Origin of the sequence: Mycobacterium asiaticum (genome assembly GCF_001673635.1) — a bacterium.
Lineage (GTDB): Bacteria > Actinomycetota > Actinomycetes > Mycobacteriales > Mycobacteriaceae > Mycobacterium > Mycobacterium asiaticum_C.
Map to the genome: position 1 here is coordinate 56,910 of NZ_LZMH01000022.1, position 56,636 is coordinate 113,545.

Below are 56,636 nucleotides of genomic sequence, written 5' to 3' on the forward strand. Positions count from 1 at the left end.
TGACCGCCTCGTAGAGGGCGATCAAGACGACCGCGGCGCCCACACCGACGAAGAACGGAATCCAGGCGATTCCGCCGTTGGCGTTCGAGTAGCCGAAGTGGCTGGTGATCAGGGAGCCGAGCAAGCCACCCAAGGCACCCAGCAACACCGTCATCAGCATGCCGATGCTCTGCCGACCGGGCATGACCAGGCGGGCTACCACACCGATAATCGCGCCCACGACCAACGCCAGAACTATCGTTCCGATCATTTTCGCTCCTATCCTCGCGGCGCCCCCATCGGACACCATCTGGAGGGCGAGTTCCCCGATCCAAGCCCCTTGTAACCACCCATCTGTGGCGAGTTTGGCGACAACAACCGTTGCAAGAGAAGCGTTTAGGGGGTCGAACCCGAGGGTAGTCGGGGGGTGCGTTCGACTTAACACCTATCAGGAGCCGGAGCAGTGAAGACTTGCGTTTGCCCCGCGTGCGGTTACCCCACGCTGAGTCCCGCACTTTGTGCATTCTGCTCCCCCGGCGAGGCATTTCCTGGCAATCAGGGTTTCAACGCAATGCCGTTCACGGCGACGCCATTCACGACGACCTTTCCGCACGGCTCGGCGTGGACTCGGGTCCACCGCACGGACAGCAATTCTTCCGGGTCGACCTGGTCGGACCCCGTAGCCAGCTGAGCGGCCCAATTTCTTTGCGCTAACTGGGAATTGACTGAGGGCCGGTCGCGGCTCCGCACAGCGTCCCTACCGCGGTGGTAGGGATAGCTGCATGGCGTATGTGCTGACCGAACCACAGTTAATGGCCTCGGCTGCAGCGCAAGTCGCTGCCGTCGGAACGGCAGTCCACGACGCCGGCACTACCGCGGCACGCGCCACGACGGGCCTGGTCTCGGCGGCCGCCGACGAGGTCTCGACTGCGATCGCCGGCCTGTTCAATGCCTTCGCCGAGGAAGGCCATCAGGTCATTTCACAAATGGCAACGATGCATCAGCAGTTCGCGCAGTCGTTGACCGCGGCCGGTCAGGCGTACACAGCCGCGGAGGCCGCGAATGTGAGCGCGCTCACCACCCCGCTGCTGGGCGGTAGCGGGACAGGCGGGTTGGTCACGCTGGTCATGGACGGCAGCGGAACCCCGATACCCCCGGCCGACTTCGTCGCCAACGTGGTCGCGAAGTACCTCGAACCGCATTTCCCCGCGGGCCTGGTTCAGGCGCTTGCGCTGCCGGCCGGCGAATTCCCGGACAGTGGGATCAAAGACCTGACGTCGGATGTGGCAATTGCCCGGGGCGTCACAATCTTGAACAACGCGATTCAGCAGCAACTCGCCGCTGGAAATGCGCTAAACATCGTGGCCTATTCGCAGAGTGCCAACATCGCGTCGCTGGAAATGCAATTGCTGGATCCCACCGGGACGCCGAGTTCGCTACCGATCAACTTTGTGCTGCTGGGCAACTCGATGAATCCCAATGGCGGTTGGGACGCGCGCTTCCCCGGGCTCAGCCTGCCGAGTCTGGGCATCACCACGCTGGGACCGGCGCCCAGCAATTCGTTCAACACCCTGAGCTACACCCTCGAATACGACGGCTGGGCGGATTTCCCGCGATACCCGATCAACATCATCTCCGATTTGAACGCCCTGGCCGGCATGGTGACGGTGCACACGACCTACGACAGTGTCACGGCGGCGCAGCTGGCTTCGGCGATCGTCCTACCGACGCAGGGACCGACTACGACGACGTACTACATGATTCCGACGCAGAATCTGCCGTTGCTGGATCCGATCCGGGCCATCCCGTTCATCGGGAACCCTCTCGCGGACCTGGTCCAGCCGGTGCTGAAACCGATCGTCAACTGGGGCTACGGCGATCCGAACTTCGGTTATTCCACCGGCCCGGCCAACGTGCCCACCCCGTTCGGGTTCCTGCCGCCACTGAGCGCCACCGCGGCCCTGGGCCCCGCGATCCTGCAGGGGATACCGCAGGGGATCGCCGCTGCGGCAGGAGACCTCTCGACGATGGGTCCGCTGCAGCTGCCGTCGCTGGCGGACCTGCTGCCCGCGACCGGTGGTTTGACGCTGCCCACCGGGCCGCCGTCGGTATCGGACCTGCTGCTCGGGCTTCAGTCGGCCAACACAGCGGTCGTTGGGTCTGCGACGAACGCATTTTCGACGGCTTACGCGACGCTGCTGCCGACCGCGGACCTCGCCACCGCGGCGCTGGTGTCGCTGCCGTCGTATGACGCCAACTTGTTCCTGGACGGGTTGTTGCAGGCGGTCAACGGCCAGCCAGTGCAGGGGCTGATCAACGCCGTCGGCAATCCGATCGCCGCGAACGTCGGATTGCTAACGCTGACCGGCGGTTTGGAGCTCACCGTGCTGGTCGAGTCGGCCGACACGATTCTGACCGGGACGCCGTTCCCGAGTCCGTAGGAGTTTTGATGGTGGCCAGGGGCGGGATCGAACCGCCGACCTTCCGCTTTTCAGGCGGACGCTCGTACCGACTGAGCTACCTGGCCGGAAGCCGGCAGGCAGCGTGTGCCTCGCCGTGCTGGCGACCCTGACGGGACTCGAACCCGCGACCTCCGCCGTGACAGGGCGGCGCGCTAACCAACTGCGCCACAGGGCCTTGCTCTGCTCCACGGTAGCCCGCGTCGCAAGTACCCCCTACGGGATTCGAACCCGCGCTACCGCCTTGAAAGGGCGGCGTCCTAGGCCGCTAGACGAAGGGGGCCAGAACCGAATCTCTCCGGGGCACTCGCAACGTGATCACCGTTGGGAGCCAAGCCAGCTTAGGTCACCCCGGGCCTAATCCTCAAACGAGGCCCAGCCGGGCACACAGTATCCTGAGTCTCCGCCGCCCCTATAGCTCAGTTGGTAGAGCTACGGACTTTTAATCCGCAGGTCGTAGGTTCGAGTCCTACTGGGGGCACCGACCGGGTTGCGACCCCTGCCGGCAACCGAAGCCGGCAACCTGAGCCGACGACCCGCAGACGACGAATTAGGGCGGTCCGTTTGAATGCCGCCCGCATGGTTATGCTCGCGGCTATGCTTCCGGACGTGAATCCCGCTGAAGTCCAACCCAACGCCCCCGTAGCCCTCGTAACGCTGGAAATTCGTCATCCGGCCACCGACACGCTCACCGAATCGGCAAGTCGGGAACTGAAACAACAGCTGGTCACCGACCTGCCGATCGAACGCCAGGCCCAGGACGTCCAGTGGGGAATGGCCGCACCCGGTCAGCCCCCGCAGCCGGTCGCCGACCGTTTCGTGCGCTACTCGAACCGCGAGAACACCACGGCCGCGTCGCTGAAGAGCCAGGCGATCGTCGTCGAGACCAGTGCCTACAGCAATTTCGACACCTTCCTGGACGTCGCCATGCGCGTCGTGGACGCGCGCTCGCAGGTCTCCTCCATCGTCGGCGTCGAGCGGATCGGCCTGCGCTACGTGCTGGAGATCCGGGTGCCCGCCGGCGTCGACGGTCGCATCGAGTGGACCAACTGGATCGACGAGAGCCTGCTCGGCCCGCAGCGCCTGGCGCCCGGCGGACTGACGCTGACGGAGTGGCAGGGAGCCGCGGTGTACCGCGAAGCCCAGCCCGGCCGGTCCCTGATCGTCCGGTACGGCCCGGGGGTCGGTCAGGCGCTCGACGCCAGCTACCACCTGCGGCGCGTGACGCCGGCCCAGACCGGTCAGTTCTTCCTGATGGACATCGACAGCTTCTGGACCCCGCCGACCGGTGCGATCCCGGAGTACAACCGCGACGCGCTGCTGTCGACCTTCCGGGAGCTGTACGCCCCCGCGCAGACGGTGTTCCAGGACATGCTCACCACGCGGCTGAAGGACGAACTGCTCCGCAGCGCCCAGTAGGCGCTACGGCTTCAGTACCGCGCTGGTGTAGGTGACATCGGCGAACGCGGTCGCGAGCTCGTCGTCGGGATATGTGAAGCCATTGGCTGCATGCAGCTCGGCGACGGTCTGCGGCGCGGTCTGCCAGCCACTGCCGGACAGATAGTCCAGAATGTGGCTGCGCTCGGCGTGGTAGACGAGGTCGTTGAAATCGATCTCGAAGCCCAGTTCGCTCATCCGATCGTGGTGAGAGCGCCAGCGCTCGTCCTGGAAGATCCGGGTGTCGGGGACGAACTCGAAGGCCAACCGGCTGCCCGGTGCGCTCAACGCGGTGATGTTGTCGAACAACGCATCCTGGGCGTCGTCGGGAAGGTAGACGAGCAGCCCCTCGGCGCTCCACGCCGACGGCGCCGCGGTGTCGAATCCGGCGTCCTTGAGGGCCGAGGCCCAGTCGTCGCGCAGGTCGACGGCCACAGTGCGGCGCTCGGCGGTCGGTTCGGCGCCCAGTTCGCTCAGCGTCAGGGTCTTGAAGTCGATCACCTCGGGCATGTCGACCTCGTAGACCACGGTGCCCGCCGGCCAGGGCAGCCGGTAGGCGCGCGCGTCGAGACCGGACGCCAGGATCACCGCCTGAGCGATGCCGCTGCGGGTGGCGTCCAGAAAAAATTGGTCGTAGAACCTGGTCCGGCAGGCCATCCCCCTGGCCATCCGCTCCGGGTCGAACTCGGAATCCTCGTTGGCCGGGATCTCCCCGTTGACGAGCCGGGTGTAGACGTCGATACCTACCGCGCGCACCAGCGGCGCGGCGAACGGATCGTCGATCAGCGCGAACTGCGGATCGGAGGCCAACGCACGCTGGGCGGCGACCATGGTGGCCGTTGCACCGACGCTCGTCGCAAGGTCCCAGCGATCCCGATCGGTACGCACCATTGTCTCCTCTTGATTCAAAAAATATAGACAATCTAGTTAGTATCACGAGGGTGACCGACTTCGCCCAGCGGACCATCGACCTCGCCCGCCAGAACGTCGCCGAAGGCGGGCGGCCGTTCGCGACCGTCATCGTCAAGGACGGTGAAGTGCTGGCCGAGAGCGCCAACAAGCTGGCGCAGACCAACGATCCGACCGCCCACGCGGAGATCCTCGCGATCCGCGCCGCGTGCACCAAGTTGGGCACCGAGCACCTGATCGGCACGACCATCTACGTGCTCGCACACCCCTGTCCAATGTGCCTGGGCTCCCTCTACTACTGCTCGCCCGACGAGGTCGTCTTCCTGACGTCGCGGGACGCCTACGAGCCGCACTACGTCGACGACCGCAAGTACTTCGAGCTCGCGACGTTCTACGACGAGTTCGCCAAGGACTGGCAAGACCGGCGGTTGCCGATGCGCTACGAGCCCAGCGACGCGGCCGTGGAGGTGTACCGGTTCTGGCAGGAACGGAACGGCGGCCGGCGCACGGCCACCGTCGTTCCGAACGGGTAGCCCCGGCGGCGCCGAGTGTGCGTTTCGCGACGCGACACGCGGATGAAGCGTCAGGTATTGCACCCTCGGCGCCACCGATCGCCACCGATAGACAACTGATCTACTATCTACGTATGCACGCAGATAGTAGACCTGTCCCGCTACCCGCGGATCAGGTCAGCCTGGTGGTCGAGATCTTTCGCATGCTCGCCGACGCCACGCGGGTGCAGGTGCTGTGGTCGCTGGCGAGCCACGAGATGTCGGTCAACGAGCTCGCCGAACACGTGGGCAAGCCCGCGCCCTCGGTCTCCCAGCACCTGGGGAAGCTGCGGATGGCCCGGCTCGTGCGTACCCGCCGCGACGGCACCACGATTTTCTACAGCCTGGAAAACGAACACGTGCGCCAGCTGGTCATCGATGCCGTGTACAACGCCGAGCACGCCGGCCCCGGCATCCCGCGCCACCACCGAGCGGAGGCCGGGCCGCAGGCCGTCCAGGCCGAATCCCCGCCGTTCAGCGTGAATTCTGCGACGCGACACCCCGGTGAACCGTCGGGTGCTTCACGCTCGGCGCGCCATTAGCCCCGAGTAGGAGGAAATGAAAATGTCAGACCACACCCACGACGTGCCACACGCCCACGAGCACGAGCACGAGCACGAAGGCGTGACCCACAGCCACGCGCACACCAGTCACGAGCATGCGCACGTCGAGCATGAGCACGCCCACTCACACGACGACGGCACCGAGCACACCCATGGCCACGCGCATCAGGCCGGCTTAGAAGAGGTGCACAGCCACTCGCACTGACAGTCAGACGACCGGGCAGTAGTGCTTCGGGTCGCCGCGGTTTTCCAGCGGCGGCAGATTGCGTGCCGCCGTCTGCGGCAGCGGGGCGTCGGCCGGAATGCGCCCACTCGCGCGATCCAGACCGGCGCGAGCGCGCGGATGCTTGCGGTACCGAGGCGGCACCAAGGAGAAGACCGCCCACACCAGGTTGCCGAAGCGCCGGTGCAGCCACTCGTCGCGCCGGGTCCAGTCAAGGCCCAACCGTTCGCGCACGGCCGGGTGGTAGAACCCGGTTGTCAACCAGATGAAGAACGGCCGGGACAGCTTGGTCAGGCCGCCCCACAGCCAATCGGGCAGCCAGGGCGCGATCGGCAGCTTGTTGTACAGCGTCAGATCGAGCACGGCCCGGGTCGCGTAGTTGTCCTCTAATACGTTGCGGCACATGTGGTCCCAGTACTCCTGGAATTCCTCCCAGGACTTCGGCACCGGCCGCATGCTCATGCCGTACATCCGGTACCACTGAACGTGCTCGTCGAAGAGTTGACGTTTCTCGGCCTCGGTGAGCCCGCCGCCGAACCGTTCGGCCACCAAGATGGTGCCCATGAAGAACGTGGAGTGCGCCCAATAGAAGACATCGGGATTCAGCGCGTGGTAGCGGCGCCCCTGCTTGTCGACGCCCTTGATCTCGATGTGGTAGTCGCGCACCTCGGCGCCGGTCTGCGGGGCGCGGTCGCCGTCGAACACGACGCCGCCGATCGGATACAGCGAGCGCATCACCCGCGGCAGGGGCTCGGTGAAGAACGTCGAATGATCCTCGACGGCCGCTCCTAATTGGGGGTGCATGTTCTGCATGGATCCGGCGAACGGCCCCTGCAGAATGCCGCGCCAGTCACCGAAGTATTTCCACGTGAGCGAATCCGGGCCCAGCGGCGTCGGCGGCGCCTCGTAGCCCGCCGGCGACACCGGGCAGCCGCCGGCCAGACCGGTCGACGCGTCAGGCGCCGCGTCGTCACCGCTGGTAACCGGGCAGGCGGCAGACGTATCTTGAGTCACTGGTTATTCCTCGGTTGTCAGCAATTCTGACTACATACGTTGTCAGAACCGAGTCTAGGAGTGAAGTGCAGCCGGGTCAACGACGGGGGCGGTGGTCGGGGGTTCCCCTGGAGGACCGCCATGCCCTGCGCCGGGACAAACTCGTCGCCGCAGGCGTCCAGCTGCTCGGCAGCGAAGGCGGACCGGCGCTGACCGTGCGCGCGGCGTGCCGGCACGCCGGCCTCACCGAACGCTACTTCTACGAGAGCTTCACCGATCGCGAACATTTCGTCCGGGCCGTCTACGACGATGTATGCACCCGCGCGATGGCCACCCTCAACTCCGCCAAGACGCCGCGGGAAGCCGTCGAGCAATTCGTCGCCCTGATGGTGGACGACCCGGTGCGCGGGAGGGTGCTGCTGCTGGCACCGGCCGTCGAGCCGGGCCTGGTGGTGTCCGGCGCAGAGTGGATGCCCAACTTCATCGAACTGCTCCAGCACAAGCTGTCCCGCATCGTCGACCCGGTGGTGCAGAAGTTGGTCGCCACCAGCCTGATCGGCGCGCTGACCGGTCTGTTCACCGCTTACCTGAACGGGCAACTGGGCGCCAGCAGAAGGCAATTCATTGACTACTGTGTGGAGCTGCTGCTCACCACGGCGGCCAGCCACGAGCCCGCGCCGCACGACTGACCGCGATTAACGCCCTCGGGCATCGGGCACCCAATCACCGGTTTGCGCCGTGCCCGAATCGTGACGTGCCACACCGTGGCCAAACTTGAATGCTACTGACAGACACAGATATATTGACTGCAACCATTAGACACAGATAACTGGAGGGACCATGTCAGCCGAGCTGACCAACCTGCAGCTGCTCCATGAACTTGAACCGGTCGTAGAGAAGTGCGTGAACCGGCACGAATCCATGCACAAGAACTGGAACCCGCACGACTACATCCCGTGGTCGGACGGCAAGAACTTCTACGCGCTCGGCGGGCAGGACTGGGAGCCTGGGCAGTCGAAGCTCTCCGACATCGCCCAGGTGGCGATGGTCCAGAACCTCATGACCGAGGACAATCTGCCCTCGTACCACCGCGAGATCGCGATGAACTTCGGGCTGGACGGGCCCTGGGGCTACTGGGTGAACCGGTGGACCGCCGAGGAGAACCGGCACGGGATCGCGCTGCGCGACTACCTGGTGGTCACCCGCGCGGTGGACCCGTACGAACTGGAGAAGTTGCGCATCGAGGTGGTGAACCGGGGCTTCAGCCCGGGCCAGAACCACCAGGTTCGCGACGACCTGTTCGCCGAGAGCCTGTTCGACTCGGTCATTTACGTCACGTTCCAGGAACTGGCGACCCGGATCTCGCACCGCAACACCGGCAAGGCCTGCAACGAGCCGATCGCCGACCAGTTGCTGGCCAAGATCTCGGCCGACGAGAACCTGCACATGATCTTCTACCGCGACGTCACGGCGGCCGGCTTGGACGCTTCGCCGAATCAGGCGATGCGGTCGCTGCACAAGGTGCTGCGCAATTTCCAGATGCCGGGGTACCAGGTGCCCGAGTTCCGGCGCAAGGCCGTGGTCATCGCGGTCGGCGGCGTGTACGACCCGCGCATCCACCTCAACGATGTCGTACTGCCGGTGCTCAAGAAGTGGCGCATTTTCGAGCGTGAGGACTTCACCGGCGAGGCCGCCGCGCTGCGCGACGACCTGGGGCTGCTGGTCGAGGAACTGGAAGCGTCCTGCGAGAAGTTCGAGACGTCCAAGCAGCGTCAACTCGACCGGGAAATACGCACCGGCAAGAAGACCACCGCATTCGAGCTGCATGAGACGGCGGGCAAGCTGACGCTGAGCGGGCGGTAGCCGTTGCGTATCGGCCCCATTGAGCTGGCCAGCCCGGTGGTGCTGGCCCCGATGGCCGGAGTCACCAACGTCGCGTTCCGCACGCTGTGCCGCGAACTCGAGCAGTCCAAGGTCGGCACGGTCAGCGGGCTGTATGTGTGCGAGATGGTGACCGCGCGGGCGCTCGTCGAGCGCCACCCGGTCACCATGCACATGACCACGTTTGCCCCGGACGAGACCCCGCGGTCGTTGCAGCTCTACACCGTGGATCCGGACACCACCTACGCCGCGGCGAAGATGGTGGCGGACGACGGTTTGGCCGACCACATCGACATGAACTTCGGCTGCCCGGTGCCCAAGGTGACCAAGCGCGGCGGCGGTGCCGCGCTGCCCTACAAACGCCGGCTGTTCGGGCAGATCGTCGCGGCCGCGGTGCGGGCCGCTGAAGGCACGGACATCCCGGTGACGGTCAAATTCCGGATCGGGATCGACGACGAGCACCACACCCATCTCGACGCCGGCCGGATCGCCGAAGCCGAGGGCGCGGCCGCGGTCGCGCTGCACGCCCGCACCGCCGCGCAGCGGTACTCCGGCACCGCCGACTGGGATCAGATCGCCCGGCTCAAGCAGGAGGTACGCACCATCCCGGTGCTGGGCAACGGCGATATCTATGACGCCAGCGATGCGCTGGCCATGATGGCCAGCACCGGATGCGACGGTGTGGTCATCGGACGCGGGTGCCTGGGCCGGCCCTGGCTGTTCGCCGAATTGTCCGCCGCATTCACCGGCAGCCCGGCGCCCACTCCCCCCGCACTCGGCGAGGTCGCCGACATCATCCGCCGGCACGGCGCGCTGCTGGCCGCCCATTTCGGCGAAGACAAGGGCATGCGCGACATTCGCAAGCACATCGCCTGGTACCTGCACGGTTTCCCCGCCGGATCCGATCTACGGCGGGCATTGGCGCTGGTCAAGACGCTCGACGAACTCGACGAGCTACTGAGCCGGCTGGACGGCGGCGTTCCGTTCCCCGAAGCCGGCAACGGCCCACGCGGGCGGCAGGGCTCGCCGGCCCGGGTGGCGCTGCCCGACGGCTGGCTCACCGACCCCGACGACTGCCGGGTGCCCGAGGGCGCCGACGTGATGCATTCCGGCGGCTGATCCGCAAGTAGGAGTGGCCGAACCGAGACGCTGCTGAAATCGCGTCTCAGCCCAGAAAAAAGTACGATGTGAGCCTTAATGCAGAACGCGGCGCCAATCAGAGTGGCGCTGCGCTGACGTCTGTGCGTGAACAAGCGCGGGATTGTGGACGTCCGCAGCTAGAGCTTCGGAGGCCGGTAGGACATGAGTGACGGCGACCAAGACGCCACTCCTGGCCATCGGCGCGCCTCCAGCGCCGCTGGCGATGATCACCTGATTACTCCAAACCCGCAGCAGATGCGAGGCGCCGCGCCGTGGGAACGGTTCTCCACTCCGAATATCAACGAGGACTTGTGCCGTTGGTCGGCCGGACCGGTCAGCTCGCCCGAGGAGGCGCGGGACACCCGCGAGGAGAACGGTGACGAGCCGGCCGCGGGAAGCCACAACGACGGTGCCCTGAGTGTCGCCGATCTGATCGCCAAGCTCGGCGCCACCGTGTCCGAGCGTCCCAAGAACCATCATGTCGCCGAGGACTCCGACAACTCCGACGCGCTCGAGCCGGAACCGGAACCAGAGTCCGACCACACCGACGACAAGGTCGCCGACAACGTCGCCGACAACGTCGCCGACGAAGGCGTCGAGATCGACGAGAAGCTGGACACCCAGGTCCTGCCGATTCCGGCGTACTCCCTGCAGCTGCTCTCCGAGCTGCCCGACCTCGGCGCCGCGAACTACCCGCACGACCCCGCCGAGGACGAGGAGCAGGCATCCGCGCCGACCCGCCAGCGGCGCAAACGGCGTGGCAAGACACCCGAACCCAGCACCCGGGCGCCCGAGACCCGCCGGCCCAAGAAGGCGCCAAAATCCGAGGCGCCCGTCGAGCCCGTCCGGAAGCGTCGCCGGCGACCGCTGCTGATCGCGGGCCGCTCGCTGCTGACGATCGTGGCGCTGCTGTCGCTGGTGATGACCGGCGGTGCGTGGAAGTGGAGCACATCCAAGAACGACAAGTTGAACACCGTCAGCGCGCTCGACCCCGGCTCGTCCGACATCGTGGACCCCAATGGTCAATACGGCGACGAGAACTTCCTGATCGTCGGGATGGACTCGCGGCTGGGCGCCAACGCCAACGTCGGCGCCGGTGACACCGAAGACGCCGGCGGCGCCCGTTCGGACACCGTCATGCTGGTCAACATCCCGGCCGACCGCAAAAGGGTTGTCGCCGTGTCGTTCCCGCGTGACCTGGCGATCAACCCGATCCAGTGCGAGGCCTGGAACCCCGAGGACGGGAAGTACGGACCCATCTACGACCCGAAGACCGGCAAGACCGGTCCCCGGATGGTCTACACCGAGACCAAGCTCAACTCGGCGTTTTCCTTCGGTGGACCCAAGTGTCTGGTGAAGGTGGTCCAGAAGCTGTCCGGCCTGAGCGTCAACCGGTTCATCGCCGTCGATTTCGTCGGCTTCGGGCGCATGGTCGAGGCGCTGGGTGGCGTCGAAGTGTGCAGCACGACGCCGCTGAAGGACTACGAACTCGGCACCGTGCTGGCGCACGCCGGACGGCAGATCATCGACGGGCCGACCGCGCTCAACTACGTGCGGGCCCGGCAGGTGACCACCGAGAGCAACGGCGATTACGGCCGCATCAAGCGCCAGCAGCTCTTCCTGTCCTCGTTGTTGCGATCGATGATCTCCGAAGACACGCTGATGAACCTGAACAAGCTCAACAACGTCGTCAACATGTTCATCGGCAACAGCTACGTCGACAACGTCAAGACCAAGGACCTGGTCGAGTTGGGCCGGTCGTTGCAGCACATGGCTGCCGGGCACGTCACCTTCGTCACCGTGCCGACCGGCGTCACGGACCAGGATGGCAACGAACCGCCCCGCACCGCCGACATGAAGGCGCTGTTCACCGCGATCATCAATGACGACCCACTGCCGCTGGAAAACGACCAGAACGCGCAGAGCCTGGGCGCGTCACGGACGTCGACCACCACACCGACTACCCCGAAGAAGGCACCGGAGGCCGCGCCCACCAACGAGACCCGCCGCGAGCAGGTGACCACCACCTCGCCGCAGGAAGTCACCGTGCAGGTCTCCAACGGCACCGGCACCGAGGGCCTGGCCGCCACCGCCGCCAGTCAGCTCAAGCGCAACGGGTTCAACGTGATGAGCCCGGACGACTATCCGAGCTCGCTGAAGGCGACGACCGTGTTCTTCTCGCCCGGCAATGAGCAGGCCGCCGCGACGGTCGCCGCGGCCTTTGGCACCACGAAGGTGGAGCGGGTGACCGGCATCGGCTCGGTGGTTCAGGTGGTACTCGGTCCGGACTTCAGCTCCGTCGGCACCCCGCCGCCCAGCGGCTCCTCGGTCAGTATGCAGATCAGCCGCAATCCGAGCAGCACGCCTACCCGGCTACCTGAGGATTTAACGGTCACAAACGCGGCCGACACTACCTGCGAGTAGCCGCTTCACCGCATTTACACATAGAGAACGTAGGCTTTGATCATGAGGACCGCCTACCATGAGCAGCTCGCGGAATTGTCGGAGCGGCTCGGCGAGATGTGCGGGCTGGCCGGTTTGGCCATGGAGCGGGCCACCCAAGCCCTGTTGCAAGCCGATCTGGTGCTGGCCGAGCAGGTCATCACCGACCACGAGCGGATTTCGGCGCTCAGCGCGCAGGCCGAGGAAAGTGCCTTCGTGCTGCTCGCCCTGCAGGCTCCGGTCGCGGGTGACCTGCGGGCGATCGTCAGCGCGATCCAGATCGTGGCCGACATCGACCGGATGGGTGCGCTGGCTCTGCACGTCGCCAAAATCGCCCGCCGCCGCCATCCCCAGCACGCCCTGCCCGAAGAGGTCAACGGTTACTTCGCTGAAATGGGCCGCGTAGCAGTCGAATTGGGCAACAGCGCCCAAGAGGTGCTGCAGACCCGCGACCCGGAGAAGGCCGCCCGCATCCGCGAAGAAGACGATGCGATGGACGACCTGCACCGGCACCTGTTCAGCGTGCTGATGGACCGGGAATGGCGATACGGGGTAGCCGCCGCCGTGGACGTGACCTTGCTGGGGCGGTTCTACGAACGCTTCGCCGACCACGCGGTCGAGGTGGCGCGCCGGGTGATCTTCCAAGCCACCGGCACCCACTAGAGCGGTTCAGCCGAACCGGCCGGAGATGTAGTCCTCGGTGGCGCGCTGGTTGGGGTTGGAGAAGATCTTCTCGGTGTCGTCGATCTCGATCAGCCGCCCGGGTTTGCCCACCGCTTCCAGATTGAAGAACGCCGTCTGATCACTCACCCGGGCGGCCTGCTGCATGTTGTGGGTGACGATCACGATCGTGTACTCCTGCTTCAAGTCGCTGATCAGCTCTTCGATCGCCATGGTGGAGATCGGGTCCAGCGCGGAACACGGTTCGTCCATCAGCAGCACGTCCGGCTGCACCGCGATGGCCCGCGCGATACACAAACGTTGCTGCTGCCCACCGGACAGTCCGCCGCCCGGCTTGTCCAGCCTGTCCTTGACTTCGTCCCAGAGGTTTGCGCCGCGCAGTGAGTGCTCGGCGGTCTCGTCGAGTACCTGACGCTTGCGCACCCCTTGCAGCTTCAAGCCGGCCACCACGTTGTCGCGAATTGACATGGCGGGGAACGGATTCGGCCGCTGAAACACCATGCCGATGGCCCGGCGCACCCCGACCGGGTCGATGCGGGCGCCGTAGATGTTCTCGTCGTCGAGCAGCACGCTTCCTTCCACCCGGGCGCCTGGAATGACCTCGTGCATCCGGTTGAGCGTGCGCAACACGGTTGTCTTGCCGCATCCCGAGGGGCCGATGAACGCGGTCACGCTGCGCGGCAGGACCGACAGCGACACGTCGGCTACCGCATGGAACGCGCCGTAGTAGATGTTGACCTCTTTCAGGTCCAACCGTTTAGCCACGTGATACAGCTCCTGCCTTGTTACCGCCGTACATTGTCAAGTCTTCGTCGGGCAAAGATCTTCACGACCACTCGGGCGCCGATATTGATCATTGCAATCAGCATGATCAGAGTCAGCGCCGCGCCCCAGAGCCGATCCGTGGGGACCTCGTTGGCGCCGGCTCCGGCAGTGGTCTGGTCATACATCATGCCGGGCAGCGAACCCATGAACCCGCTGAACATGTCGAAGTTGATGGCGTGCGAATAGCCGACCAGGATCAACAGCGGCGACGTCTCCCCCAGCACCCGGGCCAGTGCCAGCAGGATTCCGGTGAGGATGCCGGACAAGCCGGTCGGCAGCACCACCCGGGCGATGGTCTTCCACTTCGGTATCCCTAGCGCGTAAGCCGCCTCCCGCAGGTCCACCGGTACGATGCGCAGCATCTCCTCAGTCGCCCGGGCAATCACCGGGAGCATCAACATCACCAGTGCCAAGGCCACCGCGAACTGGGACCGGGGCAGTCCCAGGGCCGCCACCCATACCGCATAGATGAACAACGCGGCGATGATCGAGGGCACCCCGGCCAGGATATCCACCGTGAAGCTGACCAGCCGGGCCAGCGGTGTGCGGCCGCCGTATTCGGCCAGGTAGATGCCGACCAGGACACCGATCGGGATCGAGATCACAGCGCACGCCAAGCCCAGCAACAGCGTGCCGACGATCGCGTGGTACGCGCCGCCGCCGGCATCCAAGGAAGTGATACCGGCCTGCGAATGGGTCCACCAGTCACCCGCGGTGAGGGCGTGGAATCCCTTGACCACCACCGAACACAACACCCACACCAGCGGGGTCAGCGCGATACCCATCGCCAGCGTGACCAGCACGGTGGCCAGGCCGTCGGCGATGCGGCGCCGCCAGCCCAGCCCCGAGATGGCCCGCCACTTGAGCGGGCGATCCAGCATCGAGGTCATGCCTGTGACCTTCCGGCCCGGGTGCCTGCCACCGCGCTGCGCGCCAGCGCGTTGACGACGAAGGTCAGCCCGAACAGCACCAGCCCGGCGGCCACGTAGGCGCCGGCCTTGTATTGATTGTCGAATTCGGTTGCGGTGGCTGCGATTTTCGTGGCGAAGGTGGACCCGCCGTCGAACAGCGACCAGCCGAACGCCTCCTGGGTGCCGCGCAGGATGATCAGCAGTGCCATCGTCTCGCCCAGCGCCCGGCCCAGGCCCAGGATGGCGCCGCTGAGGAATCCGGAGCGGCCGAAGGGCAGCACGGTCGTCTTGACCACTTCCCATCGGGTGGCGCCCAGTGCGAGCGCGGCCTCTATCTGTCCCTGCGGTGTCTGGACGAACACTTCGCGGGTCACCGCGGTGATGATCGGCAGAATCATCACGGCCAGCACGATCCCGGCGGTGAAGACGGTGCCGCCGCCGGCCAGCGACGCGTTGCCGGTGGCGAACAGAAAACAATTCCCCAGGTGCGCGTTCAACCAGCCGGCCACCGGCCGCAGCTCGGGCGCCAGCACATGCAGCCCCCATACGCCGTAGATGATCGACGGCACCGCCGCCAGCAGGTCGACCAGGTAGGAGAACAGCACCGCTGTCCTGCGGGTCGCGTACTGAGTGATGTAGATCGCCACACCCAGCGCCACCGGCATGGCCAGCACCAGCGCGAACAACGACACGAAGACCGTGACGTGCAGCAGGTCCAGGATGCCGAAATGCATCGCCGAGGTGTCGGTGGTGACCCAGTTGCCGCCGTAGGTGAAAAAGTTCTCCTTGTTGCGAGCCAGCGCGGGCAGGGCGCGCCACGCCAGAAAGCCGCCGATTGCGGCGATCAGCAGCACGATCAGCAGGCCGGAGCCCTCCGCCAGGCGGCGGAAGATCCGTTCGCCCAGTTGCGGCTTCCCGTATCCCCAGGGGCTGATCGGAACGGCGGGCGGTTCCGGGAACGGCGCGGCCACCACCTCCCCGGCACCCGCGTCGGAGGGGTTTGGCGTCGTCACTATGGTCCTGTCCGTTGAGCCGGCCCGGCCGAACCCCGTGCACGAACCGTTACTGCACCGCGCCGATCGCGGCGACCAGGCGCTCTTTGACCTTATCCGGCAGCGGCACATACCCGGCGGAAGAAAGACCCGTTTGCCCGCTGTTGACGGCGGTGGTGAGAAACGCCTTGACCGCCGTGGCGGTGTCCGGGTCGTAGCCCTTCGAGCACACGATCTCGTAGGTGGCCATCACCAGCGGGTAGGAGGTGGGCTCCGCGGCGGCGAACATCGGGCTCAACTCCAGCACCAGGTCGTTGCCCCGGGCGGCGAACGTGACGGCGTTGGTGGCGTTGCGGGCGGTTTCATCGGTGAGCGCCACCACGCCGTTGCCGGTGTCCAATTGCGCGAACGGCACGCCGGCGCGGTCGGCGAAACCCTTCTCCGCATAGCCGATACCGCCGGGCGTGGCCTGCACCCCCTGGATGACGCCAGCCGATCGCTCGGCGCCCTCACCGACGCCGCCCTGAAATTCGGTGCCGACACCGCGCGCCCAACTCTGGGGCGCGGCGGCCGTCAGGTACTTCTGGAAGTTGTCGGTCGTCCCCGACGAATCCTTCCGGTAGATCGGCGTGATCTTGCTGTCGGGTAGCTTCACACCGGGATTGAGTGCCTGCAGTATCGGGTCACTCCACATCCGGATCCCGCCGCTGAAGATCTTGGCCAGCGTGTCGGCGTCGAGGACCAACTTCGGCACGCCGGGCAGGTTGTAAACCAACGCGATCGGGCCGAATACCAGCGGCAGGTCCCAGGCCGGGTTCCCGTTGCAGCGCTTGGCGGCCGGATTGATCTGGGTGACGGTCAACGGCGAATCGGACCCGGCGAAATCGACGTGTCCGGCCACGAACTGTGTCCGGCCGGCGCCGGACCCGGTTGCGTGGTAGGCGACGGACTTCCCGGGACACAGCTGGCCCCACACCTGGTTGAACATCGCGACGGCGAGCTGCTGCGCCGTCGACCCCTCCGCGGTCAGCGTGTCCTTCCCGCCGCAGGCGGCACCCCCGGCGGGTGACCCCGAAATCGGTGTCGAGGCACCACGATTGTCATCGCTGCCGCAGGCCGTGACCGCTGCAGCGCAGGCGATCACGGCCAGGGCCGCTGCCCTCTTCACCGAGGCGAATTTCACCGATCCCGCTTTCTGGATACTGTCCTGCCACGGTATGCCCTCGCGCTGAGACCGACACGCAGGCGAGGCTCAGTTTTCGGCGGGCGCCGCCGCATAGGCGGTGTCGACGCTGTAAACGCCGAACCCGGTCTTCTCATAGGTGCGCACCGCCGCCGTGTTGTCGGACTCGACGTAGAGCAGTGCGGTGGGATCCGGGCGGTCGGCCAGCCGCTGGGCCAACGACTTGAGCCCGATAGCTGTCAGCCACTGACCCAACCCGCCGCCCTGAGCGGCGGGGTCGACGCCCAGCACGTAGACCTCGCCCAGCCCGGCGGGGTCGGGATGAACCTTGGTCCAGTGGAAACCCAACAGGGTCTCGGATTGCGGACCGGCGAAGGCCAGGAAGAGTCCGTCTGGGTCGAACCAGGGTTCGCTGCGCCGCTCGTCGATCTCGGCGTCGGTCCACCCGCCCTGTTCCGGGTGGTAGGAGAACGCGGCGTTGTTGACCCGCAGCAACTCGGCGTCGTCGGACGGGCCGCGGTAGGTGCGGACGTGCACGCCGCGCAGCCGGTCGGGAATGACCGGTTCGGCGATGTCGCGCAGCGGGCGGCGCATCTGCAGCAGCTCACGGACGGCGACCAGGTTCAATGCCGCCGCGGTCGCCTTGGCGGCATCCAGCGTGCCGTGGGCCCAGAATTGGTTGCGGCCATCGGTTTTGGCCAGCGCCGCACGCGCCAGTGCGGAGCCGACGCCCCGCCGCCGGGCGTGCGGGTGCACCACGAGTTCGGCCATCGCGGCGGCCGCGTCACGCGGCGGCGTCAGATTGAGGTAACCGGTGATGACGTTGCCGGCGGCATCATCGACGGCCAGCAGGTGGTCGGTGCGTGGGTGCGGCAGTTCCCGCAACACCTGCTCTCCCACCGGCGCGACCCCGTCGGATTCGATTGCGGCAGAGATTAATTCACGTATTCGCTGCTGCTCCTCGGCGGTCAGCGCCGAGCGCCATTGCGGCGTGGTCACTGACTGCGCAACGGGTCGCCCACTGGTTCTGCCAGACCGTCGGCCTCGGCGCCGGCCTGGTCGTCCTCGATCTCGGCGGCCGGCGCGCGGCCACGCGCCGGCCGCACCGCCTTGTAGCCGACGTTGCGGACCGTGCCGATCAGTGCTTCGTGCTCGGAGCCGAGTTTGGCGCGCAGGCGACGCACGTGCACGTCGACCGTCCGGGTGCCGCCGAAGAAGTCGTAGCCCCACACCTCGTGCAGCAGTTGGGCGCGGGTGAATACGCGGCCGGCGTGCTGGGCCAGATACTTCAGCAACTCGAATTCCTTGTAGGTGAGGTCCAGCGGCCGGCCGCGCAGCCGGGCCGTGTAGGTGCCCTCGTCGATCACCAGCTCACCCAGGCTCACCTTGCCCGCGCTTTCCTGGTCGGCCAGGCCGCCGCGACGGCCGACCACCAGCCGCAGCCGGGCGTCGATCTCCGCCGGCCCCGTACTGGGCAACAGAATCTCGTCCAGGCCCCAGTCGGCGCTGACGGCCACCAGGCCGCCCTCACTCACCACCGCGAGAACCGGAACCGACCGGCCGGCCGTGCTGAGCAGGCGGCACAGCCCGCGCGCAGCCGAGAGGTCGTTGCGCGCGTCGACGAGCACCGCGTCCGCGTTGCCCGCCTCCAGTAATGAGGAAGCCTCGGCCGGCGCTGTCCGCACGCTGTGGGGAAGCAGAGACAGCGACGGCAGGACGGGGTCCGGGTACAGCTCCGAGGTCAGCAGTAATAGGTCCAACTAGCCCCTCCAGCCCTCGTGGGTAGGCCTCCCAAACTCATCGCGACATATGACGTTAGCGGTCAGCTCACCTAACGATAACTTGCTACCTGGGCTTTCGCCTCGCGACGAGCCTGTGCGAGATCGAAGTCACCAATACAGCACGGTCCACCGGCGATGTCACAATGTCCGGGTGCGCAGGGTGTTGATCGGTGTCACCGCCGCGATGATCGGCGTCGGGATCCTCGCGCTCGCGGCGCTGGGCGTCGACTACGGCGTGAGCATCTACGCCGAGTACCGGCTCTCGGCGAGCGTGCGTAAAGCGGCCAACCTGCATTCGGACCCGTTCGTCGCCATCCTGGCTCTTCCGTTCATCCCGCAGGCCATGCGCCACCACTACACAGAGCTGGAGATCAAGGCCGGCGGCACCGACCAACCCGAGGTCGGCCGGGCGACGCTGGAAGCCACCATGCACTCGATCGACCTGACCGACGCATCCTGGCTGATCGGCCCGAACGCCAGGCTCGCCGTGCAAGAGCTGGAGAGCCGCATCATCATCGACTCCGTGCATCTGGGCCGCTACCTGGGCATTACCGACCTGATGGTGGAAGCGCCGCCACAGGAGTCGAACGACGCCACCGGCGGAACCACCGAATCCGGAATATCCGGCAACCACGGCCTGGTGTTCAGCGGCACGCCGAATAAGGCCGGCTTCGATCGGCGGGTCAGCATCTCGGTCGACCTGTCCATCGCCCCGGAGGACCCGGCCACCCTGATCATCACCCCCACCGGCGTACTTACCGGTCCCGACACCGCCAACCAGGCCGTTCCCGACGACAAGAGGGCAGCGGTGCTGGAAGCGTTCAGCGCCAGGGTGCCGCGCCAGCGACTGCCGTTCGGGGTCGCCCCGACCACGGTCGGGGCGCGCGGCTCCGACGTCATCATCGAGGGCATCACCCGTGACGTGGCCCTCACATTGAGTGATTTCCGGCAGTCCTGACCGCCCGGACAAGGTCCCGCGAGGGCGCTGTTGGCTTGATCACTATGTCATTGGGTAAGCTTGCCGACGTGTCAGCCCGCATCGAGCGCATGCTCACCAACTGCCGCACGGTTGAGCCGTGCCGCGGCGCGGGTTGTTGCTGTTGCTGTAGCTGTTGAGTAGCCGCGCCGATCTGCGCAGCACTCGAAGCAGCCCCGGAATCCCACTGTGGCATGTCTTCCGCGCAACAGGCGTACCTAGGAGTAATCCGTGCCTTGCCCTTCCACCACCCGCGTGCGTGGCTGGCCGCACCTTTGCACGTAGCACCCGCCGCTGACCACCTTCACAGAGAGAGATCGAAAGGAACCCACCATGGCACGCTCCGACGTCCTGGTCTCCGCCGACTGGGCTGAGAGCAATCTGGATGCCGCAGACGTCGTCTTCGTCGAAGTCGACGAGGACACCAGCGCTTACGACGGCGGCCACATTGCCGGCGCGATCAAGCTGGACTGGCGCACCGATTTGCAAGACCCGGTCAAGCGCGACTTCGTCGACGCCCAGCAGTTCTCCAAGCTGCTCTCCGACCGTGGCGTGTCCAACGACGACACCGTCATCCTCTACGGCGGCAACAACAACTGGTTCGCGGCGTACGCGTACTGGTACTTCAAGCTGTACGGCCACGAGAAGGTCAAGCTGCTCGACGGTGGCCGCAAGAAGTGGGAGCTCGACGGCCGCCCGCTGTCCAGCGACCCGGTCAGCCGGCCCCCCACCTCCTACTCGGCGTCGCAACCGGACAACAACATCCGCGCGTTCCGCGACGACGTGATCGCCGCCATCGGGGTCAAGAACCTGGTCGACGTGCGTTCGCCGGATGAGTTCTCCGGCAAGATCCTGGCGCCGGCGCACCTGCCGCAGGAGCAGAGCCAACGCCCGGGCCACGTCCCCACCGCCATCAACGTGCCGTGGAGCAAGGCGGCCAACGAGGACGGCACCTTCAAGTCCGACGACGAACTGGCCAAGCTCTACGCCGACGCCGGACTGGACGGCTCCAAGGAAACGATTGCCTACTGTCGAATCGGGGAGCGATCCTCGCACACCTGGTTCGTGCTGCAGGAATTGCTCGGCCACAAAAACGTCAAGAACTACGACGGCAGTTGGACGGAATACGGCTCCCTGGTGGGCGCCCCGATCGAGTTGGGAAGCTGACATGTGCTCTGCACCTAAGCAAGGACTGACGTTGCCGGCCAGCGTCGACCTGGAGAAGGAAACGGTGATCACCGGTCGCGTTGTCGACCGGGACGGCCAGGCCGTCGGCGGCGCGTTCGTCCGTCTGCTGGACTCCTCCGACGAGTTCACCGCCGAGGTCGTCGCGTCGGCGACCGGCGACTTCCGGTTCTTCGCCGCTCCGGGATCATGGACGCTGCGCGCGTTGTCCAAGATCGGCAATGGCGACGCCGTGGTGGCGCCGTCCGGTGCGGGCATCCACGAGGTGGACATCAAGATCGCCTGACGACCCGTTCGGGCCGGTCCCCGTTGGCGCGGTCGGAAGAATAGAATCACTTCCGTGGTGCTGTTCTTCGAGATCATGCTGGTCCTTGCGACCGTGGTCATTTCCTGGTTCGCGCTGTACGCGCTGTATCGGTTGATCACCGACGAGTCGTGACCTCTTCCGAGGAGCCGGACGCCGGCGGCATGTCGCAGGCGGCGGAGCGCTCGAAACTGACCGCGGCGCGCAACATTCCCGCGTTCGACGATCTGCCGGTGCCCGCCGACACCGCGAACCTGCGCGAGGGCGCGAACCTCAACGATGCGTTGCTGGCGCTGCTGCCACTGGTGGGGGTGTGGCGTGGTGAAGGCGAGGGCCGCGGCAGCGACGGCGACTACCGGTTCGGCCAGCAGATCATCGTGTCCCATGACGGCGGCGACTACCTGAATTGGGAAGCCCGGTCGTGGCGACTGGACGACGAGGGCGAGTACCACGAAATCGGGTTGCGGGAGACGGGCTTCTGGCGGTTCGTCCGCGACCCCGACGACCCGAGCGAATCGCAGGCCATCGAACTGCTCCTGGCGCATTCGGCCGGCTACGTCGAGTTGTTCTACGGGCGGCCCCGTAATCAGTCGTCCTGGGAACTGGTGACCGACGCGCTGGCCCGAAGCCGGTCCGGCGTCCTGGTCGGCGGCGCCAAACGGCTCTACGGGATCGTCGAGGGCGGTGACCTCGCCTACGTCGAGGAGCGAGTCGATGCCGATGGCGGCCTGGTCCCGCACCTGTCGGCCCGGCTGTCCCGCTTCGTCGGCTGAGGCCGGCCCGCCGCGTCGTATTCGCGTCCCTGTCTTGCCTTTCCGCGAACTTGCGCGTGTACTGTTCGCGTCCTAGCAGCGGGGTCTAGCAGCGAAAGGCGGGCCGGATGCGCCAGAAGAGGACGGTCCCGACCCCCGTGCGGTGGGCCGTGTCGGCTCTGGCGGTGTTGCTGATCGGCTATCTGGCCGTCGTCGCGTTGCATCCCGCCATCCTGGACTGGTTGCCGGACGGGCTGGGCTGGTTCGGGCGGCCGGGTTCGATGGCCACGACCACGATCGTCGTCGGCGTCTTGATCGTGTGCGCGATGACCTTTCGCTCCAACACCAGTCATCGGCTGGTGGGCGTGTCGTTCACAGTGATCGCGGTGCTGATCAGCATGAGCGCCATCCTGGGCCTGAGCGCGTACTGGAACTGCCACGACGAGAACCACCCGGCCGTTTTCACGCCGCTGATGCTGACGGCTCAACTGATCAAGGGCAGCAGCGGCGACTACTCACTGGGCGGCCGGGTGTGCCCCAGCCCGACCCCGGTCGGCCTCGAATTGGCCCGCATGGCAGCGGTTTCGGCGATCTTCACCGGATTGGGCGGCGTGGTCGTCGGCGTCTTCCGCTCGCAGGTGGACCGGCTGCGGGCCAATTTCGCCGACTCCGTCACCGCCATCGTCGGCGTGGACGACGACACCGAATCGATGGTCAGCGGCGTCGCGCGGACGCTGGACCGGCGCAGCACTCTGGTCGTCATCACCAGCGCGGGCGACGACCGGGTTCAGCGGCTCCGCCGGCTGGGGGCCCGGGTCGTGCTGGTGGACTTCAACACTCCCGCGACCCTGGTGTCACTGCGGCTCTGGCGGAACCTCAGCCGGTTGTACCTGATGGCGGCCGACCCGGCGGTCAACATGCTGCGGCTGGATCTTATCGGCCGCCGGCTGGCCGAAGTCGCCGACAAGCGCCGGTTGCCGTTGATCGTGCGCATCGACGACCCCTGGCTGGCCGAGGCGTGGCGCGCCCAGCAGTTCGGCGGATCCGACACCCGCTGGGCCGCGGACGTGGTGGGCAAATACGAGGTGACGGCCAGCCGGCTGCTCGACGGCATCATCGGGACGGGCCGAACCAAGCGGATATTCGTCTGTGGCACATCACAATTGACGTTGGCCCTGTGCGCGGACCTGACCCGGCGAGCACTGGAGCGCGACTTCTACACCCCGCCCGGCGCACCCGCGCTGCCGGCCCTGACCCTGGTGGAACGGGACGCCGATGAGTATCTGCGGGACCACCACTTCTACCGCGAGCAAGCGGGTTTCGCCTCCGATGGGCCCGCGATCGACGCGGTGTCGGAGGCCCCGACGATACCCACCCTGTTGCGGCTGATCGGCGAGAGCGACCCGACCACCAGCGCCGTGATCCTGGTCGACACCCACACCGCGACTACCGGCACCCGGCTGGCCGCCCGATTCCCCGAAATGCCGGTCTACACTTCGGATCTCAACACCAGCATCGACGATGACTCGATTCAGGTCGTCGGGCTGCTGCAGTCCTATTCGCTGGTGCTGGACACCCGGGAGGGCCAGGTTCAGGATGCCTGGGAGCGCGCCGCTCGCCTGATCCACGAACGGTATGTGGCAACCATCGACCCGAGCTGGCCGCGCGGGCCGGCCTCGGTGCCCTGGGTCGAGCTCGACGAGTTCTACCGCGGGTCCAACCGCCGACAGGTGCGCAATGCGCTGTGGATGGTCGAACAGATCGCGGGCCACACGTGGAACACCTGGGGCAGCCCGCCGGCCCAGTTGTCGGGCCGGGACATGGCGGATTCGGCGCCGCTGGAACAGCTTTCGCGGATGGGTTTCGACGAATACTCGGCGCTGGCCATGGCCAAGGCCGAGCACGAGGACTGGTGCCGCTACTACCGCCGCAACGGCTGGAAGTACGGCAAGCCACGTGACGACGCCCGCAAGATCCACGACAAGCTCGTCGACTGGTCGGACGTCGAGAACGACCCCGACCTCCTCAACGCCGCGGTGCGCAGCCTGGCGGCCACGCTGTGGAGCCTGCGTCAGCTCGGCTATCGCTCACGCCCGCTGTGGCGGACCTTCACCCGGGTCGGCACCGTGGCCGCGACCCGGCGCGATGCGCCGTGGTCGTGGAAGTCGGACTCGGGCCATACGATGCGCGCCGACGCCGGCGACTGGGAGGTGCAGTCGGACGGCAAAACCTGGTCGGTGCGCGACGATATCTTTCACGCCACATACGAGCCGGCCGGTGACGGGCTGTGGCGTCGCAAAGGCGTGGTGCAGGCCCGCCCAGCCCAGCCCGGCGAGACCATCAACACCTTGGAAGGACCGACGGTTGCTGCCGACGGCGACTGGGTGGTGCGCGGCGCCGAGGGCGAACAATGGCCTGTTCCGGGTCACGAATTCAAGCAGCGTTACGCCGAATTCCACCCGCCGGAACAGGCGCCCGTCCCGCACGGGGACTGATCCAAACCCGAGTTTGCCGACACGATTGCTGCCGGTAATGCCATGCGCTACCGTCGCATGACGGATTCGCCGGATATCTCCCTGTGCCCTCCATCGAGGAGACCGCTGTGGCCATCTTCATCAGCTACTCGAGCCAAGACAGAACCGCGCTCGAGGCTCTCACCACCGCGCTCAAACGCGCCCAGCAGAAGGTCTGGTTCGACCAGGAGCTCGGCGGCGGCGACGCGTGGTGGAACGCGATCCTCGAACAGATCCGCTCCAGCGAGGTGTTCATCGTCGCGCTGTCCAACAATTGGCTGCAGTCCAAGCCGAGCCAGGCCGAATTGCGCTACGCGCAGGCGCTCAACCGCCCGATCCTGCCCGTCAAGGTCGGGCCGGTGGACAGCGTGCGGGTGAATCCGGTCTCGACGCTGCAGATCATCGACTACCAGAACCCCACCGTGGATGCCGGCATCCAGTTGGTCACCGCGATCCACGCGCTGCGGGAGAAGGCGCCGCCGCTGCCCTCGCCGCTGCCCGAAGAGCCGCCGCTGCCGTTCGGCTACATCATGCGGCTGGGCAACACCCTGTCCGAAAAGGAGCTCACCCCCCAGCAGCAGCTCCAGCTGCTGGTCGAGCTGCGCACCGGTCTCGACGAAGACGGCGACGACCCCAGCGCCCGCAGCGACATCGCCCAACTGCTGCGGATGCTGCGGATGCGGCACGACGTCACCTACCGCACGCGCACCGAAATCGACAACGTACTGGCCGAGATCGAGGCCAAGGACGGTTCGAGAACAGCACAGACAGCGCCTGCCGCCCCGGTGCCGGCCCAGGCCGGGCCCCAGACCGCCGGGGTTCCCACCGCGCCGGCACAGCCGGCCGCCGTCGCGCCGGCGCGCCCGGCCACCGCGCCCGCCGCTTCCAACGCCGGCGGTGGCGCGCAATCGAGCAAGCGCCTGCTGATCATCGGCGGCGCCGCTCTGGCGGCGATCGTGGCGGTCGTGTTGATCGTGGTGTTCGCCTCCGGGGGTGGCGAGGGTCGCAAGCCGCGGGCAACTGCCGGTGGCACCACAGGCGGCGCGTCCGGAGCGGTGGCCGCGCCGTCGACAACCAACTCCGTCCTGCTCGGCGCCGCGGACGTCGGCACGGTGCTGGGCGATCCCAACATGGAGGCCGGAGCCCGCGGCGACCAGCTACGCAAGCCGCAGGGCGCGCTGTCGGACCCGGAGTGCGTGGCGGCCTTCGAACCGTTCGAGGAATCCGCCTACCGGGGTCACGAACTGACCGGCATCCATAACCAGGTGGTGCATTCGCCACAGGACGTCCACCGGGTGGTCGAGGGCGTGGCGAAGTTCCCGACAGCCGAGAAGGCCAACGCCTTTGTGGCGGCCTCCGCCGCGAAATGGCGGGCCTGTGCGAACAAGACCGTCCAGTTCACAAGCGCGAACAAGACCGTGGAATGGACCTTCGGTGAGGTCAACGGGGATGCGCCGAAGATCACCCAGACCCGCGCGGTGACCGACGGCAGCGGGCGGACCTGCCAGCACGCGCTCAGCGCGGCCGGCGACCTGGTCATCGAGGTGCAGGCGTGCGGCAACGACATCACCGACGGCGGTGCCCGGTTGGCCGACCAGATCGCCGCAAAGGCAGGAAACGCGTAGGACGTACGGCCGCAAAGCCAGTAGATATGGAGCGGCCCCCGAGCCGTATTCCGGTTGGACAGACCGGAAGCTCGGGGGCCGGGTGACTGCGGGAGATTCGCCAGCGCTTTGGTCGATGAATCTTCCGAGCCAATGCAGCTAGCTCGCAGCCACCTCACATGTCCATGAAGCTATCAATTTCGCGGACCACCTCCCTTCTTGTGTAAAGCCGACGCTACCGTGACTTGGGCGCGGCGACAACACAATTAAGCGTTCAGCGATCGCTGACGATGGCTGCGTCGACCAGCTCGGCGAACGTGTCGGCGATCCGCGGGCTGGGCAACCGCCGACCGTCCAGGGTGTGCACGCGGGCGGCCAGCGTCATGCTGGAGATGAGCCAAATGCCCTGCGCCTCGGCCAGATCCGTCACCCGCAACGCCCGGTAGTCACAGTCGTAGCCCTTGGCGCGGGCCACCTCGAAGAGTGCCTGCTGGGTGGTGCCCCGCAGGATCGGGTACCACGGCGGCGGGGTGAGCAGGCAGGGGTTGCCGTCGCCGTTGTCGGTGGCGATCACCACCGTCGAGCGCGGGCCTTCCAGCACGTAGCCGTCGGTGCTGACGAAGATGACGTCGCCGGCGCCCTGCCGGGCGGCGTGCCGCAGGACGGCCATGTTGATCGCGTAGGACAGCGTCTTGGCGCCGGCCAGCAGCCAGGGCATCGCGTCGATCCCGCGCGCCGGTAGCCCGCGGTCCAGCGTGATCGCGGCGACGCCGTCCCGGCGCACCGCGGCCACCCGCTCTGGTACCGGGTTGACCATCACATAAGCCGTCGGGGCCGAACCGCCCTCGCGGCCCCGGCTGTACACCAGCCGCATCGCGGCCTCGTCGGACGTGCCGCTGACCCATTGCCGGGTCGCGGAGTCGATGGCCCGCCGCCAGGCCGGCAGGTCCGGCGCGGGCAGGTCCATCAATTTTGCGGATTGGGTCAGCCGCTGCAGGTGCGACTCGATCAGACATGCCCTGCCGTCGCGGACAAGCAGCGTTTCGAAAATCCCGTCGCCGCGGACCGCCGCCAGGTCGTCGGGCGTCAGCAGCGGCGTTCCCGGATCGAGGATCTCGCCGTCCAGAGTGACGACCACACCAGCCATGTCGAGTGAGCCTAACGGCCCGCAGGATCGCCGGGTGTGCGGCTGGCTTCACGCTGGTTGCTGATTGTGCGGCTGGCTTCACGTTCGGCGAAAAGGTGTGTCCCCGACCGGGCAATTCCGAGCCGTAGAGTTGACGTGTGTCCCGTGCCGGCAACTTCGTCCCCGCGCCCGATCCCGGTCCCGACGCCGGCGCCGTCTGGCATTACGGCGATCCGCTGGGTGAACAGCGTGCGGCCCAGACCAGCGCCATCGTGGTGGACCGCTCGCACCGCGCCGTGCTGACCCTCACCGGGGCCGACCGTCGCTCGTGGCTGCACAACATCTCTACTCAGCACGTCAGTGAACTGGCCGATGGCGCGACGGTGCAGAACCTGAGCCTGGATGGTCAGGGCCGGATCGAGGATCACTGGCTACAGACCGAACTCGGGGACACCACCTATTTGGACACCGAGCCATGGCGGGGTGAGCCACTACTGGGCTACCTGCGCAAGATGGTGTTCTGGTCCGATGTGAGCCCGGATAACGCCGATTTCGGGGTGCTGTCGTTGTTGGGGCCGCGGCTGACCGACGCGGCGGTGCTCCACGCGCTGGGCGTGGACGCCCTGCCGGCCGACTTGGCGGCGGTCCCACTGCGCGGTGGCGGCTTCGTCCGGCGGCTGCCGAGCACGCCCGGCGGTCCGGTCGAGCTGGATCTGGTGGTCCCGCGCACCGATGGCGCCGAGTGGAAGCAGCGGCTGACCCGGGCCGACGTACGCCCCTCCGGTGTCTGGGCCTACGAAGCGCACCGGGTCGCCGCGCTGCGGCCGCGGCTCGGCGTCGACACCGACGAGCGCACCATCCCGCACGAAGTGCGCTGGATCGGCGGTCCCGGCGAAGGCGCCGTCCACCTGAACAAGGGCTGCTACCGCGGCCAGGAGACCGTCGCGCGAGTGCACAACTTGGGGAAGCCGCCGCGAATGCTGGCGTTGTTGCACCTTGACGGTTCGGCGGACCGTCCGTCCACCGGCGACTCGATACTCGCCGGCGGTCGTGCGGTGGGGCGGCTGGGAACCGTGGTCGAGCACGTCGACCTCGGGCCGGTGGCCCTGGCTCTGCTGAAAAGGGGGGTACCGGCCGACACCGCGCTGACGACCGGCGCCGACGGCGAGGTACCCGCGGCGATCGACGCCGATTCCCTGCCGCCGACCGATGAAGTGGGGGCCGGACGACTCGCCTTGGAACGGTTACGCGGCGGCGGTCGCTGACGGGCTGTGACATCCGCCATCCTGTCGAGCCGCGTGGCAGGGCGCGCCAACGTTAATGCGCAGGGCACGGTAAGCTGTCGACAGGACAAAACGACACTAAGAGATCGGAGCCGCCTACTCGTAGGCCGCTCCGTTATTTCGCGAGGGGGTTCCCCCATGGGCCGCGGCCGGGCTAAGGCAAAGCAGACCAAGGTTGCTCGAGAACTGAAATACAGCTCCCCCCAGACCGACTTCACGCGGCTTCAGCGCGAGCTGTCCGGGACGAGCACCGACGAGTCGGACCACGCGGATGGCGACTCGTGGGATGACGACGACACCTGGCGCCGCTAGGTCCTCGCTGGCGTCCGGCGCCCTACTGGTTCTGGATTTTTAGAATCGCGGGTGCTGCCCGACGAGCTTGACCCGCGGGCCGTCCTTGCCGGCCTTGCCGACGGTACCCAGCACCCAGCAGTTCAGATGCCGCGCGGTCAGGATCGCCCTGGCGCGGTCGCTGTCCTCCGGCGCGACGACGGCGACCATCCCGACGCCCATGTTGAACGTCTTTTCCATCTCGGCTCGCTCGATACGGCCCCGTTGCGCGATCATGGCGAACACCGGCGCAGGCGTCCACGTCCCCCGGTCCACCTCCGCGACCAGCCCGTTCGGGATGACGCGGGCCAGGTTGCCGGCCAATCCGCCGCCGGTGACGTGGCAGAACGTGCGGACCTGGGTTTCAGCGATGAGCGCCAGGCAGTCTTTGGCGTAGATCAGGGTCGGCTCCAACAGCTCTTCACCCAAAGTGCGGCCGAATTCCTCCACGTAACCGGCCAGGTTCATCCGGTCGATATCCAGCAGAACCGACCGGGCCAGCGAGTAGCCGTTGGAGTGCAGACCGGAGGACCCCATCCCGATGATGACGTCGCCGGGTTTGACGCGCTCGGGTCCCAGCACGTCGTCGGCCTCGACCACACCGACGCCGGTCGCCGAGATGTCGTAATGGTCGGGCTCCATCAGGCCGGGATGTTCGGCGGTCTCCCCGCCCAGTAGGGCGCACCCGGCGCGCACGCAACCCTCGGCGATACCGCTCACTATCGCGGCGACCCGCTCGGGCACGGTGCGGCCGACCGCGATGTAGTCCTGCAGGAACAGGGGTTCGGCGCCGCACACCACCAGGTCGTCTACGACCATCGCGACCAGGTCCAGGCCGACGGTGTCGTGCTTGTCCATGGCCTGCGCGACGGCCAGCTTGGTGCCGACGCCGTCGGTGGATGCCGCCAACACCGGTTCCCGGTAGTCGCCGCGTATCGCGAACAACCCGGCGAAACCGCCGAGCCCACCCCGCACCTCGGGTCTGGTGGCCTTGGTCGCTAGCGGCTTGAACAGGTCGACCGCGCGGTCACCGGCTTCAATGTCCACCCCGGCCGATGCGTAGGTGATGCCCTGATTGCCCGCGCCTCGTTTGGAGCTCTGTTCAGGATCCGTCATCGCGATAAAGGCTACCGGTCGCCGCACCCGTTGGTAACGCTATGCACCGGTGTCGCGCAGTAGGCCGCGATTTCGGCCAGTTTTGTGCGCGGCGAGGGTTTTTCGTCAGTGGCTGACGGCGGGAACTTCCGCCGCTTCCTGGTCGGCGAGATTGTCCAGGCCGGCACGCGCCGCGTTCGCCAGCATGTGCTCGATGACGTTCTTGCCCAGTGCGGTCTCGCCCGGCAGCTTGATCGGGTAGGTGCCGTCGAAGCAGGCGGTGCACAGCCGCGACGCCGGCTGCTCGGTGGCCGCGATCAGACCGCGCAACGAGATGTAGCCCAGGGTGTCGGCATTGATGGCATGCCGGACCGCCTCGAGCATCTCGCCCTCGTCCTCGACGGCGTTGGCGATCAGCTCCGCCGGAGACGGAAAGTCGATCCCGTAGAAGCAGGGCCACTTCACCGGCGGGGAGGCGATGCGCACGTGCACTTCCACCGCTCCGGCTTCGCGCAGCATCCGTACCAGCGCCCGTTGGGTGTTGCCGCGCACGATCGAGTCGTCGACGACGATGAGCCGCTTGCCGCGGATCACCTCTTTGAGTGGGTTCAGCTTGAGCCGGATGCCGAGCTGCCGAATGGTCTGCGACGGCTGGATGAAGGTGCGCCCGACGTAGGCGTTCTTCATCAGTCCCTGGCCGTAGGGAATGCCGGACTCCTGTGCGTAACCCACCGCGGCGGGGGTGCCGGATTCGGGCACCCCGATCACCAGATCCGCGTCGACCGCGCACTCCCGGGCCAGCTGGCGGCCGATGTCCAGCCGCGCGCCGTGTATCGACCGGCCGCCGATCGTGCTGTCGGGACGGGCCAGGTAGACGTATTCGAACACGCAGCCCTTCGGCGAGGGGTTGGCGAAGCGGGTGGACCGCACGCCGTCGGCATCGATGGCGAGCAACTCGCCCGGCTCGATGTCGCGGACGAAGGACGCCCCGACGATGTCCAGTGCGGCGGTCTCGGAAGCGACCACCCAGCCGCGGTCCAGCCGGCCGAGCGACAACGGCCGCACGCCGTGCGGGTCGCGGCAGGCGTAGAGGGTGGTTTCGTCCATGAATGTCAGGCAGAACGCGCCCCGAACGGTCGGCAGCAGCTCTAGCGCCGCTTGTTCGAGGCTGGAATCGGCCGCGCCGTGAGCCAGCAGCGCACCGAGAATGTCGGAATCCGTCGTCGCCGGGGCAGGGCAGCGTTTCGCGATCAGCCCCGCGTCGCGCGCCCGGGCGGCCAATTCGGCGGCGTTGACCAAATTGCCGTTATGACCCAGCGCCACCCCGGTGCCCGCGGCGGTGTTGCGAAACACCGGCTGGGCATTTTCCCAGGTGGTGTCCCCGCTGGTGGAGTATCGGCAGTGCCCGATCGCGACGTGGCCATCCATGGCTGCCAGCGTCTGCTCGTCGAACACCTGGCTGACCAGGCCGAGGTCCTTGAACACCAGAACCTGTGACCCGTCTGCGACGGCGATGCCGGCGGCCTCCTGGCCGCGGTGCTGCAGTGCGTACAGGCCGTAGTAGGTGAGCTTGGCGACGTCCTCACCCGGGGCCCAGACCCCGAATACACCACACTCTTCACGAGGCGAATTGAAGTCTTCTTCGGGCTGTTGAGCGGTCACGGTTTTGGCGGCTCCCTAGGGCGCGAATGGTGACGTAACGGAGTCTACGGGTAACTCGTCTGCACCGACGAATTCGACAGGCGTGTTATTCCCGTTCAGAACGGCGTGTCGCGGGAAACACGCAGGTCAAGTCACAGACTCACCACTGGTAACAAGTGGTCGATCTCACTTGCTCGCGATCCGGACAGAGTCACCGAACCGCTGGCCTGCGCCTCTTTCAGCCCCATCAGTCCCGTTGCCACCAGCAGCCACGTCCTGGGGTCGGTTTCAACCACGTTCGGTGGGGTGCCACGGGTGTGCCGCGGACCGGCGATGCACTGCACGGCGACGAACGGCGGGATGCGAACCTCGACGCTGGCACCCGGCGCTAACCCGGCCAGCGTGCGTGCGGTGAGCCGCACCGCCGCTGCCAGAGTGGGCCGGTCGGGCTGCGGACAGGTCTCGTCGCGCAGCCATTCGGAAACTGACAACACGGCTTGTCGTGTCTTCACCGGATCGGCGCTATCGCGAGGCGCCATACCTTATGGTCTCAGAATCATGGAGCGTCGTCGTACGGGCACGCGACCCCCATTCAAGACCGTCGGCCTGGTGACGCTGATGGTGCTGACGCTCGTGCTGGGCGCGTTGTATTGGCAGTTCCGCGGCAATTTCACGGCGAAAACGAAGTTGACGATGGTCGCCCCGCGATCTGGGCTGGTGATGGATCCCGGGGCCAAGGTCACCTACAACGGCGTTCAGATCGGGCGGGTGTCGACGATTTCGGAGATCGACCGCAACGGCCGGCCCGCGGCGCAACTGGTCCTGGACATCTACCCCAGATACATCGCGCAGATCCCGGCCAATGTGACCGCAGAGATCAAGGCCACCACCGTGTTCGGCAATAAGTATGTGGCCCTTAGTTCACCCGAAAACCCCGCAGCACAACACATCACTCCGGCTATAGAGATTGATGCCACGCAGGTGACGACCGAGTTCAATACGCTTTTCCAGACCCTGACCGCCATCGCGGAGAAGGTGGACCCGGTCAAACTCAACCTGACGCTGAGCGCTGCGGGACAAGCCCTGACCGGATTGGGAGACAGGTTCGGCGTCTCGCTGGAACGAGGATCGGCCATTCTGGACGACCTCAACCCCCAACTGCCGCAGGCCCGCTCCGACATTCGCCAGCTGGCCGCCCTGGGCGAGATCTACGCGGACTCCGCACCTGAACTGTTGGACGCCCTGAACCAGGCGGCGACCACCGCGCGCAGCGTCAATCAGCAGCGGAACGAACTCGATGCCGCGCTGTTGGCCGCGGCGGGATTGGGCGGTACCGGCTCCGAGGTCTTCGAACGGGGCGGACCGTACCTGGCGCGCGGTGCCGCCGATCTGCGTCCGACCGCCGCGTTGCTCGACGAATACAGTCCCGAGATCGCCTGCACCATACGCAATTACAACGAAGTCGCGCCCAGAATCCATGCGGCGCTTGGCTTCAACGGGTACGCACTGGGTGCCAACTCATCGGGCGCGATCGCCGGTGCGCCGGCCCCGTACATGTACCCGGAGAATCTGCCGCGCACCAACGCCCGGGGCGGCCCGGGCGGCAGACCGGGATGCTGGCAGAAGATCACCCGAGATCTGTGGCCCGCCCCGTTTCTGGTGATGGACACCGGCGTCAGCCTGGCCCCGTACAACCATTTCGAGCTGGGCTCGCCGCTCGCGCTGGACTATGTCTGGGGCCGACAGCTGGGCGACAACACCATCAATCCCTGAGCTTGCGCCGTTGCACCACCACCGCGGCCACGGCACCGGACTCGTTGATGGCCAGATGCGCCAGGATCGGCGCTGCCAGACTGCCGCAGCGGCCGGCGAGCCAGCCGAACAACCACCCCGCCACACCGGTGACCAGCACCACGGGCACCGCCGGCTGCCCCGTCGCGCGGGCGTCTGCAATGTGGGATAACCCGAACGCGGCGGACTGCAGTACGCGGCCGCCGGTCACCCCGAAGGCTTCGGTGGCAATAGCGCTCAGCGCCCCGCGAAACGCGACCTCCTCGGCCCACACCGTACCGATCGGTATGTGCACGCCCAGCCAACCGGATACCGATGGCGGCAGCTCGCGGCTGTCCATCGATCCCCGCACGATCGGAATGGGTGTGGTCGCAGCGATCGCTGCCGACACAATGGCGGCCGCGGCCGAGCCCCAGCGCAATCCCGCCCACAGTTCCGGCGGGCGAAGGCCGAGCGGCGTACGAATGAGCAACGCCAGTGCCCCGCCGAGACCGGCCTGCACCGGCGTCCGCCATGCGGCCGGCAACCGGGGACCGACCAGGCTCCAGCCCACCAGGCCGGCGGCCAGTGCCAGCGCGCGCAGTCTCAGGCGAAGAATCGCGGCAGCACCGCCTCGGATGTCTCCCGCAGCTCGGCCAGGGACACCGTGAACAGGCCCTGGACCTCGATCGCATCCGACGCTTGATCCACGACCCCGATGCGCGCCGAGGGCAGTCCCCGCGCCTCGCACATGGAACGGAATCGGCTCTCCTCGGTGCGTGGCACCGCGACCAGTACCCGGCCCGCGGATTCGGAGAACAACATGACGAACGGATCCGAACCCTCGGGAAGCACGATGCGGCAACCTGTTTCACCCGCCAACGCGGCCTCCACCACCGCCTGGGCCAGCCCGCCCTCGGACAGGTCGTGCGCGGCGGTGATCAGCCCGTCGCGCGACCCGGCCGCCAAAACTTCGGCCAGCAACTTCTCCCGCTGCAGGTCGACCGCCGGCGGCAACCCACCGAGGTGGTCGGCGGTCACCTGCGCCCAGATTGAGCCGTCGAATTCGTCGCGGGTATCGCCGAGCAACAACAGACTTTCCCCCGGTTCGGTGCCCAAGGCGGTGGGCAGCCGTCGCCCGACGTCATCGATGACACCAAGCACCCCGACCACCGGGGTCGGCAGGATCGCCGACGAGCCGGTCTGGTTGTAGAAGCTGACGTTGCCGCCGGTCACCGGAATGCCCAGGGCTACACAACCATCCGCCAAACCCCGGACGGCTTGGGAGAACTGCCACATGACTCCCGGGTCCTCCGGCGAGCCGAAATTCAGGCAGTTGGTGACGGCGACCGGGTTGGCGCCCGTGACGGCCACGTTGCGGTACGCCTCGGCCAGCGCTAATTGGGCGCCGGTATAGGGATCGAGCTGGGTGTAACGCCCCGACGCGTCGGTGGACAGCGCGATGCCGCGGCCGGTCGCCTCGTCGATGCGCAGCACACCGCCGTCGGCGTGCTCGGCCAGCACGGTGTTGCCCCGCACATAGCGGTCGTATTGCTCGGTGATGAATGCGCGGCTGCACAGATGCGGACTGCCAACCAGCGCAAGCAAAGTCGCGCGCAGTTCGTCGCCGCTCGCCGGCCGCGGCAGGATCTTCGACGAGTCGGCGTTCAGCGCGTCCTGGGCCTCCGGGCGGGCGACCGGGCGCTGGTAGACCGGGCCTTCGTGCGCCACCGTGCGCGGCGGCACGTCGACCACGGTCTCGCCGTGCCAGGTGATGCGTAGCCGGTCTCCGTCGGTGACCTCGCCGATCACCGTTGCCAGCACTTCCCACTTACGGCAGACCGCCAGGAACGCGTCCACGTTCTCCGGCGTCACCACCGCGCACATCCGCTCCTGTGACTCGCTGCACAACACTTCCGCGGGCGTCATCTGCCTGGCGCGCAGCGGGACGGCGTCGAGATTGATCGCCATGCCGCCGTCACCGGCTGAGGCCAATTCCGAGGTGGCACAAGCCAATCCGGCCCCGCCGAGGTCCTGGATACCCACCACCAGACCACCCGCGTAGAGCTCGAGACAGCACTCGATGAGCACCTTCTCCATGAACGGGTCGCCTACCTGCACCGACGGCAATTTCTTGCGGGAGTTCTCGGCGCCTTCATCACTGAAAGTGTCCGACGCCAGCACCGAAACCCCGCCGATCCCGTCGAGACCCGTCCGCGCGCCGAACAGGATGATCTTGTTCCCGGTGCCCGAGGCGAACGCCAGATGCAGGTCCTCCTGCCGTAATACGCCGACGCACAACGCATTCACCAGCGGGTTACCGGCGTAGGACGCGTCGAACACGGTTTCACCGCCGATGTTCGGCAAGCCCAGTGAGTTGCCGTATCCACCGATGCCGCGAACCACCCCGTCTACCACCCGGCGGGTGTCCGGAGCGTCGGCGGCGCCGAACCGGAGCTGGTCCATCACGGCGATCGGACGCGCGCCCATGGCCATGATGTCGCGAACGATGCCGCCGACGCCGGTGGCCGCGCCCTGATACGGCTCGACGTAGGACGGATGGTTGTGGGACTCCACCTTGAAGGTGACCGCCCACCCGTCGCCGATGTCGACCACGCCGGCGTTCTCACCGATGCCGGCCAGCATGCCGGTACGCATGCCCTCGGTGGTGGTCTCGCCGAAGTAGCGCAGGTGGACCTTGGAGGACTTGTAGGAGCAGTGCTCGCTCCACATCACCGAATACATCGCCAGCTCGGTGTCGGTGGGCCGGCGACCGAGGATCTCACGGATCCGCTGGTATTCGTCTTCTTTGAGACCCAGTTCGTGGAACGGTTGTGGCTGGTCGGGGGTGGTTGCGGCGTGCTCGACGGTGTCAGTGGCGTAGGTGTGCGGGCTCGTCACGCAGCCAGTCTAGGTTCCCGCCGGAAATTGGGCTGATTTCACCGGCCGAGGTCCCGATAATGGGCCGATGTCCCGTCACTGGCCGCTGTTCGACCTGCGGATCACCACTGCGCGGTTGCAGTTGCGGCTGCCGACCGAGGAGTTGATCGACCAGCTGATCGACACGATCCTGGACGGGATCCACCCACCCGACAAGATGCCGTTTTCGGTCCCATGGACACGCGTGCCGCGCGAATACGTGCCGTTCAACACCCTGGCGTACCTATGGCGGGAACTGGCCGGCTTCAACCGCGATCACTGGTCGTTGCCACTGGCGGTAGTCGTCGACGGGAAAGCCGTCGGCGTGCAGGGGTTGATGGCCAAGCAGTTTCCCGTCGCCCGCCAGGTGGACTCCGGGTCGTGGCTCGGGATGCGCCATCAGCGAAACGGCTACGGTACCGAGATGCGCGCGGCCGCATTGCATTTCGCGTTTACCGAACTAGGCGCGCAAGCGGCGACGTCACAGTCGTTCACGGATAATCCGGCGTCCATCGCCGTGTCGCGGCGCCTCGGCTACCAAGACGACGGCGTAGACCGGCTGGCACGCGAGGGGGCGGTTGCCGAGATGCGACGGTTCCGGCTCACCCGCGAGGACTGGGAGCGGCATCGCGCCATCGAGGTGCGCGTGGACGGTTTCGAGCGCTGCCGGCCGCTTTTCGGCCTGTAACAGGCTCAGGCGCCGTCGTATTGGCTCACCACGCAGAACGCGTTGCCTTCCGGGTCCGCCAGCACGACCCAGCGGAAGCTGTCGCCGATGCTGTGCCGTTCGACCTCGCTCGCCCCCGCTGCCTTCAGTCGCGATACTTCGCCGTCCACGTCGGGGGTCACGTAGTCCAGGTGCAGGCGGTTCTTCCCGGGCGTGGGATCGGGCACCTTCTGGAAACCCAGCCGGGGCCCCTCGGGCGGAGCCAGCGCGAAGAATTCACCGGGCATCAACTCGTGCGTGGTGCCCCCGAACTGCTCGGCCCACCAACCTGACAACGTCACCGGGTCGCTGCAGTCGAACGTGACCATCTCCAATTTCAGCGCCATACCGCCGAACCCTATGCCTCGGGACGCTCCGCGGAAAGGAAAGCTTGCAGGGCGGCCGCGTAGGCGGGAACGTCCGAAGCGCCCATCAACTCGCGCGCCGAGTGCATGGCCAGTTGCGGGGCGCCGATGTCGACGGTCGGGATGCCGGTGCGCGCCGAGGCCATCGGCCCGATGGTGGAGCCACAGGGCAGGTCGGCGCGGTGTTCGTAACGCTGCAGCGGCACCCCGGCCCGCTGGCAGGCCAGCGCGAAAGCGGCGGCGGTGCGCCCGTCGGTGGCGTACCTCAGGTTGGGGTGCACCTTGAGCACTGGACCGCCGTTGACAGCGATCAGGTGACCGGGCTCATGCCGCTCCGGGTAGTTGGGGTGCGTCGCATGGGCCATGTCCGCCGACGCCAGCATGGACGCGGGCAGCAGCCGCAGATGGTCTTCGCGGTCGCCGCCGGCGGCAAGCACGATGCGCTCCAGGACGGTCACCAGCAGGTTGGATTGGGCGCCGTGGTCCGAGGTCGAACCGACCTCCTCATGGTCGAAAAGCGCCAGCACCGGCTGGAACCAGGGCGGCTCGGGCTGCTGCTGCAATTCGAGCAGCGCCTCCAGCCCGGCATAACAGCTGGCCTGGTTGTCCAGCCGCGGCGCGCTGAGCAGATCGCCCGCGGCGCCGATCACCGCCGACGGGGTGAGGTCGTGCGTCATCAGGTCGGCGGCGAGCACGTCGGTCTTCGACACCCCGGCGCGTTCGGCGATGTACCCGACGAAGGACCCGACCACATCGCCGGCACCCCAGACCGCGTTGACGTGCCGCTGCGGATCCAGGGTCACCGATTTGCGGTCGTCGGCCAGGTGAATCGCCAGCTGCGGCACCCGCAGGATCGGCTCGTCGATCCGGACGAGGCGGTGCGTGACGTCCCGGCCGTCCCGGACCGACAACCGTCCGCTGATACCCAGATCGCGATCCAGCCAGGAGTTGAGCCACGCTCCGCCGTAGGGCTCCAGCGCCACCACCTTCCAGCCGGCGACCGCGCGGTCCGGATGTTGCTTGACCCGCAGGTTGGGGCTGTCGGTATGAGCGCCGACGATGCGGAACGGGCGCAAACTCTCGAGGCTGTTCCAGGCGACGAGCGACCCGGCACGAACGACGAAGTAGCTTCCGGGGGTTTCGGGCCAGCGATCCGCCTCGTTGAGTTCGGTGTACCCCGCATCGATCAATCGGATCGCCGCCGTCGCGCACACATGAAATGGCGAGGGCGACGCGTCGATGAATTCACCCAGGCCAAGGGCGGTGGCCACCATGTAGCCATGTTTAGCATTCCCCGTACCGGGAGCGTTAGGGTCTTCGCTGTGCCCGCTGTTCAGCCGCAGCCGATCCTGGAACCCCTGACGCCAGCAGCGATCTTCATGGTGGTCACGATCAACACCGGCGGTGAGGCGACGGTGCATGACGCGCTCGGCGACATTTCCGGGTTGGTACGGGCGATCGGGTTCCGCGAGCCGTGGAAGCGGCTGTCGGTGATCACCTCGATCGGTTCGGATGCCTGGGACCGGTTGTTCGCCGGACCGCGGCCCGCTGCGCTGCATCCGTTCGTTGAGTTGACCGGCCCGCGACACGCGGCACCGGCGACGCCCGGTGACCTGTTGTTTCACATCCGCGCCGAAACATTGGACGTCTGTTTCGAATTGGCCGGCCGCATCCTCAAAGCGATGACGCCCGCGGTGACCGTCGTCGACGAAGTGCATGGATTCCGGTTCTTCGACAACCGCGATCTGCTGGGGTTCGTCGACGGCACCGAGAACCCGGATGGCCCCCTGGCCGTCAGCGCCACCGCGATCGGCGACGAGGATCCCGACTTCGCCGGCTCGTGCTACGTGCACGTGCAGCGCTACGTCCACGACATGTCGTCGTGGGAATCGCTGTCGGTGACCGAACAGGAACTGGTGATCGGGCGCACCAAACTCGAGGACATCGAGCTCGACGATGACGCCAAGCCGGCCAACTCCCATATTGCGCTCAATGTCATCACCGACGACGACGGCACCGAACTCAAGATCGTGCGCCATAACATGCCGTTCGGCGAGGTCGGCAAGGGCGAGTACGGCACCTACTTCATCGGTTATTCACGCACACCCGACGTCACCGAACAGATGCTGCGCAACATGTTCCTCGGCGATCCGCCCGGCAACACCGACCGCATCCTGGATTTCTCCACCGCGGTCACCGGTGGGCTGTTCTTCGCACCCACCGTCGACTTCCTCAACGATCCGCCGCCGCTGCCCGCCCCTCTGGCTGGAACGGCCTGCAACCCTGCCGCGGGTCCACCGGCCACGCTTTCTTCCGATGACGGATCACTGCGGATCGGCAGCCTGAAAGGAAAAACTGAATGAACAACCTGTACCGCGACCTGGCACCGGTCACCGAAGCCGCTTGGGCAGAAATCGAACTGGAGGCGTCGCGGACCTTCAAACGGCATATCGCCGGACGCCGCGTGGTGGACGTGAGCGAACCCGGCGGACCCGTTACCGCGGCGGTGAGCACGGGGCGGTTGCTCGACCTGGAGTCACCGACTGACGGGGTGATCGCTCATCTGCGCGACAGCCGGCCACTGGTCCGGCTGCGGGTGCCGTTCACCTTGTCCCGCAACGAGATCGATGACGTGGAGCGCGGTTCCAATGACTCGGACTGGGAACCGGTCAAGGTGGCCGCCAAGAAGCTGGCGTTCGTGGAGGACCGCGGCATCTTCGAGGGTTATGCCCCGGCGTCGATCCAGGGCATCCGCAGCTGCAGCTCCAACCCGCCGCTTACCCTGCCGGAGGACCCGCGCGACATCCCCGACGTCATCACCCAGGCCCTGTCGCAGCTGCGGCTGGCCGGTGTGGACGGCCCGTACTCGGTGCTGCTGGCCGCGGATGTGTACACCAAGGTGAGCGAGACGACCGCGCACGGTTACCCGATCCTCGAACACCTGAACCGGCTGGTCGACGGCGACATCATCTGGGCACCGGCGATCGACGGTGCATTCGTATTGACCACGCGCGGCGGCGACTTCGACCTACAGCTCGGTACCGACGTGGCGATCGGGTACCTCAGTCATGACGCCGACAGCGTGCAGCTGTACCTGCAGGAGACGCTGACTTTCCTGTGCTACACCGCCGAGGCCTCCGTCGCGCTGAGCCCGGTGGAATAAATCCCGGTCGGCCCATGCTGGTCGGGAGATGACTGAGACACTGGCCGGTTCCACTGCCCTGGTTACCGGCGCCACATCCGGCATCGGCCGGGAAATCGCGTTGCAGCTGGCTACGCTGGGCGCTGACGTCGTCGTCCATGGACGTAGCGCCGAGCGCGGCGCCGAGACCGTGCGCGACATCGAGAATGCCGGGGGCAAGGCACGTTTCGTGGCTGCGGATCTCAACGATGCTGAAGATGTTCGACGGCTGGCCAACGAAGCTGGGCCGGTGGACATTTTGATCAACAATGCCGGCATCTACGAGTTCGGTGCGACCGCCGAAACTGACGATCCGACCTTCGATCGACATGTGAACATCAATCTGCGCGCACCGTACATCCTGGTACAGGAGCTGGTTCCGGCGATGGTGAGCCGCGGTGGCGGTGTCGTGGTCAATCTCAGCACGCTGGCTGCCTCCGTGGCGGCGCGCGGGACCGGCATCTACGGCGCCACCAAGGCCGGCCTGGAACAGCTCACCCGCGTGTGGGCAGACGAGTTCGGTGCGGCTGGAGTCCGGGTGAATGCGATCGCTCCCGGGCCAACGGACACCCCCGGTGCTGTCGACATGGCTCCCGGGCTCCTCGATGCGCTCGGGGCGACCACAGCGATCGGACGCCCGGCCCAGGCAAGCGAAATCGCCAGTGCGGTGGTCTTTCTGGCCTCACCCGCGGCCAGTTACGTCAACGGCACCGTGTTGCACGCCACTGGTGGGCAGCGGGCGATCTCGCCCGAGTAGCGCTAGAGATCCAGCACCAGGTCGTCCTCCGGTGCGGCCGAGCAGATGAGCACCTCGCCGGGTTCTGGCAATTCCAAGGGCTGCTGAACATAGTTCGTGGTTCCGGCAACCACGCCGGTGACGCAGACGTGGCACACGCCGCTGCGGCAGGAGAACCGGGTCGGCACATCGCAGCTTTCGGCAAGCTCGAGGATGCTGCGGTACTCCGATGACCAGTTCACCGTCAGGCCGCTGCGGGCGAAGGTGACCGACGGGCCGGTGCCGGGGACTCCGGATGGTTGATGCGGCGGCCTCCGCTGCGCCGGGACGATCCCAGGATTGATCGGCGGCAGCGCACCGAATAATTCGCTGTGGATGCGCGATGCGTCAATTCCGATGGCGGTCAGGCAATCACGGATGTCAGCCATGAATTCTGTTGGACCACAGATGTATACGGCGGAGTCGACGGGCAGCTCGAGCGCCTCGATCGACCGGCGGTCCAAGCGTCCGTCCGTTTCGGTGTATTGCACTCGCAGGTGTGCATGGGCCAGTGCGTCAACCAGAGCGCTGACTTCGTCTTCGAAAGCGAGACTCTGCCGGTTCCTGGTGCTGTGCAGCCACCAGACCTCACGTCTGGCGGCCGCGGCCGCAAGGGCGTGCAACATGGCGAGCAGCGGAGTCACCCCGATGCCGGCCGAGATCAGCACCACCGGACCACTGCCGCCGACCAGGGTGAAGTCACCCCGCGGCGCGGCAACGTCGACGACGGATCCGGCTTGGACATGATCGTGCAACCACCGGCTCACCAGCCCGTGGTCCTCGCGTTTGACACTGATGCGGTACTCCCCCGCGGCGGGATCACCGGAGAGGGAATAGCTGCGCAGGGACGCCGGGCTGCCCGCCCCGGAAATCCGGACTGTCACGTGCTGACCCGGGAGTGGAATCGGCAGCGGGGACCCGTCGTCAGAACCCAGGAGAATCGACAACACCGATTCGCTTTCCCGGCGCACAGCGCTGACCCGCAGCGGTCGAAATCCGTTCCACGCCGGCCGATCCGAACTTCCAGCGGGCGCCGCCAGCAGCTCGCGGAAAGACTCCTGCCAGCCGGGACTCAGCGCGGGCACATCCACGGCCTTGCGGAGCTGCCCGGCATCACGGTGCGGTAGGTACAGCAGCGCGTCCACGTCGGCGACGCTGAGTTGATGACGCCCACGGCGAGTGCGCACAATCTCGTCGCCCCGTTGTACCGAGCCTTCCGTGATCACCCGTAGGTAGAAGCCGGGCCGGTGCTTTGCGACCAGCAGCTTGGGCATCTCCGGTTCATTCAGCCGCATCCCGACGCGGAAGCAGGTGACCCGGGGCTGAGTGACTTCGAATTCGGCGTCGCCGATCCGGTAACGATCACCAATGCACACGTCGTCATCGGCCAGCCCGCTGACAGTGAAGTTCTCACCGAAATTGCCGAACTCGAGATCGTCGCGCTTGAGATAGCGCTTCCAGAACTCATAGGACTCAACCTGATACACCATGACGGCGCGTTGATCACCACCGTGGCCGACAAGGTCGCCCTGGCCGTCACCCTCGATGTTCAACCGACGCACCATGACCGGCCCGTCGACCGGCGACTTCCAGATTCCGGTGTGCACCACACTGTCACGCCACCGCACGTCTTTGGGCATGCCGACATTCACCGAAACAAGCTTGCTCACCGGCGCTCCTCGTGGAATCGGCATCACCGCACTGCCCATCTTGCCTGCCGAACGTATCCGTGCATAATGGGATGCACAACCCAAAATATCGGGAGGCCCCAATGGTTGTTCATCATCGCTATGCGACCGTCGGCGGCCATCAGCTGTTCTTCCGGCAAGCGGGTAACCCTGCCGATCCGACAGTTGTTCTCCTGCACGGTTTTCCGACCAGTTCATACATGTTCCGCGGCCTGATCCCCGCACTCGCGGACAGCTACCACGTGATCGCCCCCGACCATCTGGGCTTCGGCCTGTCCGACGCACCACCGGTGGAAGAGTTCGACTACACATTCGATGCGTTGACCCGACTGACGGCGGGGCTGCTGGAGAGCCTTGGTGTCAAGCAGTACGCGCTGTACGTCCAGGACTATGGCGCCCCTATCGGCTGGCGCCTGGCGCTGCACGATCCCGCGGCGATCACCGCGATCATCACCCAGAACGGCAATGGGTATGACGCCGGTTTCGTAGAGAGCTTCTGGAAAGTGGTGTGGGCCTATCAGACCGAGCCATCGGCCGAGACCGAAGCCGCGGTTCGGCAATTCCTGACCCTGGACGCCACCCGGTGGCAGTACCTGACCGGCGTGGCCGACCAGACGCTGGTGGACCCCGAATCGTGGTTGCACGATTATGCGCTGATCTCCCGGCCCGGCAACGACGAGGTGCAGCTGAAGTTGTTCCGCGACTACGCCACGAATGCGCCGCTGTACCCGCGGCTGCACGAGTACTTCCGCGCCAGCGGCGTTCCGCTACTTGCGGTGTGGGGCCGCGGCGACGAGATTTTCGGTCCGGCCGGCGCGGAGGCGTTTGCGAACGACCTACCCGATGCCGAGATTCACCTGCTGGACGGCGGCCATTTCCTGCTGGAATCGGCCTTGCCGGAAGTCACCGACCTCGTCCGCGCTTTCCTGGCGAAGGATCGCACACCTAATGGGCTGCATATCCCATAGTTGGGCGCTGCCGCGAGTTAGCCTGACGCCATGGGGCATCCGGAGGCGGACGACAAGAGGCTGACTCCCAAGGGTCGGGCCACCCGGGACCGCATCGTGGAGATCGCCGCCGATCTGATCGTCCACGAGGGGTTGTCCGCGTTCAATATGGACAGCGTGCGCAAGGCCGCGTCGGTCAGTGGCTCGCAACTCTCCCACTATTTCGCCGACAAGCGGGCGCTGTTGCGCGCCGTCATCGCACGTCAGATCGAGGTGGTGCTGGACTTCCACCGCCAGCCCAAGCTCGGCGGGCTGCAGTCATTTGCTGATTTTGAGCGCTGGATCGACCTGAACATGCGCTATCTGCGGCGTATCGGCGACACCGGCACCCCGACCTATCACGCCCTGGCCGCAAAGCTGGCCAAACCCGACGGTGCGACGCGAGAGGCCTTGGCGGTGGGCTACTGGCAATGGGTCGAACTGCTCGAACGGGCGATCCAGTCCATGAAAGACAACGGCGTCCTTACCCGTGCCGCCGACCCGCGGCACCTGGCCCTGGTGATAGTCAGCGCACACCAGGGCGGCGGCACCCTGGCTTACACCTACCGCGCGGAATGGCCGCACGCCGACGCCATCCGATTCGCCGTCAACTACCTGCGGATGTTCGCCACCGCCGCCGCCGAACGGGCACCCCGCCCGGTACGCCGCGCCCGTGGGCGCCGCACGGCCGGCCGCTCGGCCTGAGCGAGGTTGGTACCAAGGTGTCCGGCAATAAGACGTCGCGCCTCACTCAAAAGGGGCTCGCTACCCGCGCGCGCATCGTCGACGTCGCCGCGCGGTTGATCTTCAGGCGCGGCATCGCCGACACCAGCATCGACGAGGTGCGCACCGCCGCGGGCGTCAGCGGATCGCAGATCGCGCACTACTTCGGCGACAAGCGGGAACTCACCCGTCACGTAGTTGCCCTGCGCCGCAACAATGTACACGCGTTCCATACCCGACCCGAATTGGGCGGGCTGGACAGTTTCGAAGCGTTGCAGGGCTGGGCCGACGCGTGCGTGGCCGATATCGACACCGTCTATCGCGTCGGCGGATGCGTTTACGGTTCGCTCGCCGGCGAGCTGATCGACGCCGATCAAGAGATCCACGACGAACTGTCCGAGGGATACGACGAATGGATCGGCCTGTTCCGGCACGGCCTCACCGCGATGCGGGACCGGGGCCAACTCATCCCTGAAGCTGATCCACGGCACCTGGCGGTTGCACTGGTCGCCGCGCACCAGGGCGGCGCCATGCTCACCCATGCCACCGGCGATCCAGCGCCGCTGGCTGCGGCCTTGCAGGCTGCGGTCGACTACGTGCGGTCTTTTGCGGCGCCTCGGCGCCGGCGCAAATCCTGATTCATCCACCCTCCCCTCTGGACTTTTCTGGGTTGACTAGCCCATAATTATTGGGATGGCTGGCCCATTCTGGCCTTCCGTTGCGTCGAGGTAGGAAGGCATACGTGAAATGTCGGTAATCGAAAGCACACTCCCCACCGCGCCGGCTGTGGTGCGTGACCAACATGGCGGCGAGACGATGCGGGCGATCGTGTTGGAGAAGTTCGGCGGACTCGACAGCCTGGTGTACACCGACATCCCCAAGCCGCTACCAAGACGTGGCGAAGTGGTGATCAAGGTGAAGGGGTTCGGCATCAACCACGCCGAGATGCACATGCGGCGCGGTGAATGGGCCGAAGCCGCCGAGGTCAGCGGCATCGAATGCGTCGGCTTCGTGGACGCGTGCCCGGGCGGCGAATTTCCGGTCGGTGCGAAGGTAGCCGCGTTGATGGGCGGCCTCGGCCGGACGATCAACGGCAGCTACGCCCAGTACACTCGGGTGCGCGCGGCCAACGTCGCGCTCATCGAATCCGATTTGCCGTGGTCCGTGTTGGCGGCATTGCCCGAGACCTATGCGACGGCCTGGACGTGCCTGTTCCGCAACTTGCAGCTGGCGTCCGGCCAAACTGCGCTGATCCGCGGTGCCACATCGTCTTTCGGGCAGGCTGCGCTGAAGATGGCCGTCGCCGCGGGTGCGCACGTCATCGCCACCACTCGCACCAGCAAGCGGATCCCGATGCTCGAGGCGCTTGGTGCCACGCGGGTAGAACTGGAGCGGACCGACCTCGCCGCGCACATCGCCGAGGCCAAGCAGCTCGACGCCGTGCTCGACCTGATCGGCAACAGCACCATTCTGGACTCCCTGGACATGCTGCGTCGCGGCGGCGCGGCCTGCCTGGCCGGCTGGCTCGGCGGTCTCGACCCGATCGGTGACTTCAATCCGTTGCTGCGCATGGCATCTGGAGTCAACCTGAACTTCTTTGGTAGTTTCGTGTTCGGGACCCCGGGATTCCCGTTGTCCGACGTGCCGTTGCAGGACATCGCTCGCCAGGTGGCGGACGGCCGGCTCGAGGCGAAACCTTCGCACATTTTTTCCTTCGACCAGATCCGCGAAGCGCACCGCGTGATGGAGTCCGGCGACGCCGGCGGCAAGATGGTCGTCGTCGTGGACGACGACTAGCACCGGGGCCGACAATGGGTTTGGCGTGGCAACAGGGCCCGCTCGCGCCCGGGTCCGTAGGACACTTTCTCACCGAACAACCGCTACCCGAGCGATTGCTGTTCGCCGAGCCGCTACGGCGCCGTATGCGAGTCCGGTTCGGTGACCATTGGATCGCCGACAGTGAGGACGTCGTCCTCCTACATGAACCGGGCCGCTATCCGGTGGCCTACTTTCCGCTCAGCGATATACGTCCGGGCAGTGTAATCGCCGAGGAACGGGTGACCCAGCATGCTGACCTGGGTGAGACCCATTGGTACACAGTTCAAGTTCCGGGCAGGGACGCCGCCCACAGCGCGTGGCAACACACCGGACTGCCGCGCCACGCGGTCGTACTGGCGGGGCGGATGGCTTTCGCCTGGCGTGCCATGGATGCCTTCTACGAGGAAGAGGAACGTATCGTGGGGCACGCCGCCGACGCCTACCATCGAATTGATATTCGTTCCACGGCAAGGCATCTTGTAGTTCGCGACGACGAGAAGGTAGTCGCCGAGACCCAATGCCCCGTCGTGCTCTACGAGTCCGGCTTCGCCCCGCGTTGGTACGTGCCACGGGAACACATCGATGGTTCGGCCCTCAAGCCGGTTGACGGACAAACCTTCTGCCCGTACAAGGGCATCGCCTCCTACTACGACGTCGGCTCCCATATGCGCGCGGCGTGGTCCTACACCCAAGCGTGGGCCGAGGTTGCTCGAGTGAGCAACCTGGTGTCATTCGAGCCGGACAAGATCGATGTCTACCTCGATGGCAGACAACTGCAACTGGAGCCCGGACAAACCGTCTTTCCCCACGGCGTCGACCGCGGACTGGACCCCGACGAGGTATCCCATGCCATTGGAAGCCTCCGATGAAGGCTGCCCCGCGAAAGATTCGGCGGTGACCAGCCAACCGGCCAAGCCGGACCGGCTGGGGGCATTCTCCGACGGCGTCTTCGCGGTGGTGATCACCATCCTGGTGCTCAAGCTCAACGCGCCGAATTCCGCTTCGTTGCGCGCTTTGCTGCCTCTGTGGCCCACGGGTTTGAGCTACGTCGTCAGTTACGTGTTCATTGCGATCGTCTGGGTCAACCACCATCACTTGCTCGGCTACGCGCGAGCCGCGACACCGCGGTTGATCTGGTCGAACTTCGGCCATCTCTTCTCGGTCTCGTTGATCCCCTTCACCACAGAGTGGATAGCCGACAGCAGCCTGTCTTCCGCGCCGGTGGCGTTGTATGCCGCCATTTTCATGCTGGTGAATATCACGTACCTATTTCTGTGCCAGGAAGCCGTGGACCGATCCGCGCGCGTGCGTATCCGGCCACTGGTGACGATTAGTGGTTTCGCCGGTGCCGCGCTGGTCGCCCTGTGCTGGCCCCTGGCAGCGATGGCGCTGATCTGTCTATGTTTGATCCTGTACGTACCGCCCGACATCCCCGCACCGAAGAAGGTGGACCGATAATTCCGACGCCATCCATCCTGGTGTTCGACGTCAACGAGACTTTGCTCGCCATCGATTCCCTGGCACCGCTTTTCGGCGATGTATTCGGTGACCGACGGGTCCTGCGGGAGTGGTTCAACCAGCTCATCCTGTATTCGATGACGGCGACGCTCTCCGACCACTATGTCGACTTCTTCACCCTCGGTCCAAGTGTGCTGCGCATGCTCGGCGCCATCCACGAAGTAATCGTCACCGATGACGACATCGAACGGCTCCGCGAGGGATTCCGCACCATGCCACCCCATCCCGAGGTGGTGGACGGCCTGAACCGATTGCACGAGGAAGGCTTGCGACTGGTCAGCCTGACCAACTCGCCGCACCGCCCCGGCACCCCGACACCACTCGAAAACGCCGGGCTGGCAAACTTTTTCGAGCAACAGCTCAGCGTCGATGCAAGCCACGCTTTCAAACCGGCCCCGGTGGTCTACCGGCACGCGTGCCGACAACTCGGCGCCAGCCCCACCGACTGCATGATGGTGGCCGCGCACCATTGGGACCTGCTCGGTGCCCGTAATACTGGGTTCAGTACGGCGTTGATCACCCGCCCCGGCAACGCACCGGTGGGTGCTCTGCCGCAACCGGACATCGTGGCGAAGGATTTGCTCGAGTTCGCCGCACATCTGAAGAGAGATGGCTGACATGACAACAGATGCAGAAGAATTCGACGTAATCGTCCTCGGCGCCGGCCCCGTCGGCCAGAACGCCGCGGACCGGGCGCGCGCCTCGGGTCTCAGCGTCGCGGTGGTCGAGCGCGAACTGGTCGGGGGGGAATGCTCGTATTGGGCGTGTGTGCCCAGCAAGGCGTTACTGCGTCCGGTGCTGGCCATTTCCGACGTCCGGCGGGTCGACGGCGCCCGTGCGGCCATCACCGGCGGGATCGATGCCGACGGCGTCTTCGGTCGTCGCGACCGGTACGTGGATAACTGGGACGACACCGGACAGGCCGACTGGGTGAACAACATCGGCGCGACCCTGATCCGGGGCCACGGCAGGTTGGACGGGCCGCGGCGCGTCTCGGTCACCGCCGCGGACGGTGACCGGGTGCTGACCGCAAAGCATGCGGTGGTGGTCTGCACCGGCAGCAAGCCCGCACTGCCCGACCTACCCGGCATCGTCGAAGCCCGACCCTGGACCAACCGGCAAGCCACCGACAGCAGTTCGGTTCCGGCCCGGCTCGCGGTGATCGGCGCCGGGGGTGTCGGCGTCGAAATGGTCACGGCGTGGCAGGGATTGGGATCCCAGGTGACACTGCTGGTGCGGGGCTCTCAACTGTTGCCCAAGATGGAGCCGTTCGTGGGCGAGTTCCTCGAGCGTGGACTCACCGACGCCGGCGTCGATGTGCGCAAGGAGGTGTCGGTCCGCGCCTTGCGCCGACCCGACCCCAATGGGCCAGTGGTCCTCGAACTCGATGACGGCGGGGAATTGGAGGTCGACGAAGTCCTGTTCGCCACCGGCCGGGAACCCCTGACCGACGACATCGGTTTGGACACAATTGGATTGGAGCCCGGTATCTGGCTCGACGTGGACGACACCTGCCGCGTCCAAGCCGTCCAGGACGGCTGGCTGTACGCGGCAGGTGACGTAAACCACCGGGCGCTGCTGACCCACCAGGGCAAGTACCAGGCACGGATCGCCGGTGCGGCCATCGGCGCACGCGCCACCGGTCAGCCGTTGGACACCGCGCCGTGGGGCGCGCACGCGACCACCGCGGACCACCACGCGGTACCGCAGGCATTCTTCACCGACCCCGAGGCCGCCGCCGTCGGCCTGACCGCAGAGCAGGCCGCCCAGGCCGGTCACCGCGCCAAGATCGTCGACGTCGAAATCGGCGACGTCGTCACGGGCGCGAAACTGTTCGCCGACGGCTACGCCGGCCGGGCGCGCATGGTGGTCGAGGTGGACTCACGCCGTGTGCTGGGGGTGACCCTGGTGGGCCCGGGCGTGACGGAGTTGCTGCACGCGGCCACCATCGCCGTCGCGGGCCAGGTAGCGCTCGACCGCCTTTGGCATGCCGTGCCGTGCTTCCCGACGATCAGCGAACTATGGCTCAGACTGCTTGAAGCCTATCGTGATTCGCAGTACCTGCTCGTCTAGCCGACAAGGAGCGCCGGTGGCCACTACCGACGGATTCCATCCCGATTTCCCCGCGGCGGAACCGGACGTGCGCCGCAAACGGGTCCATCACATCAAAGCCTCGGAACTCGATTCCGACACCGCACAGACCGAAGGCCTCCGGCGGTTCGCAGCGATCAGCGGACGATCGGTCGGCGCGGAGAACCTGTGGATGGGCGAGACGCACGTCGAACCCGCCACGGCGTCGGACAACCATCACCACGGTCACTCCGAAACGGCGATCTACGTGCGAAGTGGTCACCCTGAGTTCGTGTTTCACGACGGAACTCAGGAGGTGCGCATCAAGACCGAACCCGGCGACTACATCTTCGTGCCGCCCTACGTGCCACACCGGGAGGAGAACCCGGATCCCACCTCACCCGCCGAGGTCGTCATTGCCCGCACCAGTCAAGAGGCCATCGTGGTGAACCTGCCACACCTCTATCCGCTGTGAAAACGCCTCAGTAAACCGCGATTTCGATCAAGTTCCCGTCGAGGTCTCGGCAGTAGTGCGACGTCATCTCGCCCAGCGCGCCGAACCTGGTGACGGGTCCCGCGGTGATCTCCACTCCGCAGTCGCGCAGATGAGCACGTACCTCGTCAGCCGTGGCGCGGGTGATGAAACACAGATCTTCCGAACCCGCCGCCTCGACCGCCCCGGTGACCCAGTCCGGATCATCGGCCAGTGCCCCCAGCGGCCGCAGGTTGATCTTCTGATCCCCAAAGCGCAGCGCCGTCCGGTTCGACGTGCCGAACGTCTCCCGCCGCATGCCGAGCACCCGCTCATACCACTCCGCCGTGGCGTCCACGTCGCGGCAGTTCACCACGATGTGGTCGAAGCGTTCCACGGTGAATCCCATTGCCCACCTCCCGATCTCTCATCGAGTGTGCCCCGAGTACGCGCGCCTGGCGTCGAGGGTGGAAACTTGCGCCATGACTGCCGGCACCCGGGTGGGGGTCATCCTGGCCCTGACGGTCAACGGCCTGGCGGTAAGCGCCTACCCTGACATGGTCGCCGTCTCCCAGCGAGCGGAGCGATACGGCTTCGATTCGGTCTGGTTATGTGACCACTTCCTCACGATCAGTCCCGACGACTACGTCAGGGACGCCGGGATCACCACCGAGACGTCCGGCACGGACCGCGCCGCGCGGCCCACCTCACTGCCCCTGCTCGAATGCTGGACGGCATTGAGCGCGCTCGCACGCGACACCACCCGGCTGCGGCTGGGTACCAGCGTGCTGTGCAATTCCTACCGACACCCGTCGGTGCTGGGGAAGATGGCCGCCACCCTCGACGTCATCTCGGAAGGCCGCCTCGACCTCGGGATGGGCGCCGGCTGGTTCCAGCGCGAGTTCGACGCCTACGGAATACCGTTCCCTCCGGTGCGCGACCGCGTCTCCGCGCTCGCGGAGTCCCTCGAGGTGTTGAAGGCGGTGTGGACCCAGTCCAGTCCGACCTATGCCGGGCAGTTCTACACCCTCGACGGCGCCACCTGCGATCCGCCGCCGGTGCAGCGTCCCCATCCACCGCTGTGGGTCGGCGGCGAAGGAGACCGGGTGCAGCGCATCGCCGCGAGATCCGCTCAGGGACTGAACGTGCGTTGGTGGTCGCCGCAACAGGTGACCGAGCGTCGGGATTTCCTGACCCGGGCCTGTGAGTCGGCCGGGCGCGATCCGCAGACCTTGAGCTTGTCGGTGACGGCGCTGCTGGCGCCGACGGAATCCGAGGAGCGGACCGCCCGCGTTCGCGCCGAGTTCGCCTCCATACCGGCGTCCGGGCTCATCGTCGGTACCCCAGAGCAATGCGTCGAACGCATCCGCGAATACCAACGCGCCGGCGTTGCTCAGTTCCTCTTCACCATTCCCCACGTGGTCCAGTCGGAGTATCTCGATATCGTTGGCCAAGAGATCATTCCGCTGATCAAGTGACGCCCGTTGGGGGCCCGCTCAGCGAATTCTCAACTGATTCTTGGCCGGCCCTGTCTTTTGCTGAAGTATCCCCATAGCCACCGGCCTCAGCATGGCTACCATGACTGAGCCGTTGGGCGAGCCCTTGAGCACCAGCCTGATCGAACGCTACCTGTGCACCCGCGGGCGGCGGTACTTCCGCGGCCGGCACGACGGTGAATTCTTCTTCGTTCTCAACGGCGACCGGCGTCTGCATGTCCACCTCGAGATCCCGGCCTTGCACCCCGACGTGTTCACCATCCGCGTCACGCCCGGATGCTTCTTCCCGGCGACCGAACATGCCCGCCTGCAGCAGTTCGCCGACAGCTGGAACCAGCAGAACCGTGACGTCACCGCGATCGTGCACGGCTCGTCTGACCCGCAACGCATTGGTGTCACCGCCGAGCAATCGCGATGGATCGGTGAGCGCGTCACCTTCGCCGACTTCGCCGCGTTCGCCGACCGCGCCACCTCAGCCGCAAGCGACCTCTTCCAGCGGCTCACGGCGGCCGCGGAGTTACCGTCGCCGCCATTGCTCCGCAACGCCGGTTAGCCGACGCGACCTACCAGCAACCCGTCCGGCCGCGGCTCGCCGAGCCTGGAACGAATGGCGCTCCACGGGTTGGCATAACGACCCGGGGCATCGCGATATGCGGCACGCCGCCTGAGTAACCACCGCGCAAGAGGCGCGACCAGCCCCATCGGGTAGCGCCGCCAACCGGCGGCGGCGCGCATCTCGGCGAGCATCTCGGGCCAGGTGTGGTGCTGGAACGACAGCACCTGCTCGGCCCGGGTGGTGTCCATCCAGTCCGTGACGAACCAGTCCTCGTCGCTGTCGGGATCGCCGGGCCGACCACCGGGCAACACATCGACCAGGCCGCGCGTGGCGGCCAGGGCGGCGCCTACCTCCCCCTGCCGGAGTCGATGGGACTCGTCGCCGGCGACCAGCAGGATCTCCCCCACGACGTCCTGTCTGGCTGCGGTGGTCGCCGCGGCGAATGCGGCCGCGACATCGCGCACATCGACACTGTGCATCCGTCCGTCGGTCGGCAGGGCGCTCTCGAAGTACAACGCGTCAAAGGTGAACGGCATGGCACCGAGGTCGACGCTCATCACGCCACCGAGTCGCAGGATCACCCACTCCAGGCCGGAGCGGCGCACGTGGTATTCGGCCTCGGCCTTGTGCGCCCCATACAGGTCCGACGGGTTCACCGGCGTGTCCGCGGTGAGCAACTCCGGGTGGCGGTGCGGATTTCGGGCGCCGTGCACGGCGTTGCTCGAGGCCTGGATGAACCTTGGTGGACACGGGCACGCCTCAGCGGCACGCAGCAGTGACACCGTGGCGTCGACGTTCACCAGGCGCGCCAGTTCGGGCTGCCCGTAGATGACCGGCGGGATCACCGCGGCCAGGTGGATGATCACCGTCGGAGCGGTTTCGGCCACCAGCTGACCGACCGCGTCCGCATCGGTGAGGTTCACCCAGCGTGCCGTCACGCCCGCGGGCAGCGATTTGGCCGCCTTGCGTTGCGCGGTGGTGCCTAGGTCGGTGGCGACCACCCGGTGCCCGTCAGCCGCCAGCCGGCGCACCGTCTGCGATCCGACGAGTCCGAAACCCCCGGTGACAAGGACCGTGTCAGTCATGAATCCCTCCTGTACGCGCGGCATGTGCGGTATGCCACAGTTACCGATAATGACATTCTCTTAAACCGAGAGTACCGTATCCTCTACATATGTAGAGAGGCCTCAACGGGTAATCCTCATCACAGGCCGGGGACAAAAACGGAGAAGGAAATGGGTGCACGCAGCAACAACCCCGAGATCGCCAAGTGGGACCCCGAGTTCACCAAGCAGGTGATCGACACACTGGCGCCGGCCATCAAGCTTTGGCATCGCGCCGAGGTGCGCAACCTCAACAACATCCCGGCGGCCGGAGGCGCGCTGGTGGTCTCCAACCACTCCGGCGGCATGTTCACCCCGGACGTGTTCGTCTTCTCGCCCGCCTACTACGACGCGTTCGGATATGACCGCCCCGTCTACACCCTCGGCCACTACGGCCTGTTCCTCGGTCCACTCGACGGCTGGCTGCGCCGGCTCGGCGTCATCGAAGCAAGCCGTGAAAACGCCGCCGCAGCCTTGCATTCCGGCGCACTGGTGCTGGTCTTCCCGGGCGGCGACTACGACTCGTATCGACCCACGCTCGGGGCCAACACGATCGACTTCAACGGGCGCACCGGCTACGTCCGCACCGCCATCGAAGCCGGGGTCCCGATCGTGCCGACGGTGTCGATCGGCGCGCAGGAGACCCAACTGTTCCTCACCCGCGGCAACTGGCTGGCCCGGCGGCTGGGACTGACCAAGGCGCGCATGGACATCCTGCCGATCAGTTTCGGGTTCCCATTCGGCCTGAGCGTGCTGTTCCCGCCGAACGTGCCGCTGCCGGCGAAGGTGGTCACCGAGGTGCTGGAGCCGATCGACGTGGCGGCCGAGTTCGGCGAGGATCCCGACATCGCCGAGGTCGACGCCCATGTTCGCGCGGTCATGCAGGAGGCGCTGGACCGCCTGGCCGCGCAGCGACGACTGCCGATCCTGGGCTGAAAGCGAGTGTGGCATGAGAAGACTCAACGGCATGGACGCGATGCTGCTGTACAGCGAGACACCGAACCTGCACACGCACACCCTCAAGGTCGCCGTTATCGACGCGTCGGGCCTCGACTTCGGTTTCGAGGACTTCCGGGCCCACCTGCGCCGCAAGCTCGAAGCCCTGAAACCGTTGCGCTACAAGCTGGTTGAGACACCGGGACGGTTGCATCACCCGCTGTGGCTGGAGTGCGATGTCGACGATGTCGCCCTGGACTACCACGTGCGCCAGGTTCAGATCCCCTCACCGGGCGGCCGCCGCGAGCTGGACCGAGTCATCGGGGAGATCGCCTCCACCCCGCTGGATCGCAGCCGACCGCTGTGGGAGTTTTACTTCGCCGAGGGACTGGCCGGTGATCAGTTCGCGCTCATCGGCAAGGTGCACCACTGCCTGGCCGACGGTGTCGCGTCCGCGAACCTGCTGGCGCGACTGATGGACCTCACCGATGCATCGGTACCCGACCATCAGTGCGCTACAACAACTTCTGGCGGGCTGTTACGGCTTGCGGCACGCGACCATCTGCGGCAACTTCGCGAGCTGCCGGGCCTGGTCAGGGACGCCGTGCTGGGTTTCACCCAGGTGCGCCGGCGCGCCGCGGCACGCGGACGCCATCGTGAGCTCGCGGCTCAATTCGATGCTCCGCCAACGTTCCTCAACCACCGGGTGGCACCGGCTCGCCGATTCGCCAGTGCCGCACTGTCGCTGGCAGACGTCAAGACGACCGCTGCCGACTTGGGTGTCACGATCAACGATCTGATCCTGGCGATAGCTGCCGGAGGGTTGCGAACGTTGCTGCTCGACTATGACGGGGCGGCGGACCGCCCGATCATTGCATCGGTGCCGACCGCCACGGACAAGTCAGACCGTGTCTCGGGCAACGAGATCAGCGGTTTGATGGTGTCGCTGCCGGTCCACATCGCCGATCCGGCGGAACGGGTGCGGTTGGTCGCGCTGGCCACCCGGCTCGCCAAAGAGGACCACGAGGTCATGGGCACGCACCTGTACGGACGACTGATGAACTACCTGCCGGCGGCGCTTGCCCCGGCGGCGTTCCGCTGGCTGGGCCGGCAGTCGTCGAACCGGATGATGAACGTGGCGGTGTCCAGCGTCATGGGCCCGCGCAGCCGTGGCCACCTCGGTGGGGCGCCAGTGCACGAAATCTATTCCACCGGAGTGCTTTCGCCGGGCGCTCCGGTCAATATCACCGTCTGGAGCTACGCGGACCGGTTGGGCATCGCGGTGCTGACCGACGATCGGACCTTCACTGACGAGCACGACGCGACCGACGCGCTCGTCGCGGCGTTCGACGAATTACGCAGCGCCGCAAGACCGTACGCAACGCTCTCCGCGTAGGCAGGCTCAGGCGGTCAGTACGGCGTCCAGCGCCGAGTAGAACAGGCCCAGACCGTCGTCCGAAGGACCGGTCAGCCCTTCGATGGCGTGTTCGGGGTGAGGCATCAGACCGACCACGCGACCGTTGGCCGAGCTGATGCCGGCGATGTCGTGCAGCGAGCCGTTGATGTTGTCGTGATACCGGAAGACCACCCGTCCGTCGCCTTCGAGCTGTTCGATCACCTGCTTGGGCGCCACATACCGCCCTTCGCCGGACTTCAGCGGTATCAGCACGTCGGCGTCGGCCTCGAAGCGTGACGTCCATGCCGTCGAGGTCGACGACACGCGCAGCCACACGTCGCGGCAGATGAAGTGCAGCCCCGCGTTGCGGGTCAGCGCGCCGGGCAGCAGACCCGCCTC

At 66.5% G+C, this 56,636-nt stretch carries 57 protein-coding genes and 4 tRNA genes (2 of these 61 cut by a window edge); 37 read left to right on the top strand and 24 right to left on the bottom strand.

All coding sequences use genetic code 11. The features are described 5' to 3' along the window. Positions 1–250: the 5' portion of a GlsB/YeaQ/YmgE family stress response membrane protein gene (locus A5645_RS05005; protein WP_065036692.1), read on the bottom strand. 35 nt of this gene lie to the left of the window's left edge; 250 of the gene's 285 nt are visible here — the first part of the coding sequence; its start codon is at positions 248–250; the stop codon falls past the left edge of the window. Positions 251–761: 511 nt separating this feature from the next. Here A5645_RS05005 and A5645_RS05010 point away from each other — a divergent pair. Continuing rightward, the gene (locus A5645_RS05010) at positions 762–2,420 is read left to right on the top strand and encodes a PE family protein (protein ID WP_065128660.1); all 1,659 of its coding nucleotides are present in this window, start codon (positions 762–764) and stop codon (positions 2,418–2,420) included. Positions 2,421–2,429: 9 nt separating this feature from the next. Here A5645_RS05010 and A5645_RS05015 read toward each other — a convergent pair. The 3 genes from A5645_RS05015 to A5645_RS05025 all read right to left on the bottom strand — a co-directional run bounded on the left by A5645_RS05015 (position 2,430) and on the right by A5645_RS05025 (position 2,721). Continuing rightward, positions 2,430–2,506 (bottom strand) — tRNA-Phe (locus A5645_RS05015). A 33-nt stretch (positions 2,507–2,539) separates the two neighbouring features. Further along, a tRNA-Asp gene (locus A5645_RS05020) sits at positions 2,540–2,616 on the bottom strand. 32 nt (positions 2,617–2,648) lie between these two features. Then, positions 2,649–2,721, bottom strand: a tRNA-Glu gene (locus tag A5645_RS05025). A 125-nt stretch (positions 2,722–2,846) separates the two neighbouring features. Between A5645_RS05025 and A5645_RS05030 the strand changes: the two genes are divergently transcribed. Then, a tRNA-Lys gene (locus A5645_RS05030) sits at positions 2,847–2,919 on the top strand. A 116-nt stretch (positions 2,920–3,035) separates the two neighbouring features. Then, positions 3,036–3,857 (top strand): TIGR04255 family protein, encoded by an 822-nt coding sequence (locus A5645_RS05035; RefSeq protein WP_065036690.1) that lies wholly within the window; start codon positions 3,036–3,038, stop codon positions 3,855–3,857. 3 nt (positions 3,858–3,860) lie between these two features. Here the strand turns inward: A5645_RS05035 and A5645_RS05040 are convergent, their stop codons facing one another. Next, a complete protein-coding gene (locus A5645_RS05040; protein WP_065128662.1) occupies positions 3,861–4,766 on the bottom strand; it encodes an SAM-dependent methyltransferase in 906 nt (301 codons plus the stop codon). A gap of 50 nt (positions 4,767–4,816) precedes the next feature. Here A5645_RS05040 and A5645_RS05045 point away from each other — a divergent pair, with 50 nt between their 5' ends. From A5645_RS05045 to A5645_RS05055, 3 genes are all read left to right on the top strand, one after another. Continuing rightward, positions 4,817–5,317, top strand: coding sequence for a nucleoside deaminase (locus A5645_RS05045; protein WP_065128664.1), 501 nt, complete (start codon positions 4,817–4,819; stop codon positions 5,315–5,317). A gap of 113 nt (positions 5,318–5,430) precedes the next feature. Beyond that, positions 5,431–5,877 (top strand): ArsR/SmtB family transcription factor, encoded by a 447-nt coding sequence (locus A5645_RS05050; protein WP_081288168.1) that lies wholly within the window; start codon positions 5,431–5,433, stop codon positions 5,875–5,877. Between the two features lie 16 nt (positions 5,878–5,893). Further along, complete coding sequence (locus A5645_RS05055) at positions 5,894–6,103, top strand: zinc transporter Slc39a7 (RefSeq protein ID WP_436405469.1); 210 nt, start codon at positions 5,894–5,896, stop codon at positions 6,101–6,103. Between the two features lie 3 nt (positions 6,104–6,106). Here the strand turns inward: A5645_RS05055 and A5645_RS05060 are convergent, their stop codons facing one another. Beyond that, entirely contained in the window at positions 6,107–7,135 is a 1,029-nt protein-coding gene (locus tag A5645_RS05060) for an oxygenase MpaB family protein (protein ID WP_065036687.1), read from the bottom strand. Positions 7,136–7,200: 65 nt separating this feature from the next. Here A5645_RS05060 and A5645_RS05065 point away from each other — a divergent pair, with 65 nt between their 5' ends. The 5 genes from A5645_RS05065 to phoU all read left to right on the top strand — a co-directional run bounded on the left by A5645_RS05065 (position 7,201) and on the right by phoU (position 13,240). Continuing rightward, positions 7,201–7,803: a TetR/AcrR family transcriptional regulator gene (locus tag A5645_RS05065; protein WP_065036686.1), complete on the top strand. Its 603-nt coding sequence runs from the start codon at positions 7,201–7,203 to the stop codon at positions 7,801–7,803. A 151-nt stretch (positions 7,804–7,954) separates the two neighbouring features. Beyond that, a complete protein-coding gene (locus A5645_RS05070; protein ID WP_065036685.1) occupies positions 7,955–8,977 on the top strand; it encodes an acyl-ACP desaturase in 1,023 nt (340 codons plus the stop codon). A 3-nt stretch (positions 8,978–8,980) separates the two neighbouring features. Further along, positions 8,981–10,114: a tRNA dihydrouridine synthase DusB gene (gene dusB / locus A5645_RS05075; protein ID WP_065128666.1), complete on the top strand. Its 1,134-nt coding sequence runs from the start codon at positions 8,981–8,983 to the stop codon at positions 10,112–10,114. 183 nt (positions 10,115–10,297) lie between these two features. Next, the gene (locus tag A5645_RS05080; protein ID WP_155767857.1) at positions 10,298–12,559 is read left to right on the top strand and encodes an LCP family protein; all 2,262 of its coding nucleotides are present in this window, start codon (positions 10,298–10,300) and stop codon (positions 12,557–12,559) included. 42 nt (positions 12,560–12,601) lie between these two features. Continuing rightward, positions 12,602–13,240, top strand: a complete 639-nt coding sequence (phoU, locus tag A5645_RS05085; protein WP_065036682.1) for a phosphate signaling complex protein PhoU — start codon at positions 12,602–12,604, stop codon at positions 13,238–13,240. Positions 13,241–13,246: 6 nt separating this feature from the next. Here the strand turns inward: phoU and pstB are convergent, their stop codons facing one another. From pstB to A5645_RS05115, 6 genes are all read right to left on the bottom strand, one after another. Beyond that, on the bottom strand, positions 13,247–14,023 hold the full coding sequence (gene pstB, locus A5645_RS05090; protein WP_065128670.1) for a phosphate ABC transporter ATP-binding protein PstB: 777 nt from the start codon (positions 14,021–14,023) through the stop codon (positions 13,247–13,249). 20 nt (positions 14,024–14,043) lie between these two features. Then, complete coding sequence (gene pstA, locus A5645_RS05095; RefSeq protein WP_065036680.1) at positions 14,044–14,973, bottom strand: phosphate ABC transporter permease PstA; 930 nt, start codon at positions 14,971–14,973, stop codon at positions 14,044–14,046. Next, positions 14,970–16,007, bottom strand: a complete 1,038-nt coding sequence (gene pstC, locus A5645_RS05100; RefSeq protein WP_065036679.1) for a phosphate ABC transporter permease subunit PstC — start codon at positions 16,005–16,007, stop codon at positions 14,970–14,972. Before pstC ends, pstA begins: the two co-directional genes overlap by 4 nt. 49 nt (positions 16,008–16,056) lie before the next feature. After that, positions 16,057–17,169, bottom strand: coding sequence for a phosphate ABC transporter substrate-binding protein PstS (gene pstS, locus A5645_RS05105; RefSeq protein WP_065128672.1), 1,113 nt, complete (start codon positions 17,167–17,169; stop codon positions 16,057–16,059). Between the two features lie 69 nt (positions 17,170–17,238). After that, positions 17,239–18,168 (bottom strand): mycothiol synthase, encoded by a 930-nt coding sequence (mshD, locus tag A5645_RS05110; RefSeq protein WP_065128674.1) that lies wholly within the window; start codon positions 18,166–18,168, stop codon positions 17,239–17,241. Continuing rightward, positions 18,165–18,929 carry a winged helix-turn-helix transcriptional regulator gene (locus A5645_RS05115; protein ID WP_065036676.1) on the bottom strand — a complete coding sequence of 255 codons (765 nt, stop codon included), beginning with the start codon at positions 18,927–18,929 and terminating at the stop codon, positions 18,165–18,167. Before A5645_RS05115 ends, mshD begins: the two co-directional genes overlap by 4 nt. Positions 18,930–19,101: 172 nt before the next feature. Here A5645_RS05115 and lmeA point away from each other — a divergent pair, with 172 nt between their 5' ends. The 6 genes from lmeA to A5645_RS05145 all read left to right on the top strand — a co-directional run bounded on the left by lmeA (position 19,102) and on the right by A5645_RS05145 (position 26,305). Beyond that, entirely contained in the window at positions 19,102–19,908 is an 807-nt protein-coding gene (lmeA, locus tag A5645_RS05120; protein WP_301336980.1) for a mannan chain length control protein LmeA, read from the top strand. Between the two features lie 351 nt (positions 19,909–20,259). Further along, positions 20,260–21,093, top strand: a complete 834-nt coding sequence (locus A5645_RS05125) for a sulfurtransferase (protein ID WP_065128676.1) — start codon at positions 20,260–20,262, stop codon at positions 21,091–21,093. Position 21,094: 1 nt separating this feature from the next. Continuing rightward, entirely contained in the window at positions 21,095–21,397 is a 303-nt protein-coding gene (locus tag A5645_RS05130; protein WP_065036674.1) for a DUF1416 domain-containing protein, read from the top strand. A 182-nt stretch (positions 21,398–21,579) separates the two neighbouring features. Beyond that, complete coding sequence (locus tag A5645_RS05135) at positions 21,580–22,188, top strand: heme-binding beta-barrel domain-containing protein (protein ID WP_065036737.1); 609 nt, start codon at positions 21,580–21,582, stop codon at positions 22,186–22,188. Positions 22,189–22,295: 107 nt separating this feature from the next. Beyond that, on the top strand, positions 22,296–24,662 hold the full coding sequence (locus A5645_RS05140) for a RyR domain-containing protein (protein ID WP_065128678.1): 2,367 nt from the start codon (positions 22,296–22,298) through the stop codon (positions 24,660–24,662). 107 nt (positions 24,663–24,769) lie between these two features. Further along, entirely contained in the window at positions 24,770–26,305 is a 1,536-nt protein-coding gene (locus A5645_RS05145) for a sensor domain-containing protein (protein ID WP_172830468.1), read from the top strand. A 253-nt stretch (positions 26,306–26,558) separates the two neighbouring features. Here the strand turns inward: A5645_RS05145 and A5645_RS05150 are convergent, their stop codons facing one another. Then, positions 26,559–27,422, bottom strand: coding sequence for an aminodeoxychorismate lyase (locus A5645_RS05150; RefSeq protein WP_065128745.1), 864 nt, complete (start codon positions 27,420–27,422; stop codon positions 26,559–26,561). Between the two features lie 146 nt (positions 27,423–27,568). Between A5645_RS05150 and ygfZ the strand changes: the two genes are divergently transcribed. Together ygfZ and A5645_RS26855 are read left to right on the top strand one after the other, a co-directional pair. Continuing rightward, positions 27,569–28,675 (top strand): CAF17-like 4Fe-4S cluster assembly/insertion protein YgfZ, encoded by a 1,107-nt coding sequence (gene ygfZ / locus A5645_RS05155; RefSeq protein WP_065128682.1) that lies wholly within the window; start codon positions 27,569–27,571, stop codon positions 28,673–28,675. Between the two features lie 156 nt (positions 28,676–28,831). Then, positions 28,832–29,005: a DUF3073 domain-containing protein gene (locus tag A5645_RS26855; protein WP_081282367.1), complete on the top strand. Its 174-nt coding sequence runs from the start codon at positions 28,832–28,834 to the stop codon at positions 29,003–29,005. Positions 29,006–29,044: 39 nt separating this feature from the next. On the opposite strand, the gene purM is transcribed toward A5645_RS26855, so the two are convergent. The 3 genes from purM to A5645_RS05170 form a co-directional block, all read right to left on the bottom strand. Continuing rightward, positions 29,045–30,139 (bottom strand): phosphoribosylformylglycinamidine cyclo-ligase, encoded by a 1,095-nt coding sequence (purM, locus tag A5645_RS05160; RefSeq protein WP_065036670.1) that lies wholly within the window; start codon positions 30,137–30,139, stop codon positions 29,045–29,047. 105 nt (positions 30,140–30,244) lie between these two features. After that, complete coding sequence (gene purF, locus A5645_RS05165) at positions 30,245–31,780, bottom strand: amidophosphoribosyltransferase (protein WP_065036669.1); 1,536 nt, start codon at positions 31,778–31,780, stop codon at positions 30,245–30,247. 131 nt (positions 31,781–31,911) lie between these two features. Next, entirely contained in the window at positions 31,912–32,298 is a 387-nt protein-coding gene (locus A5645_RS05170; RefSeq protein ID WP_065128684.1) for a sterol carrier family protein, read from the bottom strand. 19 nt (positions 32,299–32,317) lie between these two features. On the opposite strand from A5645_RS05170, the gene A5645_RS05175 reads away from it, so the two are divergent. Then, on the top strand, positions 32,318–33,532 hold the full coding sequence (locus A5645_RS05175) for an MCE family protein (RefSeq protein WP_065128686.1): 1,215 nt from the start codon (positions 32,318–32,320) through the stop codon (positions 33,530–33,532). On the opposite strand, the gene A5645_RS05180 is transcribed toward A5645_RS05175, so the two are convergent. Together A5645_RS05180 and purL are read right to left on the bottom strand one after the other, a co-directional pair. Beyond that, the gene (locus tag A5645_RS05180; RefSeq protein ID WP_253866853.1) at positions 33,522–34,139 is read right to left on the bottom strand and encodes an Rv0804 family intramembrane glutamic endopeptidase; all 618 of its coding nucleotides are present in this window, start codon (positions 34,137–34,139) and stop codon (positions 33,522–33,524) included. The two genes, A5645_RS05175 and A5645_RS05180, sit on opposite strands and share 11 nt — an antisense overlap. Beyond that, on the bottom strand, positions 34,136–36,430 hold the full coding sequence (purL, locus tag A5645_RS05185; RefSeq protein WP_065128688.1) for a phosphoribosylformylglycinamidine synthase subunit PurL: 2,295 nt from the start codon (positions 36,428–36,430) through the stop codon (positions 34,136–34,138). The genes A5645_RS05180 and purL overlap by 4 nt, the downstream gene beginning before the upstream one ends. A 67-nt stretch (positions 36,431–36,497) precedes the next feature. On the opposite strand from purL, the gene A5645_RS05190 reads away from it, so the two are divergent. Then, a complete protein-coding gene (locus tag A5645_RS05190) occupies positions 36,498–37,136 on the top strand; it encodes an acetyl-/succinyl-CoA transferase (protein WP_065036665.1) in 639 nt (212 codons plus the stop codon). Positions 37,137–37,141: 5 nt separating this feature from the next. Here the strand turns inward: A5645_RS05190 and A5645_RS05195 are convergent, their stop codons facing one another. Together A5645_RS05195 and A5645_RS05200 are read right to left on the bottom strand one after the other, a co-directional pair. Beyond that, entirely contained in the window at positions 37,142–37,501 is a 360-nt protein-coding gene (locus A5645_RS05195) for a VOC family protein (protein ID WP_065036664.1), read from the bottom strand. Positions 37,502–37,512: 11 nt separating this feature from the next. Next, entirely contained in the window at positions 37,513–38,793 is a 1,281-nt protein-coding gene (locus tag A5645_RS05200) for a M18 family aminopeptidase (RefSeq protein ID WP_065128690.1), read from the bottom strand. A gap of 6 nt (positions 38,794–38,799) precedes the next feature. Between A5645_RS05200 and A5645_RS05205 the strand changes: the two genes are divergently transcribed. Genes A5645_RS05205 through A5645_RS05215 form a run of 3 tightly spaced genes read left to right on the top strand, consistent with a single transcriptional unit; the run spans position 38,800 to position 41,457 of the window. Then, entirely contained in the window at positions 38,800–39,882 is a 1,083-nt protein-coding gene (locus A5645_RS05205) for a Dyp-type peroxidase (protein ID WP_172830469.1), read from the top strand. Next, positions 39,879–40,682 carry a family 1 encapsulin nanocompartment shell protein gene (locus A5645_RS05210; RefSeq protein ID WP_065036662.1) on the top strand — a complete coding sequence of 268 codons (804 nt, stop codon included), beginning with the start codon at positions 39,879–39,881 and terminating at the stop codon, positions 40,680–40,682. Before A5645_RS05205 ends, A5645_RS05210 begins: the two co-directional genes overlap by 4 nt. Positions 40,683–40,710: 28 nt before the next feature. Beyond that, positions 40,711–41,457 carry an SDR family NAD(P)-dependent oxidoreductase gene (locus A5645_RS05215; RefSeq protein ID WP_065036661.1) on the top strand — a complete coding sequence of 249 codons (747 nt, stop codon included), beginning with the start codon at positions 40,711–40,713 and terminating at the stop codon, positions 41,455–41,457. Between the two features lie 2 nt (positions 41,458–41,459). Here A5645_RS05215 and A5645_RS05220 read toward each other — a convergent pair whose 3' ends face one another. Beyond that, positions 41,460–43,145, bottom strand: a complete 1,686-nt coding sequence (locus tag A5645_RS05220; protein WP_065128749.1) for an MOSC and FAD-binding oxidoreductase domain-containing protein — start codon at positions 43,143–43,145, stop codon at positions 41,460–41,462. Between the two features lie 101 nt (positions 43,146–43,246). On the opposite strand from A5645_RS05220, the gene A5645_RS05225 reads away from it, so the two are divergent. The 9 genes from A5645_RS05225 (at position 43,247) to A5645_RS05265 (ending at position 50,753) form a co-directional block, all read left to right on the top strand. Continuing rightward, positions 43,247–44,131, top strand: coding sequence for an alpha/beta fold hydrolase (locus tag A5645_RS05225; protein WP_065128692.1), 885 nt, complete (start codon positions 43,247–43,249; stop codon positions 44,129–44,131). Between the two features lie 30 nt (positions 44,132–44,161). After that, positions 44,162–44,854: a TetR/AcrR family transcriptional regulator gene (locus tag A5645_RS05230; protein ID WP_065128694.1), complete on the top strand. Its 693-nt coding sequence runs from the start codon at positions 44,162–44,164 to the stop codon at positions 44,852–44,854. Between the two features lie 17 nt (positions 44,855–44,871). Next, a complete protein-coding gene (locus A5645_RS05235) occupies positions 44,872–45,510 on the top strand; it encodes a TetR/AcrR family transcriptional regulator (protein WP_065036658.1) in 639 nt (212 codons plus the stop codon). Positions 45,511–45,619: 109 nt separating this feature from the next. Then, positions 45,620–46,669 carry a zinc-binding alcohol dehydrogenase family protein gene (locus A5645_RS05240; RefSeq protein ID WP_065128696.1) on the top strand — a complete coding sequence of 350 codons (1,050 nt, stop codon included), beginning with the start codon at positions 45,620–45,622 and terminating at the stop codon, positions 46,667–46,669. Positions 46,670–46,683: 14 nt separating this feature from the next. Next, a complete protein-coding gene (locus tag A5645_RS05245; RefSeq protein ID WP_065128698.1) occupies positions 46,684–47,559 on the top strand; it encodes a DUF427 domain-containing protein in 876 nt (291 codons plus the stop codon). Between the two features lie 25 nt (positions 47,560–47,584). Continuing rightward, on the top strand, positions 47,585–48,148 hold the full coding sequence (locus tag A5645_RS05250) for a TMEM175 family protein (protein WP_253866850.1): 564 nt from the start codon (positions 47,585–47,587) through the stop codon (positions 48,146–48,148). Continuing rightward, the gene (locus A5645_RS05255) at positions 48,148–48,825 is read left to right on the top strand and encodes a haloacid dehalogenase type II (RefSeq protein ID WP_065036733.1); all 678 of its coding nucleotides are present in this window, start codon (positions 48,148–48,150) and stop codon (positions 48,823–48,825) included. The genes A5645_RS05250 and A5645_RS05255 overlap by 1 nt, the downstream gene beginning before the upstream one ends. A 1-nt stretch (position 48,826) precedes the next feature. Continuing rightward, entirely contained in the window at positions 48,827–50,281 is a 1,455-nt protein-coding gene (locus A5645_RS05260; protein ID WP_065036655.1) for a dihydrolipoyl dehydrogenase family protein, read from the top strand. A gap of 16 nt (positions 50,282–50,297) precedes the next feature. After that, a complete protein-coding gene (locus tag A5645_RS05265) occupies positions 50,298–50,753 on the top strand; it encodes a cupin domain-containing protein (RefSeq protein WP_065036654.1) in 456 nt (151 codons plus the stop codon). A 7-nt stretch (positions 50,754–50,760) separates the two neighbouring features. Here the strand turns inward: A5645_RS05265 and A5645_RS05270 are convergent, their stop codons facing one another. Beyond that, complete coding sequence (locus A5645_RS05270; RefSeq protein WP_065128700.1) at positions 50,761–51,159, bottom strand: VOC family protein; 399 nt, start codon at positions 51,157–51,159, stop codon at positions 50,761–50,763. A gap of 73 nt (positions 51,160–51,232) precedes the next feature. Between A5645_RS05270 and A5645_RS05275 the strand changes: the two genes are divergently transcribed. Together A5645_RS05275 and A5645_RS05280 are read left to right on the top strand one after the other, a co-directional pair. Next, positions 51,233–52,228 (top strand): TIGR03619 family F420-dependent LLM class oxidoreductase, encoded by a 996-nt coding sequence (locus A5645_RS05275; protein ID WP_065128702.1) that lies wholly within the window; start codon positions 51,233–51,235, stop codon positions 52,226–52,228. A 100-nt stretch (positions 52,229–52,328) separates the two neighbouring features. Beyond that, on the top strand, positions 52,329–52,799 hold the full coding sequence (locus A5645_RS05280; RefSeq protein ID WP_065128754.1) for a hypothetical protein: 471 nt from the start codon (positions 52,329–52,331) through the stop codon (positions 52,797–52,799). Here the strand turns inward: A5645_RS05280 and A5645_RS05285 are convergent. Then, positions 52,796–53,887, bottom strand: a complete 1,092-nt coding sequence (locus A5645_RS05285) for an NAD-dependent epimerase/dehydratase family protein (RefSeq protein ID WP_065036731.1) — start codon at positions 53,885–53,887, stop codon at positions 52,796–52,798. The genes A5645_RS05280 and A5645_RS05285 overlap by 4 nt on opposite strands. Before the next feature lie 150 nt (positions 53,888–54,037). On the opposite strand from A5645_RS05285, the gene A5645_RS05290 reads away from it, so the two are divergent. After that, on the top strand, positions 54,038–54,841 hold the full coding sequence (locus A5645_RS05290; protein ID WP_065036651.1) for a lysophospholipid acyltransferase family protein: 804 nt from the start codon (positions 54,038–54,040) through the stop codon (positions 54,839–54,841). Between the two features lie 13 nt (positions 54,842–54,854). Further along, positions 54,855–56,237 carry a WS/DGAT/MGAT family O-acyltransferase gene (locus A5645_RS05295; protein WP_065036650.1) on the top strand — a complete coding sequence of 461 codons (1,383 nt, stop codon included), beginning with the start codon at positions 54,855–54,857 and terminating at the stop codon, positions 56,235–56,237. A 6-nt stretch (positions 56,238–56,243) separates the two neighbouring features. Here A5645_RS05295 and purQ read toward each other — a convergent pair whose 3' ends face one another. Further along, positions 56,244–56,636: the 3' portion of a phosphoribosylformylglycinamidine synthase subunit PurQ gene (purQ, locus tag A5645_RS05300; protein WP_065036649.1), read on the bottom strand. The gene runs 282 nt beyond the window's last position; the window shows 393 of its 675 coding nt (coding positions 283–675); the start codon falls outside the window, past its right edge; it ends in the stop codon at positions 56,244–56,246.

Coding starts and splice junctions, on each gene's coding strand:
- pstA (WP_065036680.1), bottom strand. CDS start 14,973: ATGACCTCGATGCTGGATCGCCCGCTCAAGTGGCGGGCCATCTCGGGG.
- A5645_RS05195 (WP_065036664.1), bottom strand. CDS start 37,501: ATGGCGCTGAAATTGGAGATGGTCACGTTCGACTGCAGCGACCCGGTG.
- A5645_RS05130 (WP_065036674.1), top strand. CDS start 21,095: ATGTGCTCTGCACCTAAGCAAGGACTGACGTTGCCGGCCAGCGTCGAC.
- A5645_RS05245 (WP_065128698.1), top strand. CDS start 46,684: ATGGGTTTGGCGTGGCAACAGGGCCCGCTCGCGCCCGGGTCCGTAGGA.
- A5645_RS05295 (WP_065036650.1), top strand. CDS start 54,855: ATGAGAAGACTCAACGGCATGGACGCGATGCTGCTGTACAGCGAGACA.
- A5645_RS05280 (WP_065128754.1), top strand. CDS start 52,329: ATGACTGAGCCGTTGGGCGAGCCCTTGAGCACCAGCCTGATCGAACGC.
- phoU (WP_065036682.1), top strand. CDS start 12,602: ATGAGGACCGCCTACCATGAGCAGCTCGCGGAATTGTCGGAGCGGCTC.
- A5645_RS05070 (WP_065036685.1), top strand. CDS start 7,955: ATGTCAGCCGAGCTGACCAACCTGCAGCTGCTCCATGAACTTGAACCG.
- A5645_RS05240 (WP_065128696.1), top strand. CDS start 45,620: ATGTCGGTAATCGAAAGCACACTCCCCACCGCGCCGGCTGTGGTGCGT.
- A5645_RS05175 (WP_065128686.1), top strand. CDS start 32,318: ATGGAGCGTCGTCGTACGGGCACGCGACCCCCATTCAAGACCGTCGGC.
- A5645_RS05170 (WP_065128684.1), bottom strand. CDS start 32,298: ATGGCGCCTCGCGATAGCGCCGATCCGGTGAAGACACGACAAGCCGTG.
- A5645_RS05230 (WP_065128694.1), top strand. CDS start 44,162: ATGGGGCATCCGGAGGCGGACGACAAGAGGCTGACTCCCAAGGGTCGG.
- A5645_RS05035 (WP_065036690.1), top strand. CDS start 3,036: ATGCTTCCGGACGTGAATCCCGCTGAAGTCCAACCCAACGCCCCCGTA.
- A5645_RS05285 (WP_065036731.1), bottom strand. CDS start 53,887: ATGACTGACACGGTCCTTGTCACCGGGGGTTTCGGACTCGTCGGATCG.
- A5645_RS05290 (WP_065036651.1), top strand. CDS start 54,038: ATGGGTGCACGCAGCAACAACCCCGAGATCGCCAAGTGGGACCCCGAG.
- A5645_RS05190 (WP_065036665.1), top strand. CDS start 36,498: ATGTCCCGTCACTGGCCGCTGTTCGACCTGCGGATCACCACTGCGCGG.
- A5645_RS05135 (WP_065036737.1), top strand. CDS start 21,580: ATGTCGCAGGCGGCGGAGCGCTCGAAACTGACCGCGGCGCGCAACATT.
- A5645_RS05225 (WP_065128692.1), top strand. CDS start 43,247: ATGGTTGTTCATCATCGCTATGCGACCGTCGGCGGCCATCAGCTGTTC.
- A5645_RS05260 (WP_065036655.1), top strand. CDS start 48,827: ATGACAACAGATGCAGAAGAATTCGACGTAATCGTCCTCGGCGCCGGC.
- A5645_RS05215 (WP_065036661.1), top strand. CDS start 40,711: ATGACTGAGACACTGGCCGGTTCCACTGCCCTGGTTACCGGCGCCACA.
- A5645_RS05050 (WP_081288168.1), top strand. CDS start 5,431: ATGCACGCAGATAGTAGACCTGTCCCGCTACCCGCGGATCAGGTCAGC.
- A5645_RS05140 (WP_065128678.1), top strand. CDS start 22,296: ATGCGCCAGAAGAGGACGGTCCCGACCCCCGTGCGGTGGGCCGTGTCG.
- A5645_RS05125 (WP_065128676.1), top strand. CDS start 20,260: ATGGCACGCTCCGACGTCCTGGTCTCCGCCGACTGGGCTGAGAGCAAT.
- purM (WP_065036670.1), bottom strand. CDS start 30,139: ATGACGGATCCTGAACAGAGCTCCAAACGAGGCGCGGGCAATCAGGGC.
- A5645_RS26855 (WP_081282367.1), top strand. CDS start 28,832: ATGGGCCGCGGCCGGGCTAAGGCAAAGCAGACCAAGGTTGCTCGAGAA.
- A5645_RS05040 (WP_065128662.1), bottom strand. CDS start 4,766: ATGGTGCGTACCGATCGGGATCGCTGGGACCTTGCGACGAGCGTCGGT.
- A5645_RS05205 (WP_172830469.1), top strand. CDS start 38,800: ATGTTTAGCATTCCCCGTACCGGGAGCGTTAGGGTCTTCGCTGTGCCC.
- A5645_RS05275 (WP_065128702.1), top strand. CDS start 51,233: ATGACTGCCGGCACCCGGGTGGGGGTCATCCTGGCCCTGACGGTCAAC.
- A5645_RS05200 (WP_065128690.1), bottom strand. CDS start 38,793: ATGGTGGCCACCGCCCTTGGCCTGGGTGAATTCATCGACGCGTCGCCC.
- A5645_RS05080 (WP_155767857.1), top strand. CDS start 10,298: ATGAGTGACGGCGACCAAGACGCCACTCCTGGCCATCGGCGCGCCTCC.
- A5645_RS05055 (WP_436405469.1), top strand. CDS start 5,894: ATGAAAATGTCAGACCACACCCACGACGTGCCACACGCCCACGAGCAC.
- A5645_RS05270 (WP_065128700.1), bottom strand. CDS start 51,159: ATGGGATTCACCGTGGAACGCTTCGACCACATCGTGGTGAACTGCCGC.
- A5645_RS05210 (WP_065036662.1), top strand. CDS start 39,879: ATGAACAACCTGTACCGCGACCTGGCACCGGTCACCGAAGCCGCTTGG.
- A5645_RS05010 (WP_065128660.1), top strand. CDS start 762: ATGGCGTATGTGCTGACCGAACCACAGTTAATGGCCTCGGCTGCAGCG.